Annotated in this window: 57 protein-coding genes and 2 tRNA genes (1 of these 59 cut by a window edge); 24 read left to right on the top strand and 35 right to left on the bottom strand. The window is 70.4% G+C overall.

All coding sequences use genetic code 11. From position 1 onward, the window contains the following. Positions 1–52: 52 nt before the first annotated feature. Complete coding sequence (locus tag VGZ23_09165) at positions 53–1,150, bottom strand: ABC transporter ATP-binding protein (GenBank protein ID HEV2357763.1); 1,098 nt, start codon at positions 1,148–1,150, stop codon at positions 53–55. Next, a complete protein-coding gene (locus VGZ23_09170; GenBank protein HEV2357764.1) occupies positions 1,123–2,214 on the bottom strand; it encodes a polyamine ABC transporter substrate-binding protein in 1,092 nt (363 codons plus the stop codon). The genes VGZ23_09165 and VGZ23_09170 overlap by 28 nt, the downstream gene beginning before the upstream one ends. 261 nt (positions 2,215–2,475) lie before the next feature. On the opposite strand from VGZ23_09170, the gene VGZ23_09175 reads away from it, so the two are divergent. Next, the gene (locus VGZ23_09175; GenBank protein HEV2357765.1) at positions 2,476–2,823 is read left to right on the top strand and encodes a hypothetical protein; all 348 of its coding nucleotides are present in this window, start codon (positions 2,476–2,478) and stop codon (positions 2,821–2,823) included. A 211-nt stretch (positions 2,824–3,034) separates the two neighbouring features. On the opposite strand, the gene VGZ23_09180 is transcribed toward VGZ23_09175, so the two are convergent. Then, positions 3,035–3,110 (bottom strand) — tRNA-Phe (locus VGZ23_09180). 147 nt (positions 3,111–3,257) lie between these two features. Between VGZ23_09180 and VGZ23_09185 the strand changes: the two genes are divergently transcribed. After that, on the top strand, positions 3,258–3,530 hold the full coding sequence (locus VGZ23_09185; GenBank protein ID HEV2357766.1) for a hypothetical protein: 273 nt from the start codon (positions 3,258–3,260) through the stop codon (positions 3,528–3,530). Positions 3,531–3,621: 91 nt separating this feature from the next. On the opposite strand, the gene VGZ23_09190 is transcribed toward VGZ23_09185, so the two are convergent. Next, on the bottom strand, positions 3,622–4,857 hold the full coding sequence (locus VGZ23_09190) for a copper amine oxidase N-terminal domain-containing protein (GenBank protein ID HEV2357767.1): 1,236 nt from the start codon (positions 4,855–4,857) through the stop codon (positions 3,622–3,624). 243 nt (positions 4,858–5,100) lie between these two features. After that, positions 5,101–5,179: transfer RNA gene (locus VGZ23_09195), tRNA-Asp, on the bottom strand. 244 nt (positions 5,180–5,423) lie between these two features. Here VGZ23_09195 and VGZ23_09200 point away from each other — a divergent pair. From VGZ23_09200 to VGZ23_09230, 7 genes are all read left to right on the top strand, one after another. Further along, the gene (locus VGZ23_09200; protein HEV2357768.1) at positions 5,424–5,945 is read left to right on the top strand and encodes a BMP family ABC transporter substrate-binding protein; all 522 of its coding nucleotides are present in this window, start codon (positions 5,424–5,426) and stop codon (positions 5,943–5,945) included. A 41-nt stretch (positions 5,946–5,986) separates the two neighbouring features. Next, complete coding sequence (locus tag VGZ23_09205; protein HEV2357769.1) at positions 5,987–6,556, top strand: hypothetical protein; 570 nt, start codon at positions 5,987–5,989, stop codon at positions 6,554–6,556. 38 nt (positions 6,557–6,594) lie between these two features. Beyond that, positions 6,595–8,058, top strand: a complete 1,464-nt coding sequence (locus VGZ23_09210) for an ATP-binding cassette domain-containing protein (protein ID HEV2357770.1) — start codon at positions 6,595–6,597, stop codon at positions 8,056–8,058. An 80-nt stretch (positions 8,059–8,138) separates the two neighbouring features. After that, on the top strand, positions 8,139–9,110 hold the full coding sequence (locus tag VGZ23_09215) for an ABC transporter permease (GenBank protein ID HEV2357771.1): 972 nt from the start codon (positions 8,139–8,141) through the stop codon (positions 9,108–9,110). A gap of 3 nt (positions 9,111–9,113) precedes the next feature. Beyond that, positions 9,114–10,100, top strand: a complete 987-nt coding sequence (locus VGZ23_09220; GenBank protein ID HEV2357772.1) for an ABC transporter permease — start codon at positions 9,114–9,116, stop codon at positions 10,098–10,100. 81 nt (positions 10,101–10,181) lie between these two features. Then, positions 10,182–11,093, top strand: coding sequence for a dihydrodipicolinate synthase family protein (locus tag VGZ23_09225; protein ID HEV2357773.1), 912 nt, complete (start codon positions 10,182–10,184; stop codon positions 11,091–11,093). 32 nt (positions 11,094–11,125) lie between these two features. Continuing rightward, on the top strand, positions 11,126–12,499 hold the full coding sequence (locus tag VGZ23_09230; GenBank protein ID HEV2357774.1) for a dihydroorotase family protein: 1,374 nt from the start codon (positions 11,126–11,128) through the stop codon (positions 12,497–12,499). Here the strand turns inward: VGZ23_09230 and VGZ23_09235 are convergent. The 4 genes from VGZ23_09235 to VGZ23_09250 are packed head-to-tail and all read right to left on the bottom strand — an operon-like array spanning position 12,496 to position 17,312. Next, positions 12,496–14,307: a glycoside hydrolase family 15 protein gene (locus VGZ23_09235; protein HEV2357775.1), complete on the bottom strand. Its 1,812-nt coding sequence runs from the start codon at positions 14,305–14,307 to the stop codon at positions 12,496–12,498. The genes VGZ23_09230 and VGZ23_09235 overlap by 4 nt on opposite strands. A gap of 31 nt (positions 14,308–14,338) precedes the next feature. After that, positions 14,339–14,566, bottom strand: a complete 228-nt coding sequence (locus VGZ23_09240; protein HEV2357776.1) for a heavy-metal-associated domain-containing protein — start codon at positions 14,564–14,566, stop codon at positions 14,339–14,341. Between the two features lie 35 nt (positions 14,567–14,601). Beyond that, the gene (locus VGZ23_09245) at positions 14,602–16,968 is read right to left on the bottom strand and encodes a heavy metal translocating P-type ATPase (protein ID HEV2357777.1); all 2,367 of its coding nucleotides are present in this window, start codon (positions 16,966–16,968) and stop codon (positions 14,602–14,604) included. A gap of 14 nt (positions 16,969–16,982) precedes the next feature. Continuing rightward, entirely contained in the window at positions 16,983–17,312 is a 330-nt protein-coding gene (locus VGZ23_09250; protein HEV2357778.1) for a metal-sensitive transcriptional regulator, read from the bottom strand. A 155-nt stretch (positions 17,313–17,467) separates the two neighbouring features. Between VGZ23_09250 and VGZ23_09255 the strand changes: the two genes are divergently transcribed. Then, positions 17,468–17,650: a hypothetical protein gene (locus VGZ23_09255; protein HEV2357779.1), complete on the top strand. Its 183-nt coding sequence runs from the start codon at positions 17,468–17,470 to the stop codon at positions 17,648–17,650. A 20-nt stretch (positions 17,651–17,670) separates the two neighbouring features. On the opposite strand, the gene VGZ23_09260 is transcribed toward VGZ23_09255, so the two are convergent. From VGZ23_09260 to VGZ23_09270, 3 genes are all read right to left on the bottom strand, one after another. Then, positions 17,671–17,982 carry an isoamylase early set domain-containing protein gene (locus VGZ23_09260; GenBank protein ID HEV2357780.1) on the bottom strand — a complete coding sequence of 104 codons (312 nt, stop codon included), beginning with the start codon at positions 17,980–17,982 and terminating at the stop codon, positions 17,671–17,673. Positions 17,983–18,043: 61 nt separating this feature from the next. Next, a complete protein-coding gene (gene rpiA, locus VGZ23_09265) occupies positions 18,044–18,751 on the bottom strand; it encodes a ribose-5-phosphate isomerase RpiA (protein ID HEV2357781.1) in 708 nt (235 codons plus the stop codon). Beyond that, on the bottom strand, positions 18,748–19,230 hold the full coding sequence (locus tag VGZ23_09270) for an adenosine-specific kinase (protein HEV2357782.1): 483 nt from the start codon (positions 19,228–19,230) through the stop codon (positions 18,748–18,750). Before VGZ23_09270 ends, rpiA begins: the two co-directional genes overlap by 4 nt. 147 nt (positions 19,231–19,377) lie before the next feature. Between VGZ23_09270 and VGZ23_09275 the strand changes: the two genes are divergently transcribed. Further along, on the top strand, positions 19,378–19,797 hold the full coding sequence (locus tag VGZ23_09275) for an OsmC family protein (GenBank protein HEV2357783.1): 420 nt from the start codon (positions 19,378–19,380) through the stop codon (positions 19,795–19,797). A 45-nt stretch (positions 19,798–19,842) separates the two neighbouring features. On the opposite strand, the gene VGZ23_09280 is transcribed toward VGZ23_09275, so the two are convergent. Genes VGZ23_09280 through fdnG form a run of 5 tightly spaced genes read right to left on the bottom strand, consistent with a single transcriptional unit; the run spans position 19,843 to position 26,375 of the window. Beyond that, positions 19,843–20,616 carry a metallophosphoesterase gene (locus VGZ23_09280; GenBank protein ID HEV2357784.1) on the bottom strand — a complete coding sequence of 258 codons (774 nt, stop codon included), beginning with the start codon at positions 20,614–20,616 and terminating at the stop codon, positions 19,843–19,845. A gap of 22 nt (positions 20,617–20,638) precedes the next feature. Continuing rightward, positions 20,639–21,511, bottom strand: coding sequence for an NrfD/PsrC family molybdoenzyme membrane anchor subunit (gene nrfD / locus VGZ23_09285; GenBank protein ID HEV2357785.1), 873 nt, complete (start codon positions 21,509–21,511; stop codon positions 20,639–20,641). Continuing rightward, positions 21,511–22,335, bottom strand: a complete 825-nt coding sequence (locus VGZ23_09290) for a 4Fe-4S dicluster domain-containing protein (protein HEV2357786.1) — start codon at positions 22,333–22,335, stop codon at positions 21,511–21,513. Before VGZ23_09290 ends, nrfD begins: the two co-directional genes overlap by 1 nt. Before the next feature lie 3 nt (positions 22,336–22,338). Further along, positions 22,339–23,304, bottom strand: coding sequence for a formate dehydrogenase accessory protein FdhE (fdhE, locus tag VGZ23_09295; protein HEV2357787.1), 966 nt, complete (start codon positions 23,302–23,304; stop codon positions 22,339–22,341). Beyond that, entirely contained in the window at positions 23,301–26,375 is a 3,075-nt protein-coding gene (gene fdnG / locus VGZ23_09300) for a formate dehydrogenase-N subunit alpha (protein ID HEV2357788.1), read from the bottom strand. The genes fdhE and fdnG overlap by 4 nt, the downstream gene beginning before the upstream one ends. A gap of 302 nt (positions 26,376–26,677) precedes the next feature. Between fdnG and mobB the strand changes: the two genes are divergently transcribed. The 3 genes from mobB (at position 26,678) to VGZ23_09315 (ending at position 29,734) form a co-directional block, all read left to right on the top strand. Next, a complete protein-coding gene (mobB, locus tag VGZ23_09305) occupies positions 26,678–28,453 on the top strand; it encodes a molybdopterin-guanine dinucleotide biosynthesis protein B (GenBank protein HEV2357789.1) in 1,776 nt (591 codons plus the stop codon). Between the two features lie 62 nt (positions 28,454–28,515). Continuing rightward, complete coding sequence (locus VGZ23_09310; protein HEV2357790.1) at positions 28,516–28,881, top strand: hypothetical protein; 366 nt, start codon at positions 28,516–28,518, stop codon at positions 28,879–28,881. A gap of 34 nt (positions 28,882–28,915) precedes the next feature. Next, a complete protein-coding gene (locus VGZ23_09315; protein HEV2357791.1) occupies positions 28,916–29,734 on the top strand; it encodes a class II aldolase/adducin family protein in 819 nt (272 codons plus the stop codon). On the opposite strand, the gene VGZ23_09320 is transcribed toward VGZ23_09315, so the two are convergent. The 9 genes from VGZ23_09320 to VGZ23_09360 form a co-directional block, all read right to left on the bottom strand. Further along, positions 29,673–30,485, bottom strand: coding sequence for an ABC transporter permease (locus VGZ23_09320; GenBank protein HEV2357792.1), 813 nt, complete (start codon positions 30,483–30,485; stop codon positions 29,673–29,675). The two genes, VGZ23_09315 and VGZ23_09320, sit on opposite strands and share 62 nt — an antisense overlap. Next, positions 30,482–31,261: an ABC transporter ATP-binding protein gene (locus VGZ23_09325; protein ID HEV2357793.1), complete on the bottom strand. Its 780-nt coding sequence runs from the start codon at positions 31,259–31,261 to the stop codon at positions 30,482–30,484. Before VGZ23_09325 ends, VGZ23_09320 begins: the two co-directional genes overlap by 4 nt. A gap of 7 nt (positions 31,262–31,268) precedes the next feature. Further along, on the bottom strand, positions 31,269–32,093 hold the full coding sequence (locus VGZ23_09330) for an ABC transporter permease (GenBank protein HEV2357794.1): 825 nt from the start codon (positions 32,091–32,093) through the stop codon (positions 31,269–31,271). A 43-nt stretch (positions 32,094–32,136) separates the two neighbouring features. Next, positions 32,137–33,207, bottom strand: coding sequence for a hypothetical protein (locus tag VGZ23_09335; protein ID HEV2357795.1), 1,071 nt, complete (start codon positions 33,205–33,207; stop codon positions 32,137–32,139). A gap of 185 nt (positions 33,208–33,392) precedes the next feature. Beyond that, entirely contained in the window at positions 33,393–34,508 is a 1,116-nt protein-coding gene (locus VGZ23_09340) for an LLM class flavin-dependent oxidoreductase (GenBank protein HEV2357796.1), read from the bottom strand. A 76-nt stretch (positions 34,509–34,584) separates the two neighbouring features. Then, positions 34,585–35,178, bottom strand: a complete 594-nt coding sequence (locus VGZ23_09345) for a nucleotidyltransferase family protein (protein ID HEV2357797.1) — start codon at positions 35,176–35,178, stop codon at positions 34,585–34,587. A 45-nt stretch (positions 35,179–35,223) separates the two neighbouring features. Further along, complete coding sequence (locus VGZ23_09350) at positions 35,224–36,336, bottom strand: XdhC family protein (protein HEV2357798.1); 1,113 nt, start codon at positions 36,334–36,336, stop codon at positions 35,224–35,226. A 16-nt stretch (positions 36,337–36,352) separates the two neighbouring features. Further along, positions 36,353–37,615 carry a VWA domain-containing protein gene (locus VGZ23_09355; GenBank protein HEV2357799.1) on the bottom strand — a complete coding sequence of 421 codons (1,263 nt, stop codon included), beginning with the start codon at positions 37,613–37,615 and terminating at the stop codon, positions 36,353–36,355. After that, the gene (locus VGZ23_09360; protein ID HEV2357800.1) at positions 37,560–38,534 is read right to left on the bottom strand and encodes a MoxR family ATPase; all 975 of its coding nucleotides are present in this window, start codon (positions 38,532–38,534) and stop codon (positions 37,560–37,562) included. Before VGZ23_09360 ends, VGZ23_09355 begins: the two co-directional genes overlap by 56 nt. 313 nt (positions 38,535–38,847) lie before the next feature. On the opposite strand from VGZ23_09360, the gene VGZ23_09365 reads away from it, so the two are divergent. Continuing rightward, positions 38,848–39,252: a DUF302 domain-containing protein gene (locus VGZ23_09365; protein HEV2357801.1), complete on the top strand. Its 405-nt coding sequence runs from the start codon at positions 38,848–38,850 to the stop codon at positions 39,250–39,252. Positions 39,253–39,334: 82 nt separating this feature from the next. Continuing rightward, complete coding sequence (locus VGZ23_09370; protein ID HEV2357802.1) at positions 39,335–39,580, top strand: glutaredoxin family protein; 246 nt, start codon at positions 39,335–39,337, stop codon at positions 39,578–39,580. 16 nt (positions 39,581–39,596) lie between these two features. Here VGZ23_09370 and VGZ23_09375 read toward each other — a convergent pair whose 3' ends face one another. Genes VGZ23_09375 through VGZ23_09385 form a run of 3 tightly spaced genes read right to left on the bottom strand, consistent with a single transcriptional unit; the run spans position 39,597 to position 42,182 of the window. After that, on the bottom strand, positions 39,597–40,499 hold the full coding sequence (locus VGZ23_09375; protein ID HEV2357803.1) for a fumarylacetoacetate hydrolase family protein: 903 nt from the start codon (positions 40,497–40,499) through the stop codon (positions 39,597–39,599). Continuing rightward, complete coding sequence (locus tag VGZ23_09380; GenBank protein ID HEV2357804.1) at positions 40,499–41,800, bottom strand: enolase C-terminal domain-like protein; 1,302 nt, start codon at positions 41,798–41,800, stop codon at positions 40,499–40,501. Before VGZ23_09380 ends, VGZ23_09375 begins: the two co-directional genes overlap by 1 nt. Position 41,801: 1 nt before the next feature. Then, the gene (locus tag VGZ23_09385) at positions 41,802–42,182 is read right to left on the bottom strand and encodes a GIY-YIG nuclease family protein (GenBank protein HEV2357805.1); all 381 of its coding nucleotides are present in this window, start codon (positions 42,180–42,182) and stop codon (positions 41,802–41,804) included. A 42-nt stretch (positions 42,183–42,224) separates the two neighbouring features. Between VGZ23_09385 and cutA the strand changes: the two genes are divergently transcribed. The 6 genes from cutA (at position 42,225) to VGZ23_09415 (ending at position 48,117) form a co-directional block, all read left to right on the top strand. Continuing rightward, a complete protein-coding gene (gene cutA / locus VGZ23_09390; protein HEV2357806.1) occupies positions 42,225–44,558 on the top strand; it encodes an aerobic carbon-monoxide dehydrogenase large subunit in 2,334 nt (777 codons plus the stop codon). Beyond that, on the top strand, positions 44,555–45,016 hold the full coding sequence (locus VGZ23_09395; GenBank protein HEV2357807.1) for a carbon monoxide dehydrogenase subunit G: 462 nt from the start codon (positions 44,555–44,557) through the stop codon (positions 45,014–45,016). Before cutA ends, VGZ23_09395 begins: the two co-directional genes overlap by 4 nt. After that, positions 45,013–45,897, top strand: coding sequence for a xanthine dehydrogenase family protein subunit M (locus tag VGZ23_09400; protein HEV2357808.1), 885 nt, complete (start codon positions 45,013–45,015; stop codon positions 45,895–45,897). Before VGZ23_09395 ends, VGZ23_09400 begins: the two co-directional genes overlap by 4 nt. After that, a complete protein-coding gene (locus tag VGZ23_09405) occupies positions 45,897–46,469 on the top strand; it encodes a (2Fe-2S)-binding protein (protein ID HEV2357809.1) in 573 nt (190 codons plus the stop codon). Before VGZ23_09400 ends, VGZ23_09405 begins: the two co-directional genes overlap by 1 nt. Before the next feature lie 83 nt (positions 46,470–46,552). Further along, the gene (locus VGZ23_09410) at positions 46,553–47,509 is read left to right on the top strand and encodes a DUF2877 domain-containing protein (GenBank protein ID HEV2357810.1); all 957 of its coding nucleotides are present in this window, start codon (positions 46,553–46,555) and stop codon (positions 47,507–47,509) included. A gap of 245 nt (positions 47,510–47,754) precedes the next feature. Continuing rightward, positions 47,755–48,117, top strand: coding sequence for a hypothetical protein (locus VGZ23_09415; protein HEV2357811.1), 363 nt, complete (start codon positions 47,755–47,757; stop codon positions 48,115–48,117). Positions 48,118–48,141: 24 nt separating this feature from the next. Here VGZ23_09415 and VGZ23_09420 read toward each other — a convergent pair whose 3' ends face one another. The 3 genes from VGZ23_09420 to VGZ23_09430 are packed head-to-tail and all read right to left on the bottom strand — an operon-like array spanning position 48,142 to position 51,972. Beyond that, a complete protein-coding gene (locus tag VGZ23_09420; GenBank protein ID HEV2357812.1) occupies positions 48,142–49,926 on the bottom strand; it encodes an acetyl-CoA carboxylase carboxyltransferase subunit alpha in 1,785 nt (594 codons plus the stop codon). A 34-nt stretch (positions 49,927–49,960) separates the two neighbouring features. Further along, positions 49,961–51,151 carry a CaiB/BaiF CoA-transferase family protein gene (locus tag VGZ23_09425; GenBank protein ID HEV2357813.1) on the bottom strand — a complete coding sequence of 397 codons (1,191 nt, stop codon included), beginning with the start codon at positions 51,149–51,151 and terminating at the stop codon, positions 49,961–49,963. Beyond that, entirely contained in the window at positions 51,148–51,972 is an 825-nt protein-coding gene (locus VGZ23_09430; GenBank protein HEV2357814.1) for a cyclase family protein, read from the bottom strand. Before VGZ23_09430 ends, VGZ23_09425 begins: the two co-directional genes overlap by 4 nt. 188 nt (positions 51,973–52,160) lie before the next feature. Here VGZ23_09430 and VGZ23_09435 point away from each other — a divergent pair, with 188 nt between their 5' ends. Next, on the top strand, positions 52,161–53,174 hold the full coding sequence (locus VGZ23_09435) for a hypothetical protein (protein HEV2357815.1): 1,014 nt from the start codon (positions 52,161–52,163) through the stop codon (positions 53,172–53,174). A 4-nt stretch (positions 53,175–53,178) separates the two neighbouring features. Here VGZ23_09435 and VGZ23_09440 read toward each other — a convergent pair whose 3' ends face one another. Together VGZ23_09440 and VGZ23_09445 are read right to left on the bottom strand one after the other, a co-directional pair. Then, positions 53,179–53,805 (bottom strand): DUF4389 domain-containing protein, encoded by a 627-nt coding sequence (locus VGZ23_09440; GenBank protein HEV2357816.1) that lies wholly within the window; start codon positions 53,803–53,805, stop codon positions 53,179–53,181. A gap of 12 nt (positions 53,806–53,817) precedes the next feature. Further along, on the bottom strand, positions 53,818–54,357 hold the full coding sequence (locus VGZ23_09445) for a DUF6544 family protein (GenBank protein ID HEV2357817.1): 540 nt from the start codon (positions 54,355–54,357) through the stop codon (positions 53,818–53,820). Positions 54,358–54,863: 506 nt separating this feature from the next. On the opposite strand from VGZ23_09445, the gene VGZ23_09450 reads away from it, so the two are divergent. Next, on the top strand, positions 54,864–55,079 hold the full coding sequence (locus tag VGZ23_09450) for a hypothetical protein (protein HEV2357818.1): 216 nt from the start codon (positions 54,864–54,866) through the stop codon (positions 55,077–55,079). A gap of 41 nt (positions 55,080–55,120) precedes the next feature. Here VGZ23_09450 and VGZ23_09455 read toward each other — a convergent pair whose 3' ends face one another. Next, positions 55,121–55,603 carry the 3' end of a DUF1116 domain-containing protein gene (locus VGZ23_09455; GenBank protein ID HEV2357819.1) on the bottom strand. It continues 822 nt past the right edge of the window, so 483 of the gene's 1,305 nt are visible here — the last part of the coding sequence; its start codon lies beyond the right edge, outside the window; its stop codon occupies positions 55,121–55,123.

A 55,603-nucleotide genomic window follows, 5' to 3' on the forward strand; every position in this document is an offset into this window, starting at 1 on the left:
AAGAAGACCGACAGAAATCCGAGCGGCAGCCAACTCGCGAGCGCCCACCGTCTCACGGTGCGACGACTCTTCCGGCCTCGATCGCCCAGCCGACCCGCACGGGCATCCCCACCTCTACCGGCGGCGCGCTGAACGAGGGTACGCTCAACACGATCTCTTTCCGCGCCGCGGTCGTAACCTGGTACCGGACGACCAGCCCGTTGTAGGCACGGTCGGTCAACGTGCCGGAGATCACGTTCGGCGGATCGTCCCCGCCGTTGAGGAGACGGAGGCGCTCCGGCCGCACCATCACGAGCACCTCTCCGCCGACGGCGCCGACCGGCGGAATGCGCAGCCGCATCCCATCGCCGGTTTCCACCACCGCGGCGTCCGGCTGATGCGCAACGACGCGGCCGGCGAAGAAATTCGCGTCACCCAGAAATTCCGCGACAAAGCGCGTGGCCGGGTGTTCGTACAGCGTTGCGGGGGCCTCGACCTGCTCGATGCGTCCGTCGCGCATCACCGCCACGCGGTCCGACAGGATCAGCGCCTCGGCTTGGTCGTGGGTCACGTACGCGACGGTCGCACCGGTCGCGCGATGGACGCGTCGCAGTTCAACCTGCAGTTCCTCACGCAATTTGCGGTCGAGCGCTCCCAGGGGTTCATCCATCAGGATCGCCGGAGGCGACGCGGCGAGGGCGCGGGCCACCGCGACCCGCTGCTGCTGGCCACCCGAGAGATGGCGGGGCAGGCGCTCGGCCAGCCCGCCCAGGCGCACCAACTCCAACAACTCGGCGACCCGCGCCCGGATGGCGGGGCGCCGCCACCGGCGCATCTCGAGTGGAAACGCGATGTTTTGCGCCACCGTCAGATGGGGAAACAGCGCGTAATGCTGAAAGACCATGCCGAGGTTGCGGCGGTATGGGGGCACCGTCGACACGTCGCGCCCCCCGATCACCACCCGGCCAGCCGACGGCAGGACGAACCCCGCCCACAACATCAGCGTCGTCGTCTTACCCGAGCCGCTCGGACCCAACAGCGTGAAAAACTCGCCGGGCGCTACGGTCAGCGATAGATTGTCGAGAACTGTAACGTCCCCGTACTGTTTCCTGACATTCAGCAGTACGAGGGCGGCCGCCTCCCCTACCCTTGGAGAAGCCAGGTCTGCCACCGCTTCGCCACCGCGTCGAGATGATCGGCCCACCAGTAGGCGTCCTCGTCGAACGACACCTTGAAGTGCTGGGGGCTGCTGACGAGCTTCTCCGCGTCCGCCTTCGTGACGTACCGGAACGCCCTCTTGTTCGTGGGACCGTAGGGAATGTACCGCGCGAGATCGGCCTGCACGTGCGGCTGGAGCGCGAAGTCGATGAAGTGCAGCGCGTTGCCGGCGTTCGGGGCTCCACGAACGATCGACCAAAACTGCTTCAACCGCATCGCCTGGTTCCACTCGATCGCGAGCGGCGCGCCCTTGTCGATCGGGCCTTGAATGCGGCCGTTCCAGATGTCCATCGCCACGGCCTGTCCGCTCTCCAGCAGCGCGGCGGATTCCGCGCCGGTCGTCCACCATTTCAGGATGGACTTCTTGATCCGGCCGAGCGAATGCAGCGCGCGATCCACGTCTATCGGATACAGTTTCTCCACCGGGACGCCGTCCGCGAGGAGCGCAAATTCGAGCGGGACGTCGCCGGCCTCGATACCCTCCAGGGACCGCGGGCCCGGGAAGCGCTCCACGTCCCAGAACTCCGCCCACGTCCTCGGATGGATTTTGGCGAAGTTCGTCGCGGAGTATCCGAGCACGGTCGCAAAGTAAATGTTGCCGACCATGTTCGGACGGCGAATCGGCGCGTTGAGATCGGAGGGATTGGTCAGCTTGAACTTGCCGTAGTCGATCGGAGCCAGCGCCTGCGCACGATCGAGTAGAATGGTCCCGCTCTCTCCCAGATCCAGGACATCCAGCTGCACGCTGCCCGAACGGACCATCGCCAGGACCTGGGTCTGCGTCGCGGGCACGGTGACCACCTTGATCCCGGTGGCCTTCGTGAACGGATCGAAAATCGCGCGGCGTTCGGCGTCCTCGTACGCGCCGCCGAGCGCGCGCACGATCACCTGCCCCGCACCGCCCTGCGCAAACGCCAGCGGAGCGATCCTGGAGGCCGCCGCTGATGCGAGCACACCTCCGGTGATGCACCCGCCCATACGAAGCATTTCCCGCCGCGACCATCCGCGATGTGGCATCTCAGTGCCTCCTCTACCCGCAATCGGATAGACTCGGTGTTCGACCGCTTGCGCCCCGGGTCCCGCCGGCGGCTACGAGTACCGAATGCGAGGATCGGCGACCATATACAAGACATCGGTCGCCAGGTTGACGAGGACGAACACGATTGCGCTAACTAGCCGGGGACCAACCCCGGGAGATGGGCCGCAACACGGGGTCGGCTAGCGCCGGCGGGCCGATGCCTTGTCCCAAGGGCCTCTCGGCGGCATATTCATCGCATTATGACGCTCAAATGTCGCGGGGTCATCCCCCTCACGCCGGAGGTAGTCGCTGCCCTGAAAGATCTCCGTGACGCGTTCACCCGAAAATTCGGGCGGCCGCCGGGACCGGACGATCCCCTCTTCTTCAATCCTGATGCCGACGCCCCGCGCCCTGTGCCGCTCGACCGGGCGCATCGAGAGACCAAGAAGCTCCTCGTCGCCTCCGGCGCTCCGCCGGAGATTATCTACGCGTTCGAGAAGACCGGCCGGATCGTGACGGAGCAGAACAAGCAGTTCCTCACCAAGGCCGAGATCCGGGAGTGGAAAGGAGCGATCCGGCAGTTCAGGCGGATTTCCTCTGGGGCCTGAACGCCGTCCCGTACGCGACAAAACCCCTAAACCGCTACCAGGCTGAAGCCTGGCGCTCTGCCCCGGGCAAGGAGCCCTGAGGCGGTTTTGGCTGCGCGCGTGCCCAAACCGCACTGCCCATCGTGGCGCACTAAGAGCGAGATTGGCTACAATTTGGCTACAGTAAGGAGTTGCGCACGATAGAAGACCCAGGGGAAACCACTGCAAAATATGGTGCCGGGGGACGGAGTCGAACCGCCGACACGGGGATTTTCAGTCCCCTGCTCTACCACCTGAGCTACCCCGGCACAGCGCGGCGCGGCCGAGACACAGTATAGCCCAGACGTTCTCGGCGGCACAAGGTTGGGCTGCGCGCCGGCCGCGATCGGCGACATCCGGCGGCGACGAGACCTCTCTCACGGGGTAAATACCGATCACCAGGGAGGTGGGGACGTATGCTCCGCGACAGGGAACTCGAGCAGTACCGTCGTGTAGTGGAAGAGGCGGTGGCGGGTACGGGCCGGGACGACATCGGTGTGGGGGCGGTGACGGAGGCCGAGGGCGGGAAGATCGCCGTCGAGTTCTCGCGCGGGACCCACACGTATCAGGCGGAGATTCCCGCCGCCGCGCTGCAGGACCACGGCGAGGCGCGCCGGACGATCAACACCGCGATTCTGAAATTGAGCAAGGAAGTCGCGCAGGAACAGTTGGAGAAGTCCGCGTCATAACGCCTGCGATCGCCGTCGCCAGGAGCGCGGGGCGGGTCCTCTGTGAGGACCCGCCCCGCCCGCGTACTACCGCATCCTTCCCCCGCCGCGGCTACTGGACCGACACCTCGATGCTGGCTGCGTCGGACTGTGCGCCGTTCACAATCTGCACCGCGCTGATGACGTACGGAAACGCGACCAGCGGAAACGACTGGAGGTTCAGCGACACCCGCCAGTTGCCGTCCGCGCCGGCCGTCGTCGTCGAACGAGCCGACTGGCCGGCCAGCCGCGGCTGGGCGGTCACGACGACGAGCGCCCCCGGCTGCGCCCGGCCCTGCACCGTGATGGTGCTGCCGACCGTCGCGCCGTTCCCCGGCGACGTGATCGTGGGCACCTTCATCGCGACCGGCACGGGCGCCGTGCTCGTGGGGATTGAGACGGCGACCTGGTACGCTTGATTCGTTCCCTGGACGACGTAGAATCGCGCCGCGCGGCCGTTCTGCAGCGCGCTGAAGTCCGACGCCTGCCCGTTCAGGGTGATCTGCGCATCCGGCAGGACGACATACGTTGTGCCGTTGGCGAGCGTCACCGTCCGGTCGCCGGCGCTCACGTGCGCGATGCGGCCCGCGGGGGACAACCGGTACGACGCCGTGATCTTCGTCGCCTGATTGCCGCCGCTGGTGTCAACGACCACGTGGTCGCCCGCCTTCAAAGTCCCGAGCGCCGCGGAGCCGCCGGCGTTCGTGTCGGCGTTGTAGCGATAGATCGCCGTCTGCGGCGTCACCGCAAACGTGTAGTCCTGCCCGTTGGAGCGCACGACGATCTGGGGAGTCTGCCCGGTGGACACGGCCATGAGACGGCCCGCGACCTGGCTGCTTGTCGCGACGGGCGGCGGCGCCGCGGCCGGCGCGCTGCCGCTGCTGCTGATCAGGATCGTCTGATTCGCCTCGATCCATTGGACGCCGGCGCCAAGCGCCTCGCTGATGAAGCGCAACGGCACCATCGTGCGGCCGTTGATGGTGAAGGCCGGCACGTCGAGCAGTTTTGGCGCAGTGTTGACGCGGGCCTGACGGGACCCGACGGTCAACTCGACGGTCTGTCCGCCGCGGACGGCGAGGATGTGCTGCGTCCGGGCGTCGTAGTCAACGGTAGCTCCGAGCTGCTCGAAGATGCCGCGCAAGGGCACCAGCACGCGGCCCTGGATGGCGGTCGGCGGCACGTCGAAGTTGACGGGACGGCCGTCGATGAACACCCGGATCAGCCCCTGCGCGCCCGCCGGCACGGGCGCAGCCATCGCGACGGCAACAGCCAGGAGGAGAGTGGCCCACAGCACGCGTTTCGTAGACATGGTGGAGTCTCACCGTCCTTGGTCGAGACGTACGAACATCTCAGCCGGCACCCCATAAGACAGCCCCCGGGCGGCTTCCCCGGGGACTATAACACAAAATTACCCGTCGCCCGGCGGCCTCAAACCCGTGCTCGACACCGCGCGCGCCTGTATCGAGAACGATTGCGGCCGGGCGGTGGGCTGGGAACGGAGCCGGATGGGTGGGAACGCGGCGCGACGATGTGGGGCTCGCGCGTCTGGATTTGGCGGGAGCGACGGGATTTGAACCCGCGATCTCCTGCGTGACAGGCAGGTGTGTTAAACCAGGCTACACCACGCCCCCGCGAACACTGGCGCCCCCGCCACCAGCCATGGTAGAGCCGCCGCGGTCCCCTGTCAACCGATTCACTGGGAAGGCCCCGGTAGGGAAACGCGCGCGCGTCGGGAACTAAGGGCAGCGTCAACGGCCTTCCTTGATTCGTCCCATCCGGCTGGAAAGGAGCGCGCCTACCGCCATGTGCAGGATTTTTTCGTGCGTCACCGCCTCACTCGTCCTTGTCGGTGCCCTGGTCGTGTCCGGTGGACCGATGGTCCCCGCGACGGCCGCCGGCGCGGGATTTCCGTTCGGCGTGGTTCTCGTGGGGCCGCATAACGACCATGGATGGAGCGAAGCGCACTTCATCGGCGCCCAATACGCGGAGCGCAAGGTGCCCGGCGCGCGGATGGTCTACGTCGACAACGTGAACCCCGCGGCCAAGCCCGGCGTCACCGTGCCGCAGGTGGTGGACGACCTCGTCTCCAAGGGCGCGAAGCTCGTCCTGACGACCTCGGACGACTTCAAAGACGGGACGCTCGAGGCCGCGAAGAGCCATCCGGAGCTGCCGATCATCAACGTCTCGGGCGATCAGGCGTGGCGGGCCGGCAAAGACTACAAGGCGCCCCCGAACGAGAGCAACTTCATGGGCCGGATGGAATACATGAAGATGGTCGGCGGCTGCGCCGCATCACTCACGACGCGCACCGGCAAGATCGGCTTCCTCGGTCCCCTCGCGAACGATGAGACGCGCCGCCTGGCCGATTCCGCCTACCTCGGCGCGCGGTACTGCTGACCACGTATCTCGGCCGGCGCGCGGCCGATCTCGCGTTCAAGGTGACGTGGATCGGCTTCTGGTTCAACATCCCTGGGCAGACGCTCGACCCGACCAAGGTCGCGGACGACTTCTTCACCACCGGCCACGACGTGGTGATCTCGGGAATCGACACGACGGAGGCGCTGGTCGAGGCGAACAAACTGGCCAAGGCCGGCCGGCACGTCTTCGCGGTGCCGTACGATTTCAAGAACGCCTGCGCGGAGGCGCCGGCGGTCTGTCTCGGCGTGCCGTACTTCAACTGGGGACCGGCGTACGTCAAGGCGATCAAGATGGTCCAGAGCGGCGCCTATAAACAGTACTGGGACTGGAACGGCCCCGACTGGACGAACATCAACGCCCCGGACACCTCGGCGGTCGGTTTCGAGAAAGGCTCCGCGCTCAGCGCGAGAGCCGGCGCCCGGCTGGACGCGTTGATCAGGGCCATGGGATCCCGGTCGGTCGTGCTGTGGAAGGGACCCCTGCGGCTGCAGGACGGTACCTCCTACCTCGCCTCGGGCCAGGCGGCTTCCGATCTCCAAGTCTGGTACATGCCGCAACTGCTGCAGGGGATGCAGGGCGCCGCGAGATAGTCTCTGCGCCCGCATCGCATTTCGCGTCCGATCCCGGCATGCGGGTCGAGCTCAACGACATCCATAAGTCGTTCGGCGCGGTCCGCGCGAACGACGGCATCACGCTCGCCGCCGAGCCCGGCAGCATTCACGGCCTGCTCGGCGAGAACGGCGCCGGCAAGAGCACGTTGATGAAGATACTGTCCGGGGTGCTCCAGCCGGACCGCGGGCAGATTCTCCTGGACGGCCGGCCGGTGCGGCTCGCGTCACCCGCGGCGGCGGTGCGCACCGGGATCGGGATGGTGCACCAGGATCCCCTCGACTTCCCGTCGCTGACCGTGCTGGACAACTTTCTGCTCGGCGCCCCCGGCGGCTTGGTCCCGGATCGCACGGGGGCGCGCCGGACGCTCCAAACCCTCGCCGCGCGATTCGGCTTCGCGGCCCATCCCGAGGCGCGCGGCGAACAGCTGACGGTCGGCGAGCGGCAGCAGATGGAAATCCTGCGCCTGCTCTGGCTCGGCGTGCGCGTCCTCATCCTCGACGAGCCGACGACGGCGATTTCCGCCTCGCAGCGCACACAATTGTTCGGCGCGCTGCGGGCGATGGCGGCGCAGGGCAACGCCGTCTTTTTCGTCTCGCACAAGCTCGAGGAGATCCAGGAGCTCTGCAGCCGGGTGACCGTCCTGCGCCGGGGCCGCGTTGCCGGCGAGGCCCCGGTCCCCGCCGAGACGGGGGCGCTCGTGCGGCTCATGTTCGGCCAGGAGATCCCTCGAGCGGCGCGCGCGCGGCCGGTGCTCGGCCCTCCGGTCCTCGAGATCGCCGGCCTGACCGTGAGCGATCTGCGCCTCAGCCTGGAGCGCGTCTCGCTCGAGGTGCGGGCCGGCGAGGTGGTCGGCCTCGCCGGGTTGGAAGGGAGCGGACAGCGGTTGTTCCTGCATGCGTGCGCCGGGCTGGTCCGCCCCATCGAAGGGCGGGTCCGCATCGGCGGCCGGGAGCTCGCGGGCCGGTCCTATCGCGATTTCCTCGCCGCGCACGTCGCCTATCTCCCGGCCGGGCGTCTCGGCGAAGGATTGGTGCCCGGGCTCACGCTGGCCGCGCACGTGGCCATCGCCGAGCGCCGGCCGTCACCGCTGGTCGACTGGCCGGGCGTACACCGCTCCGCCGCCCGGCGCATCCGCGAGTTCAACATCCGCGGCGCGCCGGAGACGGACGTCGGGGCCCTGTCCGGCGGCAACCAGCAGCGCGCGCTGCTCGCGCTCCTGCCCGACCGCGTCACGGTCCTCCTCATGGAGCACCCGACCCGCGGCCTCGATCTCGAGTCCGCCGAAGAGATCTGGCGGCGGCTCCTCGAACGTCGCGCGGACGGCACGGCGATCGTCTTTTCCTCGTCGGACCTCGACGAACTGCGCGACCGGAGCGACCGCATCGTCGTGTTCTCGGGCGGGCGCGTCGCCGGACCGATCGACGCGCGCGCCACGACGGTGGAACAGTTGGGCGAGCTCATCGGTGGGAGGCCCCTCTGATCGCTCCGTTTCCGGCCGGCCCCGTCCGCGCCGTAGGGGTTGCCGCCGCCACCCTGCTCCTCACGGCCGCCTTCGGCGCCGTGATCCTCCGGGTGCTGGGGGCATCGCCGGCGCAGGCCTACTGGCTCATCGTGAGCGGCGCATTCGGCCGGCCGGAGCGCGTCACGTTCGTCCTGGCGGCGTGGGCGCCGATTCTCCTCGCCGCGGCCGGCCTGCTCGTCACCTTCGCCGCCGGGCTGTGGAACATCGGGATCGAGGGTCAGGTGATCTTCGGCGCCATCTTTGCGGCCGGCGCGCTGCAGGCGCTGGCCCAGGTACCGCCGTGGGCCGCGCTTCTTCTCGCGGCCGGCGCGGCGGCCGTCGGGGGCGGCCTGTGGGCGCTGCTGGCCGGCGCGCTGCGCGCGTACGGCCGCGTCAACGAAATCTTCGGCGGCCTCGGACTCAACTTCATCGCCGGCAGCTTCACCGTGTACCTCGTGCTGGGCCCCTGGGCGCGGCCCGGCATCGCGTCGACGAGCGGGACGCTGCCGTTTCCACCGGCGCTGTGGCTCCCGAGTTTTCGGATCCCTCCGGTGGCCGTCCCGGTCGAAGTGCTCGCCGGGTTCGCGGCCACGGCGGCCGTGTCCGCCGCGCTGCGCGGCACCTATTTCGGCCTGTATCTGTCGGCGATGGGCAAGGGTCTGCGCGCGGCCGAACTCCGGGGCATTCCCACGACCCGTGAGATGCTCCGGGCGTTTGCGCTCTGCGGAGGTCTGGCGGGGCTGGCCGGCTTTGTCTTGATCGCGGGCGCGTACTCGCGTCACCAGCTTTTTCCGCTGATTTCCGGGGGCAACGGATTCCTCGCCATTCTTGTCGTCCTGCTCGGCGGGCGGAGTCCGATCGCGTGCATCCTGATCTCGGGCGCATTCGCGGCGATCTCGATGGGCAGTCTGCAGCTGCCGCTCGCGATGCAACTCGATTCGTCGATGGGCGCCGTCATCCAGGGCACCCTGGTGCTGTCCATGATTCTCGTGCGGGGCCTCCGGGCGGGGCTCGTGTCCAGGAGCGGCTGACGGATGGACCCGCTGCCGCTGGCCGCAGCGGTCGTGGCGGCCTCGCCCCCTGTCGTCTTCGCCGTGCTCGGCGAAACACTCGCGGAGAAGTCCGGCGTCATCAACCTGTCGCTCGACGGGTTGATACTCTTGAGCGCCATGGTCGCCTTCGCCGCCGCGCGGGCCGCCGGCAGCCTGCCGGCCGGCATCGCCGCGGCGATGGCCGTCGGCGCGGTCGCGGGCCTCGTCGTCGCGGTGGCGAGCCTCACGCTGCGCCAGCATCAGGTCGCGACCGGCTTCGTCCTGACGCTCCTGTGCCAGAACCTCGCTTATGTATTGGGGACGCCCGTGGCCCACGTGCCGGGGCCGCAGGTCCCGCACGCGCCGCTCCCGCTGCTCGGGCACTGGCCCATCGTGGGGCCGGTGTTCTTCGATCAGGATCCGCTCGTCTACCTGAGCCTGGCCGCGACTGCGGCGGTCTGGTGGTATCTGTCCAAGACCGCGCCGGGACTCGTCTTGCGGGGGGCCGGCGAGCAGCCCGCGGCCGCGCTGGCCCGAGGCATCAATGTCGTGCGCGTCCGCTACCTCTATACGTTGGTGGGGGGCGCGCTTGTGGGGCTCGGCGGCGCCGCGTTTTCCTTGGCCGTCAAACCTGGCTGGAGCCGTCCGTACGGCATCGAAGGCACAGGTTGGATTGTGCTGGCCATCGTCATCTTCGGCAACTGGGATCCGATCCGCGGGGTCGCCGGCGCCTACCTGTTTGTCCTGCTCCAGACGCTCGGGACCGCACTGCAGACCCTGATGCCCACCATCCCGACGCAGCTGTTCCCGACGCTCCCGTTCCCCCTCATGATCGCCGCCCTGCTGCTGGTGACCGTCGGAAATTCGGAGTGGATCCACCGCGGGCTCCACCGGCTCCCGGCCGGGACCCGGCGCCGGTTCCTCCGCGTGCTCCGCGCCCTGCAGTCGTCGCCGCCCGCGTCGCTCGGCGCACCTGTGGAGCCGGAGTAGGTCGGCGCGCCCCACCCGCCGAAAGCAGTCGTGCGCGGCTACGCGTTGCACACGCCATCTCGTGCCTCCGGAGGAACCGCCATGACGCTCGCCGGGATCTACCCGATCACACCCACCCCCTTTGACGAGCAGGGGCGGGTCGACACCGCCAGCATCGAGACCATGACCGCGTTCATGGTGCAGGCCGGCGTCGACGGTCTGGCGATCCTCGGCGTCATGGGCGAGGCCGACCGTCTCACGGACGCGGAGCGGGATCACGTGGTGGAGGCGTTCCGCCGCGCGCTCCCCGGCGGGAAGGCGCTCGTCGTCGGCGCCGGAGCGAACGGCACGGACGTCGCGATCGCCGCCTGCCGGCGGGCCGAGGCGCTGGGCGCCGACGCGCTGCTCGTCGCGCCGCCCCGCCTTCAGAACGACGGGGCCCTGTTCGGATATTACGAGCGCGTCGCGAAGGCGGCCACCGTGCCGATTGTGATTCAAGACTACCCGCCGGCGACCGGCGTGCTCATGGCGCCGCCGCTCCTCGCCCGGCTCTATATCGAATTGGAGCGGGTCAAGTACGTGAAACTCGAAGACGCGCCGACCGGGCCCAAGATGGAGCGGATCCGCGCGCTCGCCCCCGATCGGGGGTTCGGGATCTTCGGCGCCCTCGGCGGCGTCTACGCCCTCGAAGAGCTCGAGCGGGGCGCCGTCGGGATCATGAGCGGCCTCGCCTATCCCGAACTGCTGGTGCGGCTCTACCGGCTCCACCGCGCGGCGGACGCCGCGGCGGCCGCATCACTCTTCTACGACTTTGTGGCCCTGGCCCGCTTCGAGTTCCAGCCGGGCCTCGGCGTCTCGATGCGCAAAGAGATCCTCGTCCGCCGCGGAGCGATCCGCACGGCCACGGTGCGACACCCCGGCGCCGTCGCGGATCCCATCACCTTGCGGCAGCTCGACCGTATCGTCGAACACCTCGTCGCACGCGGGCACCTCGAACCCGCCGTGGCGCGCTGACCTGCCGGCCCCGGAGCCGAGTCGTGCCGGAGATGTGTGAGCTCGTCGTCCGCGGCCGGGTGGTCCTGCCGGAACGGATCATCGACGACGGCTACGTCGCGGTGGAGGGCGGGCGGATCGCGGCGATCGGCGTCGCGGCGGCCGGCTTACCCGGGGCGGCACGGACGGTGGCCGCGGGCGCTTCCTACGTGCTGCCGGGTGTGGTCGACACGCACGTGCACACGCGCAGCGAACCGGCCGAGGGCATCACGCGCTGCACCGAGGCCGCGGTGGCCGGCGGGGTCACGACGATCGTCGACATGCCCTACGACATGCCCGCGGCGGTGCCCGACCTCGAGACCTTCGAGCGCAAGGTCGAGGACGTCGGCACCGAAGCCGTCTGCGACGTGGCCCTGTACGGCACGATCCGGAAGGAGGGCGGCCTCGACGCGATCGAGCCGCTCGCCCGGGCGGGCGCCTGCGCCTTCAAAGTGTCGACGTACGAGTCGCATCCGGTCCGCTTCCCGCGCATTCCCGACGGCGAGCTGCTGGAGGCGTTTCGCCGCATCGGGGCCACCGGGCGGCTCGTCGCGGTGCATTGCGAGAACCAGGACATCATCGACCGGGCGATCGCCCGCGCGCGCGCGGCCGGCGACACCGGCCCTCTGGCCCACGGCCGCACCCGGTCGCCGGTGTCGGAAACCGAAGCGGTGAACCGCGTCCTGGAACTCGCCCGCCACGCGGACGTCCGCGTCCACATCGTGCACGCCAGCGTGACGCGGTCGTTCGATCTCGTCGAGCGCTACCGGGCCGAGGGTGTGCGGGCCACGGCCGAGACGTGCATCCAGTACCTGGTCCTCGACGAGCAGGCGATGGAACGGCTCGGCCCGCTCGCCAAGATCAACCCGCCGTTGCGGTCGCGCCGCGACGTGCAGGGCCTCTGGGCGTATCTCGCCGCCGGGCGGATTGATCAGGTCACCTCCGATCACGCGCCCTGGGCGCTCGCGCAGAAGCGGGACCGCGCCGACATCTTTGCGAGCTCCTCCGGCGCCCCCGGCGTGGAAACCCTGCTGCCGCTCCTGTATCATGCCGGCGTCGCCGCGGGACGCGTCTCGATGCTCGACCTGGCGCGGCTACTGGCGGAGCGGCCGGCAAGAACCTTCGGGCTGTTCCCGCGCAAGGGCGTGCTCGCGCCGGGCTCCGACGGGGATCTCGTCATCTTCGATCCGGATGCGACCTGGACGGTCCGCGGGGCGGAACTCCACAGCGGCGTCGGGTGGACGCCGTACGAAGGGATGGAGCTGCGCGGCCGGGTCACGCACTCGTTCGTGCGGGGCCGGCCGTCCTACGAGCAGGGTCGCGTCGTCGCGCGCGCCGGCGACGGGGTGTTCGTGCGGCCGACGGGCGAGACCGCGCCTCCGGTCTAGGCGCCCTGCCCGGCCGCCTCGAGCCGCCGGTTCAGATCGCAGGCCGCGCTGATGAGGGCGATGTGGGTGAGCGCCTGGGGAAAATTGCCGAGGTGCTCGCCGCGCCGCCCCAGTTGCTCCGAGTAGAGTCCCAGCGAGTTCGCATACGCCAGGTTCTTTTCGAACAAGAGCCGCGCCTGTTCGATGTCGCCGGAGCGCGACAGTGCTTCGATGTACCAGAACGAGCACGTGTTGAAGGTGCCCTCGTGTCCGCGCAGACCGTCCGGCGCCTGTTCGACCCGGTAACGGTACACGAGCGAGTCGTCCACGAGGTCGTGCTGGATCGCGCGCAGCGTGGAGAGCCAGCGCGGGTCGAGGGGACTCATGAATCGCACGAGCGGCATCCGGAGATTAGCGGCGCCGAGGGCCGAGGATCCTGTGTGCTGCACGAACGCCTGGCGCTCGGAACTCCAGAAATCGTGAAACATGCTGTGGTAGATCTCGTCGCGGATGTCGCGCCACCGGCCGACCGGCGCCGGATACGAACGGCGGCGGGCCAGCCGCAGGGCGCGGTCCAGCGCCACCCAGCACATCAACCGGGACTGGCAGAACTCCTGGGCGCCTCCCCGGACTTCCCAGATGCCCTCGTCGGGCCGACGCCAGTTCTCACACACCCACTCGATCAGCCCGGTCAGGGCCTCCCAGAATACGGACGAGATGGGCGCCACCGACTTGTCGAAGAGGTACACGCTGTCGAGCAGCTCGCCGTAGATGTCCAGTTGCAGCTGGCGGTAGGCATCGTTGCCGATCCGGACCGGATGCGAGTCCCGGTAGCCCGTAAGGTGCGGGAGCGTCACCTCGGTGAGGTCGCGGCGGCCGTCGATGCCGTACATCGTCTGCAAGGATCCGTCCGGATTTGGGTCCTCGCACCGCTGCACCATCCAGCGCATGAACGCCGCGGCCTCCTCCGTATAGCCGAGATGGAGCAACGCGTAGATCGTGAACGACGCGTCTCGGATCCAGGTGAACCGGTAGTCCCAGTTGCGCTCCCCGCCGACCATCTCCGGCAGCCCGAAGGTGGGGGCGGCCACGATGGAGCCGAATTCCCGGGACGTGAGCAGTTTCAGGGCCAGGGCGGACCGGTTGACCGTCGAGCGCCACCGGCCCCGATACGTCGAGCGCGCACCCCAGCGGCGCCAATAGTTGAGCGTCTCTTTGAATGAGCGGGACACGTAGCCACGGAGGTCGGCCCGCGCGGCCTCGCCCGGGCGCGCCTCTTCCAGGACGAACGCGGCGGTCTTCCCGGCCGCGAGCGTGAACTCCGCGACCGCGTCGCCGTTCCGGACGCCCAGCGGCACGTCGGCCCGCAGCCGGAGGGCCGGCAGATGGTTGGCCTCGGGGGTGAACACGACGCCATCGTCCGTCGCGACCGCCCGATGGGCGGCGCGGGCGTGATCGAATCTGGGCGCGCAGACGAGGCGATACCGAATCTCGCCCAGCACGGTCTTGGCGCGGCGAACGAGCTGCGGCGTGCCGCCGGCCGTCTCGAGGGGCATGAAGTCGGAGATCTCCGCCACGCCCTCGTTGGCGAGAAACCGGCTCAGCAACACGTTGGAGTCCGGGAGGTAGAGCTGGCGGTGCCGGGCGTCTTCGACGAGGGGGGTGATGGCGAACCGGCCGCCTTTCTCGTCGTCGAGCAGGGCCTGAAAGACGGACGGCGAGTCGAACCGCGGAAAACAGAAGAAGTCGATCGATGCGTCGGTCCCGACGAGGGCGGCCGTCCGGAGGTCGCCGACCACACCGTAACTCTCGATGGGGAGGTATCCCATGCCCTGTATTGTCCCCAAAGGGCCGGGAGGGCTACAACTTGGCGGGCGCGACCGACGCGACCGGGTAGTCCTCGTCGTGGAGCACGGCCTTGAGCCGCTCGAGGTCGACCGCCGCCTCGTCGTAGGCGACCCGCACTTCCTTCGCCGGAATGTTCACGTCGACGTCGCGGACGCCGGCCGTCCGGCCGAGCGCCTGCCTGATCGTCCGCTCACAGTGTTCGCAGGAGATATCGGGAACGCGCAGCACGACCGTGGTCATACGATCCCTCCCTGGGCGACGAGCATCGACTCCGCCTAGCGGTGCACCAGCACGAGCGCGGCGGCGCCTACGAGCACGGCAAGGAGCGCGATCCCGCCCAAGTACGCATGTTCGCCGGCGACCGCGCGCAGCGGCGGGTGCAGCACCTCCTCGACGTTGTCCGGACGCCGGAACCCGCGCAGCCGCAGGGCGTTCGTGACCACGCTCACGCTGCTCATCGCCATCGCCGCGGCGGCCAGCACGGGGCTCAAGAGCACGTGAAAGAACGGGTACAAGGCGCCCATCGCGACGGGGATCAGCACGACGTTGTAGGCGAACGCCCAGAACAGCCCTTCCTTGATCACGCCCACCGTCTTGCGCGATAGCGCGATCGCGGCGACGATGTTCCGCAGGTCGCCGCCGACGAGCGTGACGTCCGACGCGGCCATGGCGACGTCGGTGCCGGTCCCGATGGCGATGCCGAGATCGGCCTGTGCCAGCGCGGGGGCGTCGTTGATGCCGTCGCCTACCATGGCGACCACCTGCCCGGCGGCCTGGAGCGTCTTGACCTGCTCGGCCTTCTGCCGGGGCGCGACCTCGGCCAGGACGCGGTCCGGAGGGATGCCGGCGTCCGCGGCCAGCGCCTCGGCCGCCAGCCGGTGGTCGCCGGTCAGCATCCACACGTCGAGCCCCAGCGCGCGGAGCTGGGCCACGGCGTCCCGGGCGTCCGGCCGGATGCGATCCGCCACGGCGATGAGGCCGGCGCCGCGGCCGTCGAGCGCTACGAACATCGGCGTCGCGCCCGCGCGGGCCATCGCCCCCGCGCGCTCCGCCAGACCGTCCAACGCCGCTCCGAGCTCTTCCATGAGCGCGCGGTTGCCGAGCGCGAGCCGGCGGCCGTCCACGACCGCCGTGATCCCTTTGCCCGCGACCGAACGGAACTGCTCGGCGGGCGGCAGCTCAAGGCCGAGCGCCCGCGCCCGCGCCAGAATCGCCTCGCCCAGGGGATGCTCCGATCCACGCTCCGCCGCCGCGGCGTACCGGAGGAGATCCCCTTCCCCGACGTCGCCGGCCGTCAGCACGTGCACCACCTCGGGCCGGCCGAGCGTCAGGGTCCCGGTCTTGTCGAGCACGATGCCCGTCACCCGCCGGGCCTGCTCCAGGGCTTCGCCGCCGCGGATGAGAATGCCGAGTCCCGCCGCCTTTCCCGTGCCGACCATAATGGCCGTCGGCGTCGCGAGGCCGAGGGCGCACGGACAGGCGATGATCAGGACCGCGATCGCGGCCGTGAGCGCGTGGATGAAGCGCGGTTCCGGCCCGAGCAGCAGCCACCCCGCGAATGTCAGGAGGGTCACGACCAGCACCGCGGGGACAAAGACCGCGGCGATGGCGTCGGCGAGACGCTGGACCGGCGCCTTGGATGCCTGGGCCTCCTCGACGAGCCGGACGATCTGCGCGAGCGTCGTATCCCGGCCGACTTTCATGGCGCGGAAGACGAGTGACCCGCTCCGGTTGAGCGTCGCGCCGATCACCGTGGCCCCCGGCGCCTTGCCCACCGGCAGGCTCTCCCCGGTCAGCATGCTCTCGTCGACGGCCGCTTCGCCTTCGAGCACGATCCCGTCGACCGGAACCTTTTCGCCCGGGCGGACCCGGACGTGATCGCCGACCTGCACCGACTCGACCGGGATGTCGCGTTCCGCGCCGTCGCGGATCACGCGCGCGGTCCTCGGCTGGAGCGCCGCGAGCGCCCGAATGGCCGCGCTCATCTGCCGCATCGCCCGCCGTTCCAGCCACCGGCCGAGCAGGATCAAGGCGATGATGATGACCGCGGAGTCGTAATAGAGGTGGAACGGAGCCCCCCACCGCCGGGCCAGCGAGGGCCAGAGCGTGATGAAGGCGCTGTAGCCGTAGGCCGCGCCGGTGCCGACCGCGACCAGGGTGTCCATGGTCGCGCCGCCGTGGCGGCCGGCGGCCCACGCGGCCGAATAGAACACGCCCCCGGCCCAGAACTGGACGACCGACGCCGCGATGAGCAGCACCGGCGCCCAGAGGGTCGGGTCGAGCCGCAGCGGCAGGTACATCAGCGCCATCATCGCGGCGCCGAGCACCAGGCTGGTCACCCACTTGCGGCGCAAATCGTCGAGCCCGCGGTCCAGGGCGGGCTCCCCCCCTTCGGGGGGCGCGCCTTCCACGGGCGCCCCTCCGGGGGCCGGGGCCACGCCGTACCCGGCCCGCTCCACCGCGGCCCGCAGCGCGTCCACCGTGGCCACGCCGGGGTCAAAGGCGACGCGGGCCTTGGCCGCGGCGAGATTGACCGTCGCGGCGCCCACGCCGTCGACTTTGAGCAAGGACTTCTCGACCCGCCGCACGCACGACGCGCAGGTCATTCCTTCGATCGGCAGGTCAACGGTGGTCGTCGCCATGGGCGCCGGTGCCGTTAGGCGGTCCCTCCCCCGCCGTTCGGCCGGGCGTAATGGCGGCCGTGCTCGAAGACGTCGAGCAGCTCCGCGATCGCCCGCTCGCGCTGCCGCGTGTTGTCCGACCGGATCGCGTCCGTGACGCAGTGGCTGAGGTGGCGTTCCAGGAGCAGCGCCGTGGCCTTGTCCACCGCGCTCTGCACCGCCCCGATCTGCTTGATGACGTCGATGCAGTACCGGTCCTCGTCGACCATCCGTACGATCGCGCGCCAGTGGCCCTCGATGCTCTGCAGCCGCGCCAGGATCCGCACCTTCGCCCGCGGGTCGACGCCCGCAACCGTTCGGGCCATTGCCGCACCACCTCTCCCCTCCCCCCAGGGGGGGGAGGTGTCGTCAGCGTACCACCGCCGCGCCGCCCGGTCAACGCGACCGGGTTTGCGGCCGTCCCGCGCGGACTTGTGTTAGGATGTGAGGTACTTCGGGTGACGTTCGGGGGGAGAACCGGATGCCGTTTGCTCAGGTGGCGCTCGCCGCCGCTATGATGCTTGCCTGGGGCCTGCCGCTCACCGCGTTGACGCTGCGCGTTCTTCGGGTCACCGACGAGGTGCAGCACCTCATCGCGGGCTCATTCCTCGCCTTCGGCTACGGCCTGCTTGCCGTGCCGCTCCTGCACTGGCTCGTGTTTTAGGCGCACTTCTAGGCGGCCGGCTACGCGGGCTGTGCCGCGGCGAACATCCCCGGCGCCGCCGCGACGTGTCGCACGGAGTACTCTGAGCCCCACCCGTTCGGGACGCGGCCCTCGTCCGCCGGATCCAGCCACATCATGCCGTCCACCGAAAAGCAATATACGGCACGGCCGGGAGTCAGGTACACCGTCACCGCCCAATCGCCGTCACCCGCCCGCCGCATGCGATGGACGGCCGCGTTCCAGCCGTTGAACGACCCGACGACGGACACCGTTCGTGCCGTGGGCATCAGCCGCGCGGGAAAGCGAAACGTCACAGGCACCACCGTTGCCATGATGCACCGTCCGGGAGTTGGGGGATTGTCATTAACCAATTTTCCCCTGCGCCGCGCGAACCTAACGTGGTTTGGCAAAATTCTTGATTAGTCCCTCCGGCCCGGCTAAATACACGACGTCGGCGACGCCGACAAAGAGCCCGTGCTCCACGATACCGGGCACCCCGTCGAGCTCGGTCGCCAGCGCGGCGGGATCGTCGATGGGACCGCACACCAGTTCGACGACCACGTTGCCGTTGTCGGTCACCACGGGTCGGCCGTCGCTGAGACGCGGCCGGGCTTCGGCACCCGGCACGCGCGCCGCCGCGGTGCGGAGGATCCACGGAACGGCAAACGGCAGCACTTCCAGCGGGACGGGCCCGTGGAGCCGGGTGACGGCCTTGGTGTGGTCCGCCACGATGACGGACCGGCGGGCGGCCGTGGCCACGATCTTCTCGCGGGCGTGCGCGCCGCCGCCCCCTTTGATGATCGCCAGGGACGGATCGACCTGGTCGGCGCCGTCGAGGACGACGTCCGGCGTGGCGTCGAGCGTGACCAGCGGAACGCCGCACTCACGGGCCAGCGCCGCGGTGCGCTCCGAGGTCGGCACGCCCTCGATCCGCCAGCCGTCCTCGCGCACCCGGCGGCCAAGTTCGCGGACGGCGTAGGCGGCCGTTGAGCCCGTCCCGAGGCCCACCACCATCCCGTCGCGGACCTCCGCCGCCACCGCCGCCACGGCCGCCTCCCGCTTGTACTGCTCCAGCGGACCGCGCGGCCCGGCCGGCCTCACAATTTGTAGCCGAACCGCCGGAGCAGGTCCCGTCGCGCGCGCACGTCGTCGGGGCCCTCGACGCCGACCGGCGGCTGGCCGTCGATGACCCCGAGCACGCCGCGTCCCTGCTCCGTTTCCGCGACGAGGACTTCCAGGGGGTTTGCCGTGGCACAGAAGACGCGGCAGACCTCGGGCACCTGCCGGATGGCGCCGAGCACGTTGATGGGAAAGGCGCCGTCCAGGAAGAGGACAAACACGTGTCCGCACCCGAGCGCGCGGGCGTTCCGGACGGCGAGATCGACGAGCCCGGGATCGGTGCCGCTCGTCCTGACGAGCCGGGGGCCGCTCGCCTCGCAGAACGCCAGGCCGAATCGGATGTTGGGGACCGCGCCGACGAGGGCCTCGTGAAGGTCATCCGCCGTCTTGATGAAGTGCGCCTGGCCGAGAATCACGTTGAGCGCGTTCGGATTCTCGACCGCCACCACGTGCGTGTCCATCGATCTCCGCCTCCGCTTCGCCGCGTCGACCGGCTCCTGTTTCACCCGTCCGGCGGCCCATTCCTGGTCGCGGCCGGCCCGCAGCCGGGGCGGCCGGTGACGGCGTCGAAGGCTACCGGTACCCGTACGATGGGAGGATGGCGCGCGATGAATGCCACGATGCACTGGGCGGGCGGCATGCGCTTTGACGGCACGGCGGAATCCGGCGGGAAGGTCGCCCTCGATGCCCGGCCGGAGCACGGCGGCACCGGTCAGGGGCCGTCCCCGATGGAAACGCTTCTGCTTGCGCTGGCCGGCTGCACCGGGATGGACGTCGTGTCGATCCTGGGCAAGATGCGCGCGCCGCTTGCCGGCCTCGAGATCCATGTGTCCGGCGACCGCGCCGAGGCCCACCCGCGGGTGTTCACGCGGATCCGTCTCGAGTACGTGCTGTCGGGCGCCGGCCTCGAGACCGACCAGGTCCGGAGGGCCGTCGATCTCAGTCAGGAGAAATACTGCTCCGTCTCCGCGATGCTGCGTCAAAGCGCCGAGTTGACCTACAGCTGGCGCATCGCCACGGGCACGTAAGGGCGCGACCCATCCCCGCCGGGACCGCGGTCCTCGGCGTCCGCGTCACCGTGGAAACGACCACTGCGCCGGCGCGCGGCCCCACACCGACACATCGACCGCGTCCGGGCCGGCGGCGATCGCCGCGTAGCATCCGGCGGGCTCGCCGCCGGTGTACGCGGCGTCGGTGAGCGATCCCACGGTCACGTAGGGAATCGCGCCGATCTGCGCCGCGCGCGCCCAGTGCAGATGACCGGCAAACACGGCCCGCACGGCCGGCGCGTGCTCGAGGACCGCCCGTACCTCGGCGCGGTTCCGCACGGCGGCGAGGTCGGGGCGCTCGGCGAAGTACCGATGCCCCGCCACCGCCGGCTCGTCGAGCGGATGATGCCCGAAGACCAGGCACGGCGTCTCGTGCGCCGCGAGCGCGGCGCGCAGCCAGTCGAGCTGCGTCGCGGCGATCGCCCCGCCCACGCCTTCGACCGGAGGGTCGACCGTGTCGAGGAGGATGAGGCGCACCGGACCGAGGTCGACGGCCCGCGCGGCCCAGCCCGTGCCGATCGCGGCGAGCGTCTCGTGTTTCGCGAGACGCTGCACGTCGGTATTGCCGAGGACATGGTACACCGGCGCGCCGGCCTCCTCGAGACGCCGCCGGACATAGCGCTCTCGAACACCGTCCTGGCCGGCCGCGACGCTGTTGATCCGGTCGCCCAGATCCACGACGCAGGCCGGCCGGAGCTCCCGCATCGCCCCCACGAATCGGTCGAGCAGCGCCGGAGTCCGGCTGCCCGGCAGAACGTCCCGGTCCGGACCGCAGTGAATGTCCGCGACGACGCCGATCCGAACGCGGCGCGGAGCCGCGTTAGACCTGCGCGCTGAAGATGATGACGGCCCGCAGCGCGAGCACGCCGACGAGCGCCAGGACGGCGGCGAGCACCGCGGCGGCGGGGGGCCGGGCCGGCTCCCTGCGGGCCAGCGCCATCAACGGCGGCACGAGCCCGATCGCGACGATAAGCCACAGGAACAGCCACGGCCCGCGCACGAGCAGCGGCAGCGTGCCGGCCGCCGCGAGCGTGGCGAAGAGGAGGAGAATCCACACCACCTCGATCAGCGCAAAGTATCCGTCCGCCAGCCGCAGGCGCGCGCCGGTGCCGCCGTCGCGCCGCGCGACGGCCGCGAGCAGCGCCGCGGCGCCGCTCAGGCCGGACGCGAGGAACAGGCCGCCGAGGGTCCAGGTATCGCTCCACAGCGGTTGATTGGACACGCTCAACAGCACGCCGGTGTACGATGCGACGAACAGCGCCGGCAGCGCCCCGAGCAGATTGAACAGGCGGGTCCCCATCCCCACGGGCGCGGACCCCGCGGCGCCGCGCCGTGCCAGCGCCTCGAGAAACGACACCGCCGCGAACATCCCGTAGACGAAGAGCGCCCAACTGCCGACGGACATCGGGCTCCAGTCACGGAAGATGGGGCCACCCTGTCCCGGCGTCGTGGCGACCAGCATGTGCCAGAACCGCAGCGGCTGTCCGAGATCGAGCGTGAGGAGCACCGGACACGCGAGCAGGATCGGAAAGGCCCAGAGAAAGGCGATCCGCGCGGTCGCTTCGTCGCCCCGGCCCCCCCACAGCCGGAGCATCGTCCCGATCGCATACAGGCCGCCGCTCACCCCGGCGAGGAAGAAATACGAGAGGATGTACCACGTCCACTCCGGAGGGCGGACGAAGTGCTCAACCATCACCCGTTCCCCCCCTGTGCGCCTCCTTGGGCGCGGCCCAATTCCGTCATGCGCCGGTCGCGGAACGCCACGACCGCGGCGACGGCGCCGAGGAGCGCCGTCGCGAGCATGCCGAGATAGCCGCCCTGGTTGTTCCGGCGCGGCAGCACGGCGTTCTGGGCGTTCGGCAGGCCGTACGTTTCCGGCCTGTCCATCAGGAGAAAGAAGGCGTTGAGGCCGCCGTAGACCTGATCGTCGCGTCCGTAGAGCTGCGCCTGCGCGTAGCCCTGGTCGTGCAGCGCCGCCAGACGCGCGTCGGCGCGCTTCTGCATCTCGGCGAGCGGGCCGAACTGGATCGATTGCGTCGGACACGCCTGGGCGCACGCCGGGGTCATGCCGTTCTGCAGGCGGTCGTAGCAAAACGTACACTTGTGCACGGTACCGGTCTCGGCGCTGAACCCGATGACGCCGAACGGGCAGGCGGAGATGCAGTAGCGGCATCCGTTGCACACATCCTGCTGGATGAACACCGTGTCGAACTCGGTGCGGACGATCGCGCCGGTCGGGCAGACTTCCATGCAGCTCGCGTGCTTGCAGTGCTTGCAGACGTCGGACAGCATCAGCCAGGCGTGCCCGTTGCCGCTTTGGACCGGCTCGTCGCCCATCCGCTCGATGAACTGGACGTGGCGCCAGTTCTGGTCGTTGAGCGCCCCGGTGTTGTCGTAACTGTCCATGAACGCCGGTTTGTCGCCGGGGAGCCGGTTCCACTCCTTGCAGGCGACCTCACAGGCCTTGCAGCCGATGCAGACGCTCGAGTCGGTGAAGAAGCCGACGGCCTCAGGCATGGCTCACGCCCCCATCAGATTCGGCACGATTTTGGTGAAGCCGCGATCGACGGCATGGAGATCGAGCGGAATCGCGGCCAGCTCGTCGACCACCGGGACGGCGCGGGGATCGCGCCCCAGGTCGATTGAGAGCAGGTACCGCGAACACGCGGTGCACGCATCGATGCGCACGTGCGGGAAGCGGGGCGACGTCCCGCGTAAGCGGGACCGCGGCGTCTCCGCGGGCGGCGCCTCGATCCGTCCGCGGAGCCCGCGGACGGTGCTGCCGGACAGGCTGCGCTCCTCGACGCCCACTTCGGCGAGGACGGTCAGTTTCGACGGGTCCTGCTCCCCGCACGAGGCGCACATGAGTCGCGGGTACGCCCAACCGGCCGCGCACCGCGAGCAGACCAGCACACGAGGACCGGCCACGAGCGCCTCCGCCGGCACCGCGACGTAACTGAGCTGGGGAAGGCCGCCGCAGGTTGGGCAGCGCCGGTCGCCGGACGGCTCCTCGGCGACCCCTGCCCGCTCCCTGCCGGCGTGGCGGCCGCCGCAGGCATCTCCGGCCCGCGCTCCGAGGGCTTCGAGCACCGGCCCGGCGGACGCGCGGGCGAGATACCGCTCGACGGCGCTGTGGTCCTCCCCATCGAGCCACCGGCGGATCATCTCGCCGCGGGCCGGCGCGGGCATCCCGGCGAACTGTCCGCGGACAAGATTCGCGAGCGTCCCCGGTCCGGCCGCGGCCGTGACCTCGAGGACGCGGGGCAGCACGCGCTCCGCCGCATAAGCGGCCGCGTCGGCGCCGTCGGGTGCGTCCCGCCTGGCGGCGGACCAGGCCGGTTCCTGCACGTCGAGAAGCGCCCGATAAAGGGCGAGCGGTTCACGCGCAAACGGATATCGCTCCCGCAGGGCCTCGGCGCGCTCGCGCCGGGCGCCCCACGGTGCGGCCAGAACGGCGGACTGAGTCTGCTCGCGCTGTTCGGTCATCCGAGGCGCTCCAGGTTAACCAGGAACGCCTTGTACTCCGGCGTTCGCGCCGTGGCGTCGCCGACAAACGGCGTCAGCACGTTGGCCAGCCAGTGCTGGGACTTCTCCGGATGGAGCTCCGCGGAAATCCCCACGAAGCTCCAGTGAATCGGAATGCCGATCTGCCACACCCGTTTGCCGGCCACGTCGAGGGGTCCCAAGCGCTTCGTGACCAAGGCGCGGGCTTCGACCTTGCCGCGCTTCGACGAGACGCGGACCATGTCGCCGTTCCTGATGTCCTTTTCCTTTGCCAGACCGTCCGGGATCTCGACGAACGCTTCCGGCTGCAACTGGACGAGGTGCTCCACGTGCTGGGTGACGTAATGCTCGTGCTCGGTCAGCCGATACGTCGTTCCGATGTACGGGAACTCCTCCGGGGTCCCGAAGCGGCTGGGCCGCCCCGCGGCCTTATCGTACAGGAACGCCGCCGGGTTTTCGGATTGGTCGGGGTGCAGCGGGTTCTTGACCGGCGACTCTATTGGCTCGTAGTGCTCGGGAAACGGCCCGTCGAGGGGCGTGTTGCTGAACAGCCGTCCGGTGCCCTCGCCGGTCATGATGAACGGCAGCCACGCCTTCGGATCCTTCGGATTCATCGCCGGCGGGTAGTCCGGGACGTCGCCGACCCATTTCTGACCGCTCCATTGAATGCCCGGACGCGCCGGGTCCCAGGGCTGGCCCTCGAGGTCGGCCGACGCCCGATTGTAGAGCACCCGCCGGTTGACCGGCCAGCTCCAAGCCCAGTTGGGGTAGAATCCCATGCCGGTCGGGTCGTTCTTCGCGGGGTCGTGAATGCCCGCGCGCCGCTTCATGAGGTTGCCGCTCTCGGGGTAACTGCCGGTGTAGATCCAGTCGCCGGCGGCCGTCGTGCCGTCGTCCTTGAGCGCGGCGAACGTGGCGAGGCGCTTGCCGGTCGCAAGATCCTTCCCGTTGATCTCCTGCGCGATCTCGTCCAGTTCCGGCTTGACCGGATCCCTGTAGTCCATGGTCAGGCGCATGATGGGATCGGGGAACCTGCCGCCTTCCTTCTGGTAGAGCGTCTTCACGCGGTTGAAGAGGTCTGCCATGATCCAGTGATCGTGCCGGGCGAGTCCCTGCGGTGGAATGACCTGGTCTTTCCATTGAGCCCAGCGGCCGCTGTTCGTGAACGACCCGTCCTTCTCGATCCAGTGGGTCGCCGGGACCATGAAGACTTCGGTCTGGATGTGGCTCGATTCCAGTCCGGGCGCGTGCCAGAACTCCGAGCTCGTCGTCGGCAGCGCGTCCATCACCACCAGCCACTTGAGCTTGGACAGCGCTTCCAGCACCTGGTTGGAGTCGGGCCCGATGCTCGTCGCGGTCATCCCGCTGAGAATGACGCCCTCCATCTTGCCCCGCAGCGCCTGATCGTAGATGGAGATCCACGACGAGTTCCCCGCGGGCTTCGGGATGTAGTCGAACGCGAACTCGTTGTCCTTGGTCGCGGCGTCGCCGTACCACCCTTTGAGCAGGCTGATCATGAACTTCTTGTAGTTTGTCCCGAAGTAGTTCCAGGAGTTGGGGTCCGATTTCTTCGGCGCCTTCTCCTTCACGTAGTCCGCCAGGTTCTTCTCGCCCGGTGAGGGAATCGCGAGGTAGCCCGGCAGGATGTCCCACGAGATCGCGTGGTCGGTGTTGCCCTGGATGTTCGCGTGGCCGCGCTCCGCGTTCATGCCGCCGCCCGGCCGGCCGATGTTGCCGAGGAGCAGCTGCAGCACCGCGCCGGAGCGGATCAACTGCACGCCGGTGGTGTGATGGGTGAGGCCGACCGCGTAGACGATCGTCATCACCTTGTCGGGACGGCCCATCTCCCCGACGACCGCGGCGACCTTCAGGAATTCGTCCTTCGGAATGCCCGTGATCGACGAGACCATCTCCGGCGTGTAGCGAGCGTAGTGCGTCTTGAGCAATTGAAAGACCGAGCGCGGATGCGCAAGCGTCATGTCTCGCTTGGCGAATCCCTGCGCGTCGGTCTCGTACGCCCACGTGGCGGTGTCGTAGGTGCGCTTATCCGGGTCGTAGCCGGAGAAGAGGCCGTCCGTGAAACCGTAGCCTTCCTTGACGAGCCACGACGCGTTCGTGTAGTGCGCCACGTACTCGGCGTGGTGGAGGTTGTGCTGCAGCGCGTAGTTGATCAGCCCGCCGAAGTACGCGACGTCGGTGCCGGTCCGGATGCGGAGGTAGGTGTCCGCCACCGCCGAGGTCCGGGTGAACCTCGGATCGGCGTGGATGATCTTGGCTCCGCCGCCCTTGCCCGGACCGCGCTTCGGATCGAGCTTGGCGCGCATGAACCACTGGAAGCCCACGGGGTGGGCCTCCGCGGGGTTCGCGCCGTTGATCAGAATCAGGTCGGCGTTCTTGATGTCCCTCCAATGGTTTGTCATTGCTCCTCTTCCGAACGTGGCGGCCAGACTGACCACCGTAGGCCCGTGTCAGACACGGGCCTGCTGTTCCAAGTACACCGCCCCGAGCCCGCGCATCAGCTTGGTCGCGAAGTACCCCTCCTCGCTGCTGAACGCGGCCCCGCCGGCGAAGGCGATCCCATCGCAGCGGTTGACGGTGTTGCCCTTCGCGTCCTGTGTGACGAACGTCCGGTCGCGGGAATCCTTCATGAGCCGCGCGATCCGGTCGAGCATGAAGTCCCACCCGACCGGCTCCCAAGCCTTCGCGCCCGGCGGGCGGTGCAGCGGTTGCTCGACCCGCCGGCTGGAGGTCGCCAGCGACATCGCGGTGGCGCCCTTCGGGCAGAGCCGGCCTTCGGTGATCGGGCTGTCGGGGTCGCCCTCGATTTGGAGGATCTCGACGCTGCCGTCGGCATGCTTGCGGGTAAAGGCGATGAGCGAGCAGCCGACCGCGCAGTAGGGACAGACCGAATGCGACTCCGTCGCCCCGGCGATGTGGAGCTGTTGTTGGACCTGCGTGGCCTCGGCGAGATCAAATCCCAGCGCCGAGACCGCCGCCGTGCCCGCGCCGGCGGCCGTCAACTTGAAGAACCCACGACGGGTGACCGTGCTCATCGCGCGCCCCCTTATGGGATTAACTCTGATGCAACTCGCGGTAAGGCTCGTCGGGATGACTGAGAGCGGGGATCAACGGCCTGGAGACCGGTTCCGTACGAGTCGCCGTAGGAACGCTCCCTTCGAAGCCGCTGCTGATAATGCATCCTTAACACGCTTTTTTTCCCTATTGCGGCATATCCTCCTTCGAATTGCGGCGTATCCCCCCGCCGAGATACCGTCCCCCCGCGCGAGGCGCGGGGCAGGCCCGCGCGAGGCGCGGGGAGGAGGCGCCGGCCGTACCACAGTGGAAAAGACCGGCCGTGGCGGCTCACGGCGCGCCGGGCGCCGACCTGCAAGAAGTCCTCGAACGCCTCCTGGCGGTGGCCCGGCCGCTTCCGGCCGAGACTGTGTCGGTCTGGGAGGCGGCGGGCCGGATCGTTGCGACTCGCCTGCGCGCGCCCGTTGCCGTGCCCCGTATCTCCCGCGCCGCGATGGACGGCGTCGTGTGCCACGATGGCGACGTCCGCGGGGCCGCCGAGGGCCGGCCCGTGACGTTGAAAATCACCGGGACATCGGTCATGGGCGAGCCCCCGGGCCCCGGGCCCGCGCGGGGCGAAGCATGGACCATTACTACCGGCGCGCCCATCCCGCGTCGCGGGGACCGCGTGCTCCCGCTCGAGGCCGTCCGCACCGACGGTGCCGCGATCTACGTCGAACGGAGCGTGCCGCGCAAGCGCCATGTCGCCGGCCCCGGCGAGGACATTCAACCCGGCGACGTGCTGGCCTCGCCGGGTGAGCCGATCCCGCCCGCGGCCGCCGGGGCCATGGCGGCATCCGGGGTCGGCGCGGTCTCCGTGCATCGCCGGCCGCACGTCGCGCTCGTCGCGACCGGCAACGAACTGGTGGAGCTCACCGCCGGGGATCCTCCGCCGCCGCCCGGCTGCATTGTCAACAGCAATGCGGTCATGCTCGCCGGCGAACTCGCCGCCGCGGGCTGCGCCGTGGACTACCGGGGCATTCTGCCCGACCGGCCGCGCGAGCTGGCGCGCGCCTTCGCCGCGATGCGGAACCGTTACGACGTCGTGCTGTCCACCGGCGGCGTGTCGGTGGGCCGGCACGATCTCGTGCATCGGACCTGGCTCGACCTGGGCGCCCGGCGGTACGCCGGCCGCGTCGAGTTGAAGCCGGGCGGTCCGTTCTTCGCCGCGCGGGCGGGACGCACGTGGGCGATCGGCCTCTCGGGCACGCCGGTCGCGTGCCTGGCCGCGTTCCACCTGCTCGTCCGGCCGGTGCTGCGGCGGCTGGCCGGCGCGCGCTTCGCCGTCCGGCCGGTTGAGCTGCTGGCCCTCGACGGCGGATGGCCGCTGGCGACCGACCGGTTCCGCGCGGTATGGGGACGCCTCGACGCGGAGCGCGGCGGGCGGACGGTCCACGCGTTGACGAATTCCTCCCTCGGCCGTCTCACGCTGCTGACCGCGGCCGACGCGCTCGTGCTGTTGCCCGCGGGAACGCCGCCGCTTGCCCCCGGATCGCCCGTCGCAGTTCTCCGCCTGGACCGCCCGGAGGACCGCGAATCCCTGCGCCTTCCCGCCTCGACGCCGGGCCCGCTCGTCATCGGCGTGCTGGGCGCGTCCGGCAGCGGCAAGACGGCGGTCGTCGCCGGGCTCATTACACGTTTCACGGCACGCGGCCTTCGGGTGAACGCGGTGAAGCACGCCGCGCACGGCTTCCAGATCGACCGCCCGCAGAGCGACAGCGCGCGCATGCTGGACGCGGGCGCGGCGCGCGTCGTGCTGGCCGGCCCATCCGAAACCACGGTGCGGATCGCGGGCGAGATGGCGTTGTCATCGTTGCTCCGAGGCCCGGCCCGTGGCGGCGGACCCGCCGCGCCGGACCTCGTCCTTGTTGAAGGCTTCGGGGCGGCGGGCCATCCCGTGATCCAGGTGGGATCGCCCAAGCCGGACGCGGATTCCGGCGAGCCGTGGATGACGATTCCCGCCGTCACCGCGTTGTCCGATGCCGCACTCGAAACGACGCTTGATCGCATCGCCGCCAGGATCGTGACGCTGCTCCCTCGGGTGCCCGCGCGCGGCTGACCGGCCGGTGTTGACTCCGGCAGTATAATAGGTAGGCGTGATTCCCGGATGGAGGTGGACGCATGACCCGGAAGGCGGTACGTGGGCGGAAATCGACGGCACGGGCGAAGACACGGACGGCCGCCCGGACGACAACCCGGACCGGCCGCAAGACGGCCAGCGCCCGCGCGTCCAAGCCCGCGACCCGCCTGCCCCGCCCGCCCCGCGTCAGCCGGGGCGACAGCCGGGGGACGTCCGCCAAGCCCGGGACACCGGTGACCCCCCGCAACGGTCAGGTCCTCGAGACCGAGGCGACGCATGAGCCGGTCCAGACCGCACAGCACGAGGACGACGAGGATTTGGACTGGCTCGGCGAGGACGAAGACCCCCGCAGTCAGATCGTCGAGGATGACGACGAGTGGGAGCCCCAGGGCGACGACGAGTGGTAACCGCTAGGGGCACGGGACCCTCCCGCACTCAGATGTGAACGGCCTGCGCGAGCAGATCGCGGCCTGCACCCGGCTTCTCGCCGACCTGGGAATCCTCGACTACAGCGGCCACGTCAGCGCGCGGCTGCCGGGACGCGACGCCTTCCTGATTCAGCCGTTCGACCAACGCCGCGCCGGGCTCGACCCCGACGACCTGTTGACGTGCGATTTCGACGGCGCCGTGCTCGCGGGCCCGGTCCGACGCGGCACGGCGGAAATCCGGCCGCCGGCGGAAGTGTATCTGCACGGTGAGATCCTGCGGGCCCGCCCGGACGTCCACGCGGTGGCGCACCTGCACGACGAGTTGAGCACCGTGTTCACGCTCGTAGAGGGTGTCGCCCTGACGGCGGTCAAGAACCACGCCGCGCGCTGGGCGGACGGCATCCCGATCCACCCCGATCCCGGGCACGTCGGCGACTCCGCGCGGGGACGCGCGGTGGCCGCGACGCTCGCGGACCATCACGCCCTGCTGATCCGCGCCCACGGCCAGGTGGTCGTGGCCGAGAGCGTACCGGCCGTCTTCGCCGACGCCGTGCACTTCGTCGAGAACGCCGCGGCGATGTATCGGGCCGCCCTCCTCGGGCGCGTGCTGCCGCTGCGCGCGGAGGAGATCAGGGACTTCCTGCGGGAGTTCGACCGTCCCCGCCACGTCGCCAAGTTGTGGCGCGACTACACCGGCCGCGGCCGGGCGCGCGGCGTGCTGCCGTCGGCCTGGAGACTCGAGGAGGACGGAGGCGCGGGACGCCGGCGGGCTACATCCCGCCCGCGGCGGTCGCGGCAATCCACCGGAAGAACCGGGTCTGCACCCACTTGACCGCCAGCACGTTGGCGATGCCGAAGAGCGAGGAAACCATGATCACCGCCAGCAGCCGGCCGGTTTCGAACGCGGACCCGAAGTGGAGCAGCAGGAAGCCGAGTCCGACGAAACTGACCTCCATCTCGCTGACGATCATGCCGATGATTGCGAGACCGGCCGAGATCCGGACGCCGGTCAGAATGTACGGCACGGCGGCGGGAAGGCTGATGCAGCGCACGATCTGCGCCTCCGACAACCCGAACGCCATGCCGACCTCCACGTAACCGCGGTTCACGTTCTTGATGCCGGCGAGGGTGTTGAGCAGCACGGGCCACAGCGTGACCAGGAAGATGAACAGGAGCCGCGCCTTGATGCTGATGCCCACCCAGATGACGAGTAGCGGGATCACGACGACCAGCGGGGTGGCGTTGAAGAAGTTGACGTACGGCGCGAGGACCGTCTCCACCGCCGCGTACCGGCCCATCAGCACCCCCAGCCCGATGCCGACGGTCAGGCCCGCGCACAGGCCCATCAACATCTCCTGAAGCGACTGCACCAGCGCCAGCTGCAGCGCCCCCCAACGGACGAGCCAGTAAAGATCCTGGGCGACCTCGGACGGCGTCGAGACGAGGATGGGGTTCAGGAACAACCCCGACAGCTGCCAGATCCCCAGCACGGCGAGGACGGCGAGGGCGGGCACGGTGTTGCGCGGAACGCGGCCCCCTCCCCGTGGGACGCCGGCGTCCCGCGCGGCGGCCCGAACGCTCACACCATCACCCCGCGGAGGACGTGGAGACGCTCGATGATGGACTCGCGGAGCGCGATGGCGCGGGGATCGGCCCGGACGTTGAACTCCCAGCGCGGATGGGGCATCCCGACGTCCAGCACCTCGGTCAGCCGGCCGGGCCCCGTCTGCATGAGCGCGATCCGGTCGGAGAGGAAGATCGCCTCGTCCACGTCATGGGTGACGAACACCACCGTCATCCCGAGCCGCCGCCACAACTTGGCGATCTCGATTTGGAGGACCTCCCGGGTAAAGTTGTCGAGGTGGCCGAAGGGCTCGTCCATCAGCAGCACCTTGGGCCGGATCGCGAGCGCGCGAGCCACGCCGACGCGCTGCTGCATGCCGCCGGACAGCGTGTACGGCGGGGCGCCGGCGACGGGCCGCAGTCCGACGAGCTCGAGGGTCTCGAGCGCCCGGCGCCGCCGCTCCTCGGGGCCGACCGCGCGCGCCACGAGGCCGATCTCCACGTTCTCCACGACCGAGCGCCACGGCAGCAGGTTGATGTCCTGAAAGACAAAGGCCATCTCCCGGGAGACGCCCTCCAGGCGCCGGCCGTCGAACACCACCTCTCCCCGCGACGGCGGGGTGATGCCGTCGATGATGCGTAGAAGGGTCGTCTTGCCGCAGCCGCTCGGCCCGACCAGGCTGAGGAATTCCCCCTCGCGGACCTCGAGGCTCACGTCCGCGAGCGCCCGCACCGCGCCGTGCACGCCGACATAATCCTTGTACACGTTCCGGACCTCGATCACGATCCCGCTCACCGGCGCTTCACCTCCGTCCCGCCGAGGTCGCGGCGATCCAGGGGAAGAGCCGGGCCTGGGTGCGCCGGAGCAGCCAGAACGCGAGCATCACCAGGGCGGTGCTCGACACGATGGCCGCGATCAGGTGACCGGTCTGAAAGTACGAGCCGTAGTTCTCGGTGAGACCTCCGAGCCCGGCCTCGCCGATTTCCTGCCCGGAGAGAATCATGCCGACGCCGGCCTGGGCCAGCGCCAGTCGGGCGCCGGCGAGAATGTAGGGCACCGCGGCCGGCAGGAAGATCTGCCGCGTGGCCTCAAACGGGCTGAGCCCGAAGGCCGCGCCGACCTCGGCGTACTGCCGGCTCACGTTCCGCACACCGCTCAGGGTGTTGATGAGCATGGTCCACAGCGAGATCACCACGATGAACGAGATGCGCGCCCAAAAGCCGATGCCGAACCAGATCTCCATGAGCGGCAGCAGCGCGATGGTCGGCGTGGCGTTGAAGAAATTGACGAACGGATCGAGGGTGCGCTCGAGCAGGTTGATCCGGCCCATCAGCACGCCGAGCGTGATCCCGAGCGTCGCCGCCACGCTGAACCCGAGGGCCATCTCGAAGGCGCTCTGGAGGAACGCCCGCGGCAGCGTGCCGGCGGCGACGAGTCCCACGAAGTCGCGCGCGACGATCGACGGCGTGGAGATGAAAATCCGGTTCAAGAACAGCCCGGACGCCTGCCACGCCGCGAACACGGCGAGGAGCGACCCGAACCGGAGCATCTCGTCCGGGCGCCATCCCGCCGCCCGCGCGCGGCGGCGGGCGGGGGCGGCCAGCACGCCGGTTGACGTCTCGCTCACCGCGGCGAACGGCTCCTAGGGTTGTCGGCGGTCCCGCGGACCGTCAATAGGCGCTCTCGTGGCTCTTGAACTGCTTGACGGCGGCGCTCCAGGGCGCCACGACCGCCCACTGCAGAAGCGGCCGGTCGCCCTCCCCTTTGATCTGGCCCTTCTTCATCGCGAAATCGTAGTTGAGCTTCAGCGTCGGCAGCGCCATGCCGCTGCCGTCGTCCGGCCACGGCTTGGCCTTTGCGAGGGAATCGTAGGCTCCCCCGGCCACTTCCTCGCTGTTGGAGTGCTTCGTGTAGTCCTGGGCGTACCGGACCCACGCCGCCCGGTCGGTGTCGAAGACTTTGGCCGCGCTCAGCCAGGCGAGGTCCAGCGCTTCCGCCGTCCCCGGATTCGCCTTGAGCCATGCCGGCGTGGCGCAAAAATAGCTGTCCGCGTACCAGGGCGCGATGTCCGCGGTCGCGCCGAGCACGTTGAAGTGGCCGGTCTTGTTGAGCTTCAGCAGGCCGTCCGCGTGAATGAACGCCGCGTCGACCCGGCCGAGCAGCATCTGGTTCACGGAGGCGCTGCTGGATCCCGTCAGGTCGATGCGGACGTCGGGGCGGGTCAGGTGAACCTGGGCGAGCGCGTTGTCGAGCAGGAAGTTGTCGGTCGAAGCGTCGGTGGCGATCGCGATCAGGTGACCCTTCAGTTGCCCGAGGCTCGACAAGGTCTTGGAGACCATCACGTAGTCGACGTGCACCTGGTTGTTGCCGAAGATGTCCAGGCCGGCGTTCAGGCAGGTGGGCATCGGCCCGGCCGTCGCGTTGAGCTGGCCGCTCACGACCGCCAGCTCCGTCGTGTTGCTGTTGCCGAGCTGAAGATCGGCGTTGGCGCCCCACTGCTTCAACTTCTGCACAGCAATGTAGACGACGGTGTCGGCGAGGTGGGTATCGCCCGCGGCGTTGCCCATGTGCACCGTAAGCCCGCGCAGGGCAGGCGTACCGTCGGCGTTGAACACGAGCGCGGCGGGCGACGAGACCCCCGCGGCGCCGGCGCCAGTTCCCGCCGCGGCCAGCGCCAGCGCGCACACGGCGGCGGCGGCGAACAGCCCCGTCCTGATTCTCGCTGTTGCGGATCTTCTCATCGGCGTCCACCCCCTGGAGAAGGTTCCGCCGGCGCCGGGCTCTCCGGCTTTCGAGCCCGTGCCGGGCCGGGCTTCCGATCCATGAACGAGGCCGGTTCGGAGGAGGTTCGATCCGGACGCGGCACACCCTTCGTGGCGCGGCGCGCGCCGGACGGGACGGGCCCGAGTCCCCGACCCAACGGACTTCAGGCTCGCGATTTGAAGGCGGCGGCGTGTTGCCGGAATCGCGGCATGACCGCCGTGGCCAGCAGTTCCATCGAGCGGCGCCACAACTCCGGCTGATCCCAATCGTGCCCGGTCACGAGCAGCGCGCCGAAGTGACCGATCTCGTCTCGGAGCGCCACCAGTTGGTCCAGGACGCGGTCCGGACTGCCGGCGATGACCTGCGCGCGCTTGATCCCGTCCACCGTGACGGCACCGTCCGGCATCTCCAGGTCCGGCTTGATCATGAACAGGGCCTTTCGGCCGACCCCGAAACTGTGGCGGAAGAACTCGTAGTAGTACGACAGCCCGTTGTCCGGATCGGTCAGATACGCCTCCGCCGCCGCGTTCGTGTCGGTGACGAGCACGCACCGGGCGACACGCCAGACGCAGGGGTCCGGCCGCCGGCCGGCCTGCTCGCAGCCTTCAGCATAGCGTTCCCAGTGGCTCCGCAGATACCGGCGGTTAAAGAAGTTGCCGGAGATCGGAATCCATCCCCGCTCCCCCGCGGCCCGCGCACTGGCCGAGTTGGGCGTCACGATGGAGAGGGCGATCGGCGGGTGGGGCCGCTGATAGGGCCGCAGCGCCCATCCGACCTTGAACTCCGGCCAAATCCCCTCCCGCAGGGCGATCGTCCACGCGTCGCCGCGGAGGTCGTAGGGCGGATCCTGCGTCCACAGCCTCAGAATCATCTCGACGGCTTCCGTCAGCATGCGCGTGCGGGCCTCGGCATCTGTGACGCCGAAGGCCTCCAGGTCGCTCACGAGCCCGCCCGAACCGACGCCCATGATGAACCGTCCGCGGCACAGATGATCGAACTGCGCGGCCCGCGCCGCCGCGCTGAGCGGATGCGTCTGGGGCAGGTTCAGGACACCGGTGCCGAACCGAATGGCGGGTGCCCGCTCGAGCACCGTCGCGAAGAACATCAGCGGATCGCTGATGCACTCCGTCCACGACGTGAAGTGCTCGCCGACGAAGACCTCGGTGAACCCGAGCCGGTCGGCCAGCACGACGGCCTCACGGTCTTCCTCGAGGACCGCGGCGTAGTTCCGGCTCGGATGGTGAAACGGCATCATGAACAGACCGAGCTCGACGTTCACGGCACCCTCCGCGACGGCCACGCGGTCCTAGTTTACAACGAGGACGGGATTCCCTCCGGCCGCCGCATCCGGCCGATCATCCTTCGCGCTCGACGGCCTGCCGGAGCCGCGCAAAGTCGTCCGGCGTGTCCACGTCCCACGCCTCGTCCGGCGCCAGCACCACCTCGGCCGCGCGATCCGGCCGCCCCGCGGCGAGGCCCCGCGCCCCGGTATCCCCGGTGAGCGCCGCCGCCTCCGCGAACAACGGGCGCGCGATCAGTGCCGGGACACCGGCGACGTCGCCGTACCGCGACAGGATCATGTCCTTCCCGGTCGCGCGGCGGGCCGCGATCAGACGGTCGATCGCGGGCGCGCCGACGCGGGGCTGATCGCCGAGCAACACGACGGCGGCCTCGCAGTCCGGAGGAAGCGCCGCGATCCCGGCCGCGAGCGACGTCCCCATCCCGTCGGCGTAGCGTGGGTTGTGCACGACCGCCGCGCCGAGGGATTCCGCTTCACGCCGCACGGCGTCGGCCCGCGCGCCCGTCACAACGAAGACGGCGTCGCATTGAGACGCCCGCGCCGCGGCGATCACGTGCGCGAGCAGCGTCCGGCCGGCGAGGGACAGCAAAACCTTGGGCCGGCCCATGCGTGTGGATTGTCCCGCCGCAAGGACGATCGCCGCGATCACGTTACGCCCGGAACGCGCCGGCCCACGCCGCGGGCCCGTACGGGCTCACGCCGTAGGCGCGTGGATGGGACCGCCGCGTTCCCGCAGGGACGCGATCTGCCGTGCGTTCCGCAGTGCGAGAATCTCCGCGAGAATGCTGAGGGCGATTTCCTCGGGCGACTCCGCGCCGAGGTCCACCCCGACCGGGCCGAAGAGCCGCGCGCGCTTCGCCTCGTCGACCGTCACTCCCTCGCGGGCGAGGTCGGCGAGCAGCCGGTCGGTCCGCGCCCGCGGTCCGAGCAGGCCGATGTACCGGGCCGGGGTCTCGAGCAGCCCGCGCAGCAGTGTCCGGTCGTGGAGAAAGTTGTGCGTCATCACGACGACGAACGTGTCGCGGTCGATGCGGACCTTGCGGGGCACGTCCGCGTCGTCGGCCAGCACGACTTCGTCCGCGCCCGGAAAGCGCGCGCGCGTCGCATAGGCCGGCCGGCTGTCGGCCACCATCACCCACCAGCCGAGTTCGTGCGCGAGCCGAACGACCGGGATCACGTCGTGCCCGGCGCCGCAGATCAGGAGCGGGAGCGGCGGCACCAGGACTTCCACAAACACGTCGGCGGACCCGCGGGGACCCTCGAGCGTGACCACGGCCGACTTGTGTGCGTCGAGCTGCGTCCGCGCCGCGGTCACGGCGCGCGCGTCGAGGGCCGGATCGCCGAGGGAGCCCTCGGGCGCGCCGTCCTCCGCGAGGTAGAGCCGGGCCCCGGGAGTCAGGCCGTCCGGTCCGGCGATCAACGTCGCGAGCACGAGCGTCTGGCGCTCGTCGATCGCCCGGCGCAGGCGCGCCAGCAGATCGCCCGGCACCGGCTCGATCAACACGTCGATGGCGCCGTTGCAACCCAGTCCGAGCCCCCACACCGCGTCGTCGTCCGACGTGAGATCGTACTGCGCGAGGCGGGTGCGGCCGGTCGCGAGGACGTCCCGCGCGATCTCGGCGATGTCGCCCTCCAGGCAGCCGCCGCTGACCGACCCGACGGTGCCGCCGTCCGCGCGAATCAGCAGCCGCGCGCCCTCCCGGCGGTACGTGGACCCGCGCACGCGGATGACGGTGCCGAGCGCGGCCCGCTCTCCGCGGGCCTGCGCCTCGGCCAGCGCATCGAGGATGTCCCGCAACTCCCTCATGCCACCCCTCCTCGCGCTATCTCGCGCTGGCGGGCGCGCGCGCCGGCGCCCGCCGGACCCCCCGCGCGCCACGGGGCCGGCGGAGGTGCCGTTCCAGCACGCGCAGGCTGGCGAGATTGTGGGCCGAGGCGAAGACGTCCACGAACGGCAGCGCGGCCGCCATCCCCTGAGTCACCGGCTCGTACCCGGGGCTGCCAAGCAGCGGGTTGAGCCAGATGACCTTGCCCGCCCGCGCCCGCAGCACGCGCATCGCCGACACCAGGACGTCGAGATCACCGGTGTCCCAGCCGTCGCTCGCCACCACGACGATCGTCCGGCCGTCTACCAGCGATCCGTACTGCTCGTTGAAGGTCCTTAGCGACGCGCCGATCTTCGTTCCGCCCGACCAGTCCGGCACGTAGCGCGACGCCTCCGCGAGCGCCCGGCGGATGTCGCGGTGCGCGAGTGCGTCGGTCACCCGCGTCAGCGACGTGCTGAAGAGGAACGACTCGACGCGCCCCACCACGCCCTGCAGCGCGTAGACGAACTGCACCAGGAACCGGCTGTAGACGTCCATCGAGCCGCTGACGTCGCAGAGCAGCACGATCCGGACCTTGCGGATCTTCCGGCGGCGCCAGACCAGCGCGGCGGCGTCCCCGCCGTACTGCAGGCTGCGCCGCATGGTGCGGCGGAGGTCGACGAGCTCGCCGCGACGCGCGGCGCGCATCCGCCGGGAGAGCCGCATCGCGATGCGGCGGGCGATGCGCATGATGAGCTCGGTGATGGCCTCGAGGTCGTCCGCGGCGAACGCGCTGAAGTCCTTGGCGGCGCGGAGCTCGGCGGGGCTGTACGCGGGCACGGAGCGCTCGTCCTCGGACGGACTGCCTTCCTCCGCCCAATCGGTGATCGCGACGTCGCCGCGCGCGGCCTCCGGCGCGGCGCCGGCGGCGTCGGTCTCGGCCGCGTCCTCGTCCGGTGAGGGCATCACCGGCCCGAACGCCGGGGCCTGCCAGAAGCGCTCGAATTCCTCATCGAACGCCGGCAGGTCTTCCGCGCGCGAGCAGAGCACGGTGCGCAGCGCGAGACGCACCGCGTCGCGGTCCGCGACGTCGATCGTCTCGAGTGAGGCGAGCGCGAGGCCGATCTCGGCCGGGCCGACGAGCAGGCCCCGGCCGCGCAGCCGCCGCCCGAAGAGCGTCAGGTTTGCTGCGAGGCTGCCGGGGCGCGCCCAGCGCAGCGGGGGATCAGCGCTGGGGAAGCTGGGCTGCCAGCGAGGTGGTTCGCTCGGGCGTCCATCCATCGCCGCTCGCCTCCGCCGTCTCCACCGCGTCGAGGATCGGACGCAGATACTGCGTCCGTACGCGGACGAGGTCCTCCTGATCCTTGCATAGGCAGCCGAGCGTTTCCGTGATCGCCTGCGGGTCGAGGTGATCGCGGTGGAGCGCCATCAGGGCGGCGCTCCAGTCGAGCGTCTCGGCGACGCCCGGCACCTTGTCCAGCGGCGCATGGCGCACCAGCTGCATGAAGCCGCAGATCTGGCGGGCCAGCCGCTCATCGATGCCCGGCACCCGCTCATGCACGATGCGCAGCTCCTTGTCGAAGTTCGGGTAGTCCATCCAGAGGTACAGGCAGCGCCGGCGGAGAGCGTCGCTCAGCTCCCGGGTCCGGTTGCTGGTCAAGACGACGTACGGCACCTGCCGCGCGCGAATGGTGCCGATCTCCGGAATGCTGACCTGGAAGTCCGAGAGCACCTCGAGCAGGAACGCTTCGAACTCCTCGTCCGCGCGGTCGACCTCGTCGATCAACAAGACGGGAGCGCGATCCGCGGTGATCGCCTGCAGGAGCGGTCGCTTCAGGAGGAACGGCTCGCTGAAGATCAACGACTCCTTTTCCTCGACGGGGCGGCCGGTGGCTTCCTCGAGCTTGATCCGCAGCATCTGCCGCTGGTAGTTCCACTCGTACAGCGCCGTATGGACGTCGAGGCCCTCGTAGCACTGGAGGCGGATGAGCTCCGTCCCGATCGCCTGGGCCATCACCTTGGCCACCTCGGTCTTGCCCACGCCGGCCGCGCCTTCGATCAGGAGCGGCTTGTGGAGCACCACGCTCAGGTGCACCGACGTCGCCAGTTCTCGGTCGGCGATGTAGCCCTGCCGGGCCAGGATCTCGACGATCTGGGGGATGCCCCCGAACCCCTCCGGGTACCGCACCGCTTGTGTCACGCGCGCCCTCCACGACTGTCGGCCGCAAAGTACCGGCTCATGATAGCATAACGTGGCGCGGGCCCCAGGTCGTCCCGCGACCACGCCCGGGCGGCGGCGCGACCGGTCGGGCGCGGGGCTACGGGCGGTAGCGGGAGGCGAAGGCGACGCCTCGTCACCGCCCGCTCCCATCCGCCCGGGACCCGATCCCCGGCTCCGGTGCCGTCCCGATTGTTCGGCAGCGTGCGCGGGCAGATCATCAAGGAGAACGCCATGTGACCGCATAATCGCCGCGGGCGGTGAAGCGCGGCGAGACCCCGACGAGGTGGCCGCGATGGTGACGCAAACCCGGTACGGATTTGGAACCGCCGTGTCGCTGCCCTATTCCGAGGCGGTGGCGCGAACCCGGGACCTCCTGAAGGCGGAAGGCTTCGGCGTCCTGACCGAGATCGACGTGCAGAAGACGCTCAAGGAGAAACTCGGCGCAGACTTCCGAAAGTACGTCATCCTCGGCGCGTGCAATCCGCCGTTGGCGCATCGCGCCCTCCAGGCCGAGCCCGAAATCGGCCTGATCCTACCCTGCAACGTCATCGTCTACGAGGAGGGCGCCGGTTCCGTCGTCTCGGTGTTGGACCCCGTCGCCGCGTTGGGGATCGTCGGCAACGAAGCCCTGCGCCCGATCGCCGAAGACGCCGCGGCGCGGCTCCACCGGGTCATCGACAAACTGAGCGCAGCCTGATCTCGCGGCGCGCAGGGAATGTCTCTCGCCGGCGCGGAACGACACCGGCGGGCACCGGCATTGGACGCGGTGCAGTGCTCACATGACCGTGGTCGTGTACGGCAAACCGGCGTGTTCCCTCTGCGACAAGGCGACGGCCATCCTGGAGCGCCTGCGGCACGAGTTCCCGTTTCGCATCGAGCACGTGGACATCACCGGGGACGCCGAGCTCTTCGCCCGGTACCGCGAGAAGATCCCCGTCGTCGTGCTGGACGGGCGTGAAGTCGCCTGGGGCATCGTCACGACGCCCGCGCTCCGGTCGATCTTGCGGCGCGCCGGCCGGGCCTGACCGCCGCGCCGGCCGGCTAGACGACGCGCACGGCGGGATTCCTGAGCACGCCGATCTCCGTCGCCCCGATTTCGATCACATCGCCGTCCTCGCAGGCGAAGTCGTCGGGCGGGACGATACCGGTGCCCGTCAGCAGCACCGTCATGGCCGGAATGTCGTTCGCGCGGCGCAGATAATCGACGAGATCGGCGATCCGGCGGTGCAGGCGCGAGGTCCCGATCTCCCCCCGGAACGCCTCTCGGCCGCCCCGCAAGATTCGGCACCACAGCGTGAGCCGCGGCTCCCCGGGATCGTCGGTCAGCAGGATGGCGGGGCCGAGGCTGCAGCAGGCCCGGTAGATTTTGGCCTGCGGCAGGTACAATGGATTTTCGCCCTCGATATCCCGGGCGCTCATGTCGTTGCCGAGCGTGTACCCCACGATCGTCCCGTCGCCGTCCAGCACCACCGCCAGCTCCGCCTCCGGGACGGTCCACCGCGAATCGGCGCGGACGCCCACGGGGACGTTCGGCCCGACGCACCGCGAGGCGGTGGCCTTGAAGAACACCTCCGGCCGCTCGGCGTCGTAAACCTTGTCGTAGATCCCGATGGTCGTGGTCTCGGCGAGGCGCGCCTCCCGGCTGCGTTCGTACGTCACGCCGGCCGCCCACACTTCGGGCGGCACGACCGGCGGCAGCAGGTGCGGACGCGCGGGGTCGGGCGCCCGGTCGAGGTCGTCGTACCGGTACGCGGCGCCCCGCGCCGGCAGGCTCCGGACGGCGGCGGCGGCGCGGACGCCCGCCCCGGCCGGGCGCAGCAGCTCGTCGAGCGAGGCGACCGGAGCGCCCGATGCGGCCGCCAGCGGCCGGACATCCGTGCCCTCGCAGACGGCGAGGTTCGCGCCCTGTCCCGGGATCCAGATTCGGGCGAGCCGCATCGGCATCACGCTTCCCGCCAGACGCGGCCGCCCGGAAACTCGTACGCGGTGAGCGACTCGGGGCGCATCGTGATGCTGAATCCCGGGCGGGTCGGCGGCAGATACCGGCCTCCGCGGATCACCACGGGATCGGCGAAGTGCTCGTGCAGATGCGCCACGTATTCCAAAACCCGGCCCTCGAGGGACGCCGAGACCGCGATGTAGTCGAAGAGCGACACGTGCTGCTCGTACTCGCAGAGCCCGACGCCGCCGGCGTGCGGGCAGACGGGAATCCCGAACTTGGCGGCCAGCAGCAGGACGGCGAGCATCTCGTTGACCCCGCCGAGGCGCGCGACGTCGGGCTGACAGAACCGGATCGCGCCGGCCTGGAACAACTGCTTGAACATCACCCGGTTGTGCACGTGTTCTCCCGTCGCCACCCCCACGGGCGCCACGGCGCGGGCCACGGCGGCGTGGCCGAGGATGTCGTCCGGGCTCGTCGGCTCTTCGATCCACAGCGGGCGGAAGCGGGCGAGCGCGGCCATGCGGGCGATCGCCGTCCCGACGTCCCAGGCCTGGTTCGCGTCCATCATCAGCGCCCGGTCGGGACCGATCTCCTCGCGGATCAGCGCGGCGCGGCGGGCGTCGTCTTCGACGCTTACGCCGACTTTCATCTTGACGTGCGTCCATCCCGCCGCCACCGCCTCGCGGCAGAGCCGGCGCACCTTATCGTCCGGGTAGCCGAGCCAGCCGGCCGACGTCGTGTACGCCGGGAACCCGTCGCGCAGCATCTCGGCCTCCCGCGCGCGCCTGGTCGCGGCGTGGCGCCGCAACAGCGCCAGCGCGTCGGCGGGGCTGAGCGCGTCGGTGAGATACCGGAAGTCGATCGCCGCGACGATCTGCTCGGGCGCAAGGTCGCTCAACAACTTCCACAGGGGCTTCTCTTCGCTCTTGGCATAGAGGTCCCAGACCGCGTTCACCAGGGCGGCCGTGGCGAGATGGATCACGCCCTTCTCCGGACCGAGCCAGCGCAACTGGCTGTCGCCGGTGAGCATGCGCCAGAACGCGCCCGGGTCGTCGGCGAACGCGGCCAGCGCCTGCCCGCGGACGAGCGGGGCCAGCGCGTGGACGGCCGCGACGCAGACCTCGTTCCCCCGGCCGATCGTGAAGGTCAGGCCGTGCCCTTCGAGACCCGGGTGGTTGGTCCGGAGCACGACGTACGTCGCCGAGTAGTCGGGGTCGGGGTTCATGGCGTCGGAGCCGTCCAGGTCGCGCGAGGTGGGGAACCGGATGTCGCGGACGATCACGTCCGTGACGGTGGTCGGCATCTCAGCCTCCGTGGTGTCGGACCCGGGCGACGGCCGCGCGCCGGAGCAGGCCCTCGAGACCGTCGGGCGCCCGGCCTTGCGCGAGGCGGGCCTTGATCGGGCGCGGCAACCGCTTGAGACGGCGCTCCACCCGGAGCGCCGCGGAAAGCGTCGGGCACCGCCAGACTCCCACGAGGCGCAGCGGACCGCGTCCCCGGGTATATCGCGCTCCGCGGCCGGCGCGATGCGCCGCCAAGCGCCGGCCGGGATCGGTGGTGTAGCCGGTGTAGTAACTGCGATCACCGCAGCGGAGCAGATACACGTAGTAGCGGCGGAGAGGTTTCAGGCGGGTGGCCATCGCGACGGGGGTTCGCGCCGGTATAGGAATCACCTGCGGGGCCATCGAAGGCAGACGCATCCCTATGAACGCGCGATTCGCGATCGCATGAGCACGCGCTACCTCGGCGCGCGCATCGCCCGCAACGAGGATCCCCGCCTGCTGACCGGACACGGGCTGTTCGTCGACGACGTGCAGATCCATGGGCTCCTGCACGGCGCGGTCCTCCGGAGTCCGCACGCGCACGCGCGCATCCGCCGCCTCGACCTCCGCCGGGCGCGGGCGGCGGCCGGTGTCCTGGCCGTCTACGCCGCCGCGGACCTCGGCGCCCTCAACGGTCCCCTGCCGAAGCTGATCCCTCATCCGGCGCTCGTGCACCACAAGACGCAGTACGCGCTCGCGCCCGACACGGTCCGGTACGCCGGCGAGGCCGTCGCCTTCGCCGTCGCGGAGAGCCGGTACGCCGCCGAGGACGCGCTCGACCTGGTCGATGTCGAGTACGAGCCGCTCCCCGCCGTCGCCGGGCTCGAGGCGGCCGTGGCCCCCGGCACCCCGCGTGTGCACGACGACATGGACTCGAACGTCGGCGCGCGGTACACGCAACGGGTCGGCGACGTGGAAGCGGCGTTCGCGCGGGCGCCGCACCGCTTCACGGAGCGGCTGGTGCTCGACCGCGGCACCGCCTCGCCGATCGAGACGCGGGGCGTCGTCGCGGTCTGGGATCCACGCGCCGGCCATCTCGACGTCTGGGACAGCACCCAGGCCCCGATCCCGATTCGCAACGGGCTGGCGCGGATGCTCGGGCTGTTGCAGGAGTCGGTCCGGGTCGTCGCCCCCGACGTCGGCGGGGGATTCGGGCCCAAGGTCATGATGTTCTATCCGGAAGAGGTCCTGGTGCCGTTCGCCGCGATGCGCCTCGGGCGGCCGGTGAAGTGGATCGAAGACCGGCGCGAGCACTTCGTCGCGACCAACCAGGAGCGCGAGCAGATCCACGACGCGGAGATCGCCGTGGATGCCGACGGCCGCATCCTGGCCGTGCGCACGGTGTTCTTGTACGACGCCGGGGCGTACAACCCGTACGGGCTCATCGTGCCGATCGTCGCGAGCACGACGCTGCCCGGCCCGTACCGGCTGCCGGCCTATCACTGCGAGTTCCAGGCGGTGTTTACGAACAAGACCAGCGTGAGCCCCTACCGCGGCGCCGGACGGCCCCACGGCGTGTTCGTGATGGAACGGCTGCTCGACCGCGTTGCGCGTGAGCTCGGCATCGACCGCGCGGAGGTCCGCCGCCGCAACCTGATCCCGCCCGACGCCTTCCCGTACGACGTCGGGCTCATCTATCAGGACCAGGCGCCGCTGCGCTACGACAGCGGCAACTACCCCGCGGTCCTCGCGCGCGCGCTCGAGATGATCGACTACACGGGATGGCCGGCGCGGCAGGAGGCCCTGCGGGCGGAAGGACGGCACGCCGGGCTCGGCGTCGCCTGCTACGTCGAAGGCACCGGGATCGGACCGTACGAAGGCGCGCGGGTGACGGTCGAGCCGTCCGGACGGGTCGCGGTGGCCACCGGGGTCGGCACCCAGGGCCAGGGACACGCGACGTCCTTCGCGCAGCTCGCCGCCGACGTGCTCGGCGTGGAGCCGCGCAACGTGATCGTGCACACCGGCGACACCGGGTTGTTCGGCTGGGGCACCGGCACGTTCGCGAGCCGCGCGGCGACGGTGGCCGGTAACGCCGTGGCCCTGGCCGCCAAGGCCGTGCGCGAGAAGGCCCAGCTCGTCGCGGCCGGTCTCCTCGAGGCGCCGGCCGCCGAGATCGAACTCGCCGGCGGCGCCGCGTTCGTCCGGGGCGTGCCGGGACGCGCGGTTCCGCTCGGCGACGTGGCGCTGGCGGCCAACCCGCTCCGGTTCGCGATGCCGGCGGAATGGGACGGGCCCGGCCTCGAGGCGATCCGCTACTTCGCGCCGCCGCAGGGGACCTTCGCCGCCGGCGTGCACGCGTGCATCGTGGAGGTCGATCCGGAGACCGGCACGCTCACGTTCCACCGGTACGTCGTCGTCCACGACTGCGGCCGGGTGATCAACCCGGCGATTCTCGAGGGTCAGATCCACGGCGGCGTGGCGCAGGGACTCGGCGGGGCGTTTTGGGAGCAGCTGGTGTACGATGAGCAGGCCCAACCGCTCAGCACCACGTTTATGGATTATCTGCTGCCGACGGCCGCCGACCTGCCGGCGGTGGACGTCGATCATCTCGAGACGCCGTCGCCGCTCAACCCGCTGGGCGTCAAGGGGGCCGGCGAAGCGGGCGTGATCCCCGTGCCCGCGGTGGTGGCGCAGGCGATCGACGACGCACTCGCGCCCCTCGGGGTGCGCGTGACCGCCATGCCGCTCAATCCAAGCCGGCTGTACCATCTCATGACGAACGCCCGGAGGTCCGCATGAAACTCGACGGCACCACGACGCTGCCCGCTCCGGTCGAGACGGTCTGGAAGGCCATCAACGATCCGGAGGTGCTGCGCCGCTGCACGCCGGGGCTCAAAGAGCTCAAAGAGACCGGGCCGGACGCCTACCAAGCCACGATGTCGATCGGCATCGCCGCGGTCAAGGGCACCTACGCCGGCACGCTCCAGATCACCGACAAGCAGCCGCCCGCGCACTGCCGAATTCTGCTCGAAGGCACCGGCGGCGCCGGATTCATGAGAGGGGAAGGGATCGTCGATCTCGAGGCGCAGGGCGGCGCCACGCTGGTCCGATGGACCGGCGACATCCAGATCGGCGGCCTGATCGCCGGCGTCGGCCAGCGCATGCTGGGAGGCGTCGGCAAGATGCTGATCGGGCAGTTCTTCAAATGCCTCGAGCAGCAGTTCGGCGCGCCCTCTCCCGCCGGGGGGGACCGGTGAAGCCGGCCGCGTTCGAGTACTACGCCCCCCGCGCGGTGGACGAGACGGTGGCCCTGTTGGCGGCCCACGGCGACGACGCGAAGGTACTGGCCGGCGGCCAGAGCCTCGTGCCTCTCATGAACATGCGCCTCGCGCGTCCCCGGGTGATCATCGACATCAACCGGGTGCGCGGATTGGACCGCCTCGGCGGCGACGGCGTGCTGCGGCTCGGCGCGCTCGTCCGCCAGCGCGCCGCGGAACGCTCCCCGCTCGTCGCGTCGCGGTGCCCCCTGCTCCGCGACGCCCTCGGGTGGGTCGGCCACCCGCAGATCCGCAACCGGGGCACCATCGGCGGCAGCATCGCGCACGCGGATCCCGCCGCGGAGATCCCGGCGGTCCTCGCCGCCCTCGACGGCGAGGTGACCGTGCGCGGGCCGGAGGGCGCGCGGACCCTCCGGGCGGCCGATCTGTTCGTGACCTACCTGACGACCGCGATCGACGCGCGCGAGCTCCTGATCGAGGTCCGCATCCCCGCCCTGCCCCGCGGCGCGGGATGGTCCTGGATGGAAATCGCGCGGCGCCACGGAGACTTCGCGCTGGCGGGCGTCGGCGTCGTCGTCACCCTCCGCCGCGGCGCCATCGCCGACCCGCGCATCGCGCTGACGGGCGTCGGACCCACCCCGGTCCGCGCCGGGGCGGCGGAGCGCCTGCTCGCGGGACGCGCGCCGTCCGAGCCGCTGTGGCAGGAGGCCGCCGACGCCGTGCGCGCGGCGATCGAGCCCGACGGCGATCTGCACGCCTCCGCCGACTACCGCCGGCACATCGCCGGCGTGCTGACGGTCCGCGCGCTGCGCGAGGCGCTCGGCCGCGTGGGCGGACGCCGCCGCGGTGAGGCGGCGTGATGCCGCCGCGCGACGTCGCGCTCACGATCAACGGCCGCGCGTATCGCGGCCGCGTCGAGCCGCGCCGGACGCTGGCGGACTTCATCCGCGAAGACTGCGGGTTGACGGGCACGCACCTCGGGTGCGAGCATGGCGTGTGCGGGGCGTGTACAATACTGATGGACGGCGACGCGGTCCGATCGTGCCTGCTGTTTGCGGTGCAGGCCGACGGCGCGGACCTCCGGACGGTCGAGGGCCTCGCGGACGGCGATCGCCTGCACCCGATCCAGCAGGCCTTCTGGGAACACCACGGCCTGCAGTGCGGGTTCTGCACGCCGGGGTTCCTGATGACGGCGGTCGCCTTCCTCCGGGAGCATCCGCGTCCGACCGAGCGCGAGATCCGCGAGGGCCTCGCCGGGAACCTGTGCCGCTGCACCGGGTATCAAAATATCGTCAAGGCCGTCGCGGCGGCCGCCGAGGCGCTCGTCTCGACCGCCCCGGAACGGGGCGGCGGCCGGGCGGCCGCAAAGAAGGGCGCGGGCGGACGTCGGCGAACTCCCGAACACCCGCAGCGCCGGCGAACATCAGGGTAGCGCCGGCGGCGCCACCCTAGACGGACGAAGGAGATGAACGACCAGAGATCACGGCAATGGATCACACCATCGATGCAGTCTCGATGAGCTGGCGGGTCGCCCGCGCGATCCGCCAGGAGGGATGGACCGGAGAGGTCATCGCGGTCCACCCCCACAGCGTGTATGTGACCGACGAGGACGACGAGATTTACGCCATCGTGCGGCAGCCGCTCGGCAACGGTCCGCTCAATCTCGTGATCCCCGCCGAACCCGCGCACCTCTTCAACGGCCTGACCCTCGGCACGAGTCTCGCCTCCAACGGCGCGCGGTTGGGCGTCGGCGAAGTGATTACGATCGGCCTCGAGCGCGCAGCGATTTGGGATCCCAAGGCCTACGCGGCGCCGGCCGACGAGGCCGCCCTGGAGCGCGGCCTCGCCGCGCTGTACCGGGAGATCGCGCGCCGGGCCCCGGAGGAGAGCCTCGCGCGGCTCCTGCCCCACCTCGAGGACGAAGATCTGCCGGACGCGCTCGAGCGCGTCGCCCATTTTCCCCGCAGCCACGCCCTGATCGGCGGACTCGTCGAGTCCTTGGCCCAGCGGGACCGGCGGCGCCTCAAGGTCGTGACGTCGTCTCTCGCCGGCCTCGGACCGGGCCTCACGCCGGCCGGCGACGACTTCATCGCCGGCATCCTGCTGGCGCTCGCGCTGGTGCGCGAGCAGCGCCTCGATCCGTCGTTGAACGCGATCGCCACCCTGCTCGTGGAGACCGCGGCGCCGCGGACGCACGAAATCAGCGGCGCCTTCTTGCGGGCCGCGTACGACGGGCAGGTGGGCGAACGCTGGCATCCCTTGCTGGCGGCGCTGACCGCGGGCGACGTCGCCCGGATCGTCGAGACGGTGGTACCGGTCCTGATGACCGGCGAGACCTCCGGGGCCGACATGCTGGCCGGCTTCCTCGTCGGCATCGGCGTGCTCCAGGGCGGGGCGGCGGCGGCGTGGCGGATCCCCGTGCCGGCGGGCGGACCCGTCGCGGTGTCGAAGCCGCTCCCGCCGGCTGGGTAAGCGACCTACCGCTGCGGGAGGAAGAAGCGAAGCACACCTGACTTGACTGGAACTGGTCGTCCGCGGGTATCTCCGCACCACGCCGCGGCAGCCGACATAAGTCCACCACCGAGCCCTGTTTGAGCGAACGAAGACGCGGTCGTTGCTTGCGCCAAACTTATCGTTTTCCTCCATCGAGCCTCGCTATAGTCTTGTATAATGACACTCGATGGGATTGGCCCGGGACTCGATGAGGGGAGGACGGCATGGCGGGACGGTTCGGGGGCAACTGGCACGGGATCATCGGCGGTACTTCGAACCTTGGAAGGGTCAGTGCCAAACTCACTCAAAGCATGAACCAGGTGTCGGGGCAATTCACCTTTCAGGATCTCGTGACTGTACCGGTCTCCGCCGATGTCGACGCAACGGTCAACGGATCCTTGATCGACGGGAACCTCAATAATGTACGACCGCTCCTGCCCGGCGGCGCCGCGCCGCTGGCGCCCCATGTGCGACTTCCGAGAACCGGCCGCATCCTGGGCATGATCGACGACGATGGCAAGAGAATCACCGGCTTTTGGTACACCGACGCGCAAACGAGTGGGGGATTTATCCTCTCGCGATCCTGATCTGATCCGCCTCCGTGGCGTCGCTTACGTCGGCCGGGTGTCCCCTTCCGTCCGCACCCGCCGCCATGGGCCCTCGCCGCGCGGGAACCGCCGGGCCAGCGCGTCGAGCGCGTCCTGCATTTCGCTCCTGACGACCTCGCGCCAGTAGATCCCCGTCCGCCCGATGTGCCGGTACTTCTCGTACCGGCGGTCGACCAGCTTCGGCACCGGGGTGCGGCGCAGGGCGCGCAGGGCCGCCGCCACGTGGGCCGCAAGTGATTGGGCCGCGGCTGCGTGGTCGAGATGCGCCCCGCCGGGCGGCTCGGGCACGATCTCGTCGATCACGCCGAGACGCTTGAGGTCGGAGGCGGTGATCTTGAGCGCCGTGGACAGGGCCTGGGCCTGCGCGACGTCGCGGTAGAGAATCGCGGCGGCGCCTTCCGGAGAGATCACGGAGTAGATGGCGTGCTCCAGCATGAGCACGCGGTCGCCGACGGCCAGCGCCAGGGCGCCCCCGCTGCCCCCTTCCCCGATGATCACCGCGACGATCGGCGTCGGCAATCCCGTCATCACCGCGAGGTTCTCCGCGAGGGCGAGGGCGATGCCGCCGCGCTCGGCCTCGTAACTGGGATCGGCCCCGGGCGTGTCGACCAGCGTGACGACCGGCAGGTGAAACTTGGCGGCGAGACGCGCGAGCCGCAGGGCCTTGCGGTAGCCGCCGGGGCCGGCCATCCCCCGGTGCCGGTCCGCCTGGGCCTCGAGTGTGCCGCCGCGCTCCTGGCCGACGATCATGATGGTCTGGCCGTCGAACTCCGCGAGCCCGCCGGCGATCGCCGGGTCGTCGCGGCCCTGCCGGTCGCCGTGCAGTTCGATGAAGTCCGTGGTCATGCGCGCGATGTAGTCGAGTGCGGTCGGACGCGACACGTGCCGCGCCAGCTGCACTTCCTCCCACGCCGCGAGCGCTCGGCCGCGGACCCCCGCCGGCGCGGGCCCGCGGCGGGGACTCGGGACCGCCCCCCGGGCGAGGTGCCTGACGAGATAGGACACCGTCTCGCGGAGGCGCTCCCGCGGGACGATCAGATCGACGAGGCCGTGACGGACGAGCGTCTCCGCGCGGTGCGAGTCCGGCGGCAGTGCCGTCCCGGTCGTTTGCTCGATCACGCGCGGCCCGACGAAGCCGATCTGTGCGCCCGGCTCCGCGACGATGACGTCGCCCAGGCTGGCGAAGCTGGCCGTGACGCCGCCGAAGGTCGGGTCCGTCAGGATGGAGATGAACGCGAGGCCGTGGCGGTCGTGGCGGGCCTCCGCGGCCGCCACCTTGGCCATCTGCATGAGCGAGAGCATGCCTTCCTGCATCCGGGCGCCCCCGCTCGCCGCGACGCTCACAAGCGGGAGCCGGCGCCGGGTCGCGTGCTGAAAGGCGTTCGCGACCTTCTCGCCCACGACCGAGCCCATCGTCCCGCCCAGGAATTCGAAGTCGAAGACCGCGAGCACGACCGGCCGGCCGCCGATGCGGCAGAGGCCGGTCGTCACCGCCTCGCGGAGCCCGGTCTGCCGGCGGGCCTCGATCAACCGCGCCCGGTACGGCTTGCGGTCGATGAACTGCAGCGGATCGACGGAGATGAGGCCGCGGTCGAGTTCGCGGAACGTGCCGGGATCGGCCAGCATGCGGATGCGCGCCGGCGACGGCATCGCGAGGTAGCGTCCGCACCCCGCGCACACGTACAGCCGCTCTCCCAGCGCCTGCGGCGGGTGGGTGAGCCCGCACGAGGGGCACGGAACCGGCGCTGGCACCTGCCGCGGCCGCGCGAACATTAGGACGCGTCGCACGATGGCATCTTAACGGCGCGGCCGGCCGGGTGGCTCACACGACGCCGGCGTCGCGCAGCGCCGTCACCTGCGCGCCGGGATATCCCAGCTCGCGCAGCACGGCCGCCGTGTGCTCGCCGAGCACGGGTGGCGGCGTCCGCACGCCGCCCGGCGTGTCGGAAAACTTCAGCGGGACGCCGTTCACCCGGACGCGCCCTGCGCGGGGGTGCTCGACCGCCACCACCATCCCACGGTGGAGGACCTGCGGATCGTTCATCACCTCGCTGATGCGGGAGATGGGACCGACCGGCACGCCGGCCTCCCCGAGCCGGGCCACCCACTCGGCCGTCGTCCCGCTCCGCAACACCGGCTCGAGCGCCTCCACCAGTTCCCGCCGGTGCGCGACGCGCGCGGCGTTGGTCGCAAAGCGCGGGTCGTCTGCGAAGGGCACGTCCAGCGCCCGGCAGAACCGCTGCCACAGGCCCTCGCTCCCGACGGCGACCGTGACGAACCCGTCCCGCGTCGGAAACGGCTGGTAGGGCACCAGATTGGTGTGGGCCGACCCGACGCGCGGCGGGTTGTCGCCCGTGGCGAAGTAGTTGGCGGCCATGTACGTCATCCACGCGACCTGGGCGTCCAGCATCGCCGCGTCGATCCACTGGCCGCGGCCGTCGCGGTCGCGGACCCGCAGCGCCGCGAGGACGCCGTACGCGGCGAACATCCCGGCGCAGATGTCGGCGACCGCCACCCCGACCCGCATCGGATGCCCGTCGGCCTCGCCGGTGATCGCCATCAGCCCGCCCATCCCCTGGACGATCAGGTCGTACGCCGGACGCTCGCGGTACGGTCCGGTCTGCCCGAACCCCGAAATCGAGCAGTACACGAGGCGGGGCAGCCGGGCGTGCACCGTCTCGTACCCGACGCCCAGCCGGTCCATCGTCCCCGGGCGGAAATTCTCGACGAGCACGTCGGCCCGCCCGAGAAGGCGCCACAACAGCTCGCGCCCCCGTTCGTCCTTGAGATTGGCCGTCAGGCTCTCCTTGTTGCGGTTGATGCTCATGAAGTACGCGCTCTCGCCGTGGACAAACGGCGGCCCCCAGCCGCGCGTATCGTCGCCGCCGTCCGGCGTCTCCACCTTGATCACGCGCGCGCCGAGGTCGGCCAGCATCATCGTGCAGTAGGGACCGGCGAGCGCCCGCGTGAGGTCGACGACCAGGAGGCCGTCGAGCGGTCCTGGCGAGGTCATTTTTGGACGAACGCGAAGCAGCGGCAGAACGCCGCCTCGCCCCCCTTGAACCGGAAGGGGAACGCCCCGAACCACACCCGCGTGTCGAGCACTTCGTCGATCATGCCGCCGACGTTCTCGACGTGGAACACGCCCTTTGGAAAGAGATAGGTGTGGGTCGCCTGGTAGGCTTTGGGCCAGGGGAACGCCTCGTCGATCGGCATCCCGATCTTCTTCTCCACCTCCGGCACCAGGTCCGGCCGCGCCCGCCGGACGTTGGTGTTGAACGGATGGTCGGTGGAGATGGCGTCGATCGCGAGCCAGCGGATGCCGCGGTCGAGGACCCAGTCGCAGAACTCGAGCCGCGGGCCGGGATGCTTGAGGAACGCGCGCGGGAGATTCGGCTTGTCCCGGTTGCGGACTTTGTACCAGTCCTCGTTGTAGTAGTGGTGGTAGCCCGTGTGAATGACGAGGATGTCGCCGCGCTGGATCTTGATCTTGTGCCTGCGCTCCCACCGCTCGAAGTGCTCGGGGCCGTAGATGTCGTAGTCGCCGACGCCGAACTGGCTTAAGTCCACGACGCATGCGGGGCCGAGCAGCGACTCGAGCGGAATCCCGGCGACGTCCGGTCCCGGGTCGTTGAAGTGGAGCGGCGAATCGAGGTGCGTCGCGATGTGGTTCGTGCTGCTGATGAGTTGCGCGTTGACGCCCTCGAACGCCATCTTCTTGACCCACTTCACCGTGGGGCCTTCGTAGTAGGCAAACGGCGGCGAGTCGACGCTGAAGTTTTGGGACAGATCGAGCACGCGGACCCGGCTCAGGTCCACCGGCTTGAACGCCATCGCGGTCCTCCTCGTGGGACGGGATTGGCCGGCGGCGTGGGGGACGCGGGTGCGACTCGCCCGCGATACGCCGAACCGCCGGCCGATGGAGCAGGGGTTCTCCCAGCCGCTTCCGGCGCCCTGCGTCGCGATCGGGCGCCGTGCCACCGGCAGGACGGCATGGGTGCCTCCGCCGTACTTCTGCTCGTATGATCACCCTCATCGTCGCGACCGAGCATGGACTGTTCAGCGCGCGCCGGGCCCTCGACTGGTCCGTCGAGCACCATCTCTCCGGCTCATCCGCGGCGTGCGTCGCGGTCGATCCCGAGACCGCCACGCGGGTCTACTGCGGCACCCTGGGCCGCGGCGTGTGGCACAGCGATGACGCGGGGCGCTCCTGGGAGCCGGCCGGGCCCGGCGTCTCGCACGCGTTGGTGACCTCGATCGCCGCGAGCCCGACCGAGGGCGGCGACGACTACGCGGTCGTCTACGCCGGAACCGAACCGAGCGCGCTGTTTCGCTCCACCGACGGCGGCGCCTCGTGGAGCGAGTCGTCCGGGCTCCGGTCGCTCCCGTCCGCGCCGACGTGGAGTTTCCCCCCGCGCCCGGAGACGCATCACGTCCGGTGGATCGAGCCCGATCCCGTGGCCACCGGACGCCTCTTCGTTGCCATCGAGGCCGGCGCGCTCCTCCGCACGCCGGACGGCGGACGCACGTGGGAGGATCGCGTCCCCGGCGGTCCATACGACACGCACACCGCGGCCACGCACCGGCTCGCGCCGGACCGCGTCTACTCCGCGGCCGGCGACGGATACTTCGAGAGCGCCAACGCCGGCCGGACATGGACGCGGCGGATGGACGGGCTCCGGCACCGCTACCTGGTCGGCGTGGCCGTCGATCCGGAAGAGCCCGACACCGTCATCGTGTCCGCGGCCGAGGGCCCGCATTCGGCGTATTCGCCGCGCCACGCCGAGACCCACATCTATCGCCGGGCCGCGCGGGGCGCGTGGCGGCCGGCGACGGAAGGGCTGCCCGATCCCGAGGGCACGACGGTCAGCCACTTCGCCGGGCACCCCGACGAACCGGGCGTGCTGTACGCGGCAAACAATCGCGGCGTGTACCGCACGGCGGACGCGGGGCGCACGTGGGCGGCCCTCGAGATCCCGTGGCCTCCGGGGGCGCTGGCGGGCGGCGTGGCGGCGATCGCCGCGCTGCCCGAATAGGCGGTCACGCCGAGAAGCTGAAGGGCGGGTAGCGATCCGTGGTGAGCAGGAACGCGTAGGTCCCCACCCGCAGCGACCAGCGCAGCACGCCCACGACGAACTCGAAGAGCGATCGTGGATAGCGGCCGGCCACGAGAATCGCAAACCAGGCAAAGATGACGCAGCAGACCGCCGCGATCCCGAGGAACGCCAAGACGATGTAATGCGGAATCGCCAGGAACCACTTGACGAGCGCCAGCCAGCGATGCAGGTCGTTCGCCGCATCGGGGTACGGGATCGCGAGGTGGACGGCCTGCTCCTCGTCGACGGACGGATACTCGTCGCGGAGCAGCGCGAGATACGCGGCGACGCGCGTGGTGAACCCCGTCAGCGCGACGTTCCAATCGAACCACCACCGCGGATACTTCTGCTGGAAGAGCAGCAGCAGAGCGGTCGGCAGCACGACGAGTCCGCCGGCCCCCCACGCGAAATGCGATGCGTCGGACCGCCCGGCAGGCCCGCTGACCAGCGCGAGGACGATCGCGATGGGCACGACGGTCACCAGCCGGAAGAAGGTCGTGACTCGGTTGAGCTCGCGCTCGGGGTAATCGATCTCGAGGGTCGCCGGGAACCCGGCCGGCCTCTGCTCCATTGCGTCACCTCCTCATTGTCCGGGAGCACGATTGAACACGAGGCTCCCCGGCACCGGGTGGAACTCAGCGTAGGTAAACGGTCCCTGGGGGAGGTGCCAGATCGCCCGGCCGTCGACGGGCAGCTGACGGCCGTCGAGCGGCTGCCAGCCGGTCACCGGCGTCGTCCACCGAGCGCGCGTCACGCGCGTCGGGTCGTCGGGGTCGGCGCAGAACCGGTCGGTGGTGGTGAAATCCCTCGGCGCCCCGCGTTCGTCGACGGTCACTCGCCCGGTCACCGTTCGGCCGCGGTCCGTCAGCGCCACGTCGAAGGCATCAGCATCGGCGGAGTGCCACGTGACCTCGGGCACCGGCTTCGTCCGGAACCGTCCGGTGAACTCGAGACGGAACGACCAGTCTCGCGGCCGTCCCACGACCCGCATGAATCGGAGGTATCGTTGGGCCGGTTCGGGCAGGCGACGCACGTCGCCGTCGGTGACTACGTCATCCGGCCCCGGCCCTACGGGGAGACCGGCCCGCGCCACTTCCCGTAGAAATCGCGCGCCCATCGTCATCCGGCCCCGGCGCCCCTCGGTATCTCGATCGTCCGCAGATCCAGCTCGTACATCGCCGAGAGCGTGCTCTCGGCCGGCGCCCTACACGGACGTGCTCGCGCTCGACCATATCGTAGACCGGCATGAATCGGTCCAGCAGTAGATCGGTCTCGTCGCGACGCGCAGCCCTGATGCGGCCGTGTCGCAGCCACGTGACGCCGGCGTACGTGGCATACGACGCCACCGCCAGCGTGAGCGCGCCCGCCGCCCCTCGGCCCGCGATCCGGATGTATTGCGCCGCGTTCACGACCGGCCGTCCGCCTCCCTGTCACGCCCAACGTACCGCCGGCCGATTGCCGCTCCCATCGGGTGGCGGTCTGATTCGCCGCCCGCTGCGACACCAAATCTTTACACTCCCGCGGGCATTTCCTTTACACGCGAACGGCACACTAGGCCAGACGGCGCCGGGGTTGTGCACGCTCCGGACGACGCCAGACAGGCTCGGCAACTCGAGAGGAGGAACGGCGATGCGTAAGGCGCTTGCGATGATCCTGATCGGTGGAAGTCTCGCGGTCGCGGCGACGGCGGCGTTCGCGAACGAAGCGGGAGGTCTCAACAACGGTTCGGCGACCCGCCAGCACCGGATGGGCGAGTTCATGACGGGGGTCGTCCTGTCGAACGGCACGGACTCCTTGTCGGGGACGACCGGCACGCAGGACAGAGACCACGAGTTCAACCGGTAGGCCGGCGGAGCGAGTTTCCGATCGCGGGCCGGCGCGCGGGCTCACCCGCGCGCCGGCCCGCCGCGCTCATCGTCCCTCGCGGGGAAGCCCGCGCCGCCCTCGAACGCCTGCGCCATCGCCCGCAGCGCTTCATCAAAACAGGCCCGGGGCGGCCGCACCAAGCCGGCGCCGACTTGGCCGATGCCGGCGCGCCGGTGCGCGATGCCGGTGTTGATGCGCGGGAGAATGCCGGTGCGGACCACCTTGCGGACGTCGATGCCGGTCGGCGTGCCGCGAAAGTCGAGCGCGGGGATTCGAAATGCGTCGTGCTCGGCAAGGGTGATCTCGTACATCTCCAACGTCGCCGCCGTCGCGTCCTGAACGGTCCCGCCGACGAAGGTCACGATGGCCGGCGCGCCGGCCATCGCAAAGCCGCCGATGCCGGCGGTCTCCGTGATCGCCGAATCGCCGACGTCCGGGTTCGCGTCCTCCGCGGTGAACCCGGGGAAGTACAGGCCGCGGGGTACTGCGGCCGGGCCGACGAA

It is taken from the genome of bacterium, from assembly GCA_035945995.1.
GTDB lineage: Bacteria > Sysuimicrobiota > Sysuimicrobiia > Sysuimicrobiales > Segetimicrobiaceae > DASSJF01.

Excerpts from the sequence above, each read along its gene's own strand:
- VGZ23_09240 (HEV2357776.1), bottom strand. The coding sequence starts at position 14,566 with ATGACCACGGTCGTGCTGCGCGTTCCCGATATCTCCTGCGAACACTGT.
- VGZ23_09185 (HEV2357766.1), top strand. The coding sequence starts at position 3,258 with ATGCTCCGCGACAGGGAACTCGAGCAGTACCGTCGTGTAGTGGAAGAG.
- VGZ23_09190 (HEV2357767.1), bottom strand. The coding sequence starts at position 4,857 with ATGTCTACGAAACGCGTGCTGTGGGCCACTCTCCTCCTGGCTGTTGCC.
- VGZ23_09275 (HEV2357783.1), top strand. The coding sequence starts at position 19,378 with ATGAATGCCACGATGCACTGGGCGGGCGGCATGCGCTTTGACGGCACG.
- VGZ23_09220 (HEV2357772.1), top strand. The coding sequence starts at position 9,114 with ATGGACCCGCTGCCGCTGGCCGCAGCGGTCGTGGCGGCCTCGCCCCCT.
- VGZ23_09260 (HEV2357780.1), bottom strand. The coding sequence starts at position 17,982 with ATGGCAACGGTGGTGCCTGTGACGTTTCGCTTTCCCGCGCGGCTGATG.
- VGZ23_09170 (HEV2357764.1), bottom strand. The coding sequence starts at position 2,214 with ATGCCACATCGCGGATGGTCGCGGCGGGAAATGCTTCGTATGGGCGGG.
- VGZ23_09445 (HEV2357817.1), bottom strand. The coding sequence starts at position 54,357 with ATGACGATGGGCGCGCGATTTCTACGGGAAGTGGCGCGGGCCGGTCTC.
- VGZ23_09365 (HEV2357801.1), top strand. The coding sequence starts at position 38,848 with ATGGTGACGCAAACCCGGTACGGATTTGGAACCGCCGTGTCGCTGCCC.
- nrfD (HEV2357785.1), bottom strand. The coding sequence starts at position 21,511 with ATGGTTGAGCACTTCGTCCGCCCTCCGGAGTGGACGTGGTACATCCTC.
- VGZ23_09290 (HEV2357786.1), bottom strand. The coding sequence starts at position 22,335 with ATGCCTGAGGCCGTCGGCTTCTTCACCGACTCGAGCGTCTGCATCGGC.
- fdhE (HEV2357787.1), bottom strand. The coding sequence starts at position 23,304 with ATGACCGAACAGCGCGAGCAGACTCAGTCCGCCGTTCTGGCCGCACCG.
- VGZ23_09200 (HEV2357768.1), top strand. The coding sequence starts at position 5,424 with ATGGTCCCCGCGACGGCCGCCGGCGCGGGATTTCCGTTCGGCGTGGTT.
- VGZ23_09380 (HEV2357804.1), bottom strand. The coding sequence starts at position 41,800 with ATGCCGACCACCGTCACGGACGTGATCGTCCGCGACATCCGGTTCCCC.
- VGZ23_09245 (HEV2357777.1), bottom strand. The coding sequence starts at position 16,968 with ATGGCGACGACCACCGTTGACCTGCCGATCGAAGGAATGACCTGCGCG.
- VGZ23_09395 (HEV2357807.1), top strand. The coding sequence starts at position 44,555 with ATGAAACTCGACGGCACCACGACGCTGCCCGCTCCGGTCGAGACGGTC.
- VGZ23_09175 (HEV2357765.1), top strand. The coding sequence starts at position 2,476 with ATGACGCTCAAATGTCGCGGGGTCATCCCCCTCACGCCGGAGGTAGTC.
- VGZ23_09385 (HEV2357805.1), bottom strand. The coding sequence starts at position 42,182 with ATGGCCCCGCAGGTGATTCCTATACCGGCGCGAACCCCCGTCGCGATG.
- VGZ23_09405 (HEV2357809.1), top strand. The coding sequence starts at position 45,897 with ATGCCGCCGCGCGACGTCGCGCTCACGATCAACGGCCGCGCGTATCGC.
- VGZ23_09410 (HEV2357810.1), top strand. The coding sequence starts at position 46,553 with ATGAGCTGGCGGGTCGCCCGCGCGATCCGCCAGGAGGGATGGACCGGA.
- VGZ23_09335 (HEV2357795.1), bottom strand. The coding sequence starts at position 33,207 with ATGAGAAGATCCGCAACAGCGAGAATCAGGACGGGGCTGTTCGCCGCC.
- VGZ23_09415 (HEV2357811.1), top strand. The coding sequence starts at position 47,755 with ATGGCGGGACGGTTCGGGGGCAACTGGCACGGGATCATCGGCGGTACT.
- VGZ23_09270 (HEV2357782.1), bottom strand. The coding sequence starts at position 19,230 with ATGGACACGCACGTGGTGGCGGTCGAGAATCCGAACGCGCTCAACGTG.
- VGZ23_09370 (HEV2357802.1), top strand. The coding sequence starts at position 39,335 with ATGACCGTGGTCGTGTACGGCAAACCGGCGTGTTCCCTCTGCGACAAG.
- VGZ23_09350 (HEV2357798.1), bottom strand. The coding sequence starts at position 36,336 with ATGAGGGAGTTGCGGGACATCCTCGATGCGCTGGCCGAGGCGCAGGCC.
- VGZ23_09255 (HEV2357779.1), top strand. The coding sequence starts at position 17,468 with ATGCCGTTTGCTCAGGTGGCGCTCGCCGCCGCTATGATGCTTGCCTGG.
- VGZ23_09375 (HEV2357803.1), bottom strand. The coding sequence starts at position 40,499 with ATGCCGATGCGGCTCGCCCGAATCTGGATCCCGGGACAGGGCGCGAAC.
- VGZ23_09355 (HEV2357799.1), bottom strand. The coding sequence starts at position 37,615 with ATGGATGGACGCCCGAGCGAACCACCTCGCTGGCAGCCCAGCTTCCCC.
- VGZ23_09310 (HEV2357790.1), top strand. The coding sequence starts at position 28,516 with ATGACCCGGAAGGCGGTACGTGGGCGGAAATCGACGGCACGGGCGAAG.
- cutA (HEV2357806.1), top strand. The coding sequence starts at position 42,225 with ATGAGCACGCGCTACCTCGGCGCGCGCATCGCCCGCAACGAGGATCCC.
- VGZ23_09435 (HEV2357815.1), top strand. The coding sequence starts at position 52,161 with ATGATCACCCTCATCGTCGCGACCGAGCATGGACTGTTCAGCGCGCGC.
- VGZ23_09450 (HEV2357818.1), top strand. The coding sequence starts at position 54,864 with ATGCGTAAGGCGCTTGCGATGATCCTGATCGGTGGAAGTCTCGCGGTC.
- VGZ23_09225 (HEV2357773.1), top strand. The coding sequence starts at position 10,182 with ATGACGCTCGCCGGGATCTACCCGATCACACCCACCCCCTTTGACGAG.
- VGZ23_09430 (HEV2357814.1), bottom strand. The coding sequence starts at position 51,972 with ATGGCGTTCAAGCCGGTGGACCTGAGCCGGGTCCGCGTGCTCGATCTG.
- VGZ23_09230 (HEV2357774.1), top strand. The coding sequence starts at position 11,126 with ATGTGTGAGCTCGTCGTCCGCGGCCGGGTGGTCCTGCCGGAACGGATC.
- VGZ23_09250 (HEV2357778.1), bottom strand. The coding sequence starts at position 17,312 with ATGGCCCGAACGGTTGCGGGCGTCGACCCGCGGGCGAAGGTGCGGATC.
- VGZ23_09425 (HEV2357813.1), bottom strand. The coding sequence starts at position 51,151 with ATGACCTCGCCAGGACCGCTCGACGGCCTCCTGGTCGTCGACCTCACG.
- VGZ23_09235 (HEV2357775.1), bottom strand. The coding sequence starts at position 14,307 with ATGGGATACCTCCCCATCGAGAGTTACGGTGTGGTCGGCGACCTCCGG.
- VGZ23_09440 (HEV2357816.1), bottom strand. The coding sequence starts at position 53,805 with ATGGAGCAGAGGCCGGCCGGGTTCCCGGCGACCCTCGAGATCGATTAC.
- VGZ23_09210 (HEV2357770.1), top strand. The coding sequence starts at position 6,595 with ATGCGGGTCGAGCTCAACGACATCCATAAGTCGTTCGGCGCGGTCCGC.